This window comes from Bacillus sp. AM 13(2015) (genome assembly GCF_001518755.1).
In the GTDB taxonomy this organism is placed as follows: domain Bacteria; phylum Bacillota; class Bacilli; order Bacillales; family Bacillaceae; genus Bacillus; species Bacillus safensis.
This window is the reverse complement of record NZ_LKCP01000002.1, coordinates 1-57,671: the sequence shown is the minus strand read 5'-3', so window position 1 is coordinate 57,671 and position 57,671 is coordinate 1. Positions and strand designations below refer to the sequence as shown.

At 43.2% G+C, this 57,671-nt stretch carries 54 protein-coding genes and 1 pseudogene (1 of these 55 running past the window's edge); 11 read left to right on the top strand and 44 right to left on the bottom strand.

Features of this window, described 5'->3' with window-relative positions:
• From pruA to AOQ70_RS00280, 3 genes are all read right to left on the bottom strand, one after another.
• Positions 1-1,529 carry the 5' portion of an L-glutamate gamma-semialdehyde dehydrogenase gene (gene pruA / locus AOQ70_RS00290; protein ID WP_047202099.1) on the bottom strand. 19 nt of this gene lie to the left of the window's left edge, so 1,529 of the gene's 1,548 nt are visible here — the first part of the coding sequence; it begins with the start codon at positions 1,527-1,529; its stop codon lies off the left edge, out of view.
• A 23-nt stretch (positions 1,530-1,552) separates the two neighbouring features.
• Positions 1,553-2,470 (bottom strand): proline dehydrogenase family protein, encoded by a 918-nt coding sequence (locus AOQ70_RS00285; protein WP_058837292.1) that lies wholly within the window; start codon positions 2,468-2,470, stop codon positions 1,553-1,555.
• Between the two features lie 161 nt (positions 2,471-2,631).
• A complete protein-coding gene (locus tag AOQ70_RS00280; protein WP_059374395.1) occupies positions 2,632-3,402 on the bottom strand; it encodes a nucleotidyltransferase domain-containing protein in 771 nt (256 codons plus the stop codon).
• Positions 3,403-3,494: 92 nt separating this feature from the next.
• Here AOQ70_RS00280 and AOQ70_RS00275 point away from each other — a divergent pair, with 92 nt between their 5' ends.
• Positions 3,495-3,809 (top strand): hypothetical protein, encoded by a 315-nt coding sequence (locus tag AOQ70_RS00275; RefSeq protein ID WP_024424319.1) that lies wholly within the window; start codon positions 3,495-3,497, stop codon positions 3,807-3,809.
• Positions 3,810-3,844: 35 nt separating this feature from the next.
• On the opposite strand, the gene AOQ70_RS00270 is transcribed toward AOQ70_RS00275, so the two are convergent.
• Positions 3,845-4,801, bottom strand: coding sequence for an acetylxylan esterase (locus AOQ70_RS00270; protein WP_059374393.1), 957 nt, complete (start codon positions 4,799-4,801; stop codon positions 3,845-3,847).
• 247 nt (positions 4,802-5,048) lie between these two features.
• Here AOQ70_RS00270 and AOQ70_RS00265 point away from each other — a divergent pair, with 247 nt between their 5' ends.
• The gene (locus AOQ70_RS00265; protein WP_059374391.1) at positions 5,049-5,834 is read left to right on the top strand and encodes a carbon-nitrogen family hydrolase; all 786 of its coding nucleotides are present in this window, start codon (positions 5,049-5,051) and stop codon (positions 5,832-5,834) included.
• A 243-nt stretch (positions 5,835-6,077) separates the two neighbouring features.
• Here the strand turns inward: AOQ70_RS00265 and AOQ70_RS00260 are convergent, their stop codons facing one another.
• Complete coding sequence (locus AOQ70_RS00260) at positions 6,078-6,995, bottom strand: LysR family transcriptional regulator (RefSeq protein WP_059374388.1); 918 nt, start codon at positions 6,993-6,995, stop codon at positions 6,078-6,080.
• A gap of 116 nt (positions 6,996-7,111) precedes the next feature.
• On the opposite strand from AOQ70_RS00260, the gene AOQ70_RS00255 reads away from it, so the two are divergent.
• Entirely contained in the window at positions 7,112-7,885 is a 774-nt protein-coding gene (locus tag AOQ70_RS00255) for a class I SAM-dependent methyltransferase (RefSeq protein WP_059374386.1), read from the top strand.
• A gap of 39 nt (positions 7,886-7,924) precedes the next feature.
• Here the strand turns inward: AOQ70_RS00255 and AOQ70_RS00250 are convergent, their stop codons facing one another.
• Together AOQ70_RS00250 and AOQ70_RS00245 are read right to left on the bottom strand one after the other, a co-directional pair.
• Entirely contained in the window at positions 7,925-8,482 is a 558-nt protein-coding gene (locus tag AOQ70_RS00250; RefSeq protein WP_003214270.1) for a shikimate kinase, read from the bottom strand.
• An 85-nt stretch (positions 8,483-8,567) separates the two neighbouring features.
• A complete protein-coding gene (locus tag AOQ70_RS00245) occupies positions 8,568-9,341 on the bottom strand; it encodes an IclR family transcriptional regulator (RefSeq protein WP_039176354.1) in 774 nt (257 codons plus the stop codon).
• 148 nt (positions 9,342-9,489) lie between these two features.
• On the opposite strand from AOQ70_RS00245, the gene AOQ70_RS00240 reads away from it, so the two are divergent.
• Positions 9,490-10,848 (top strand): hypothetical protein, encoded by a 1,359-nt coding sequence (locus AOQ70_RS00240; protein ID WP_059374385.1) that lies wholly within the window; start codon positions 9,490-9,492, stop codon positions 10,846-10,848.
• A gap of 43 nt (positions 10,849-10,891) precedes the next feature.
• On the opposite strand, the pseudogene AOQ70_RS00235 reads toward AOQ70_RS00240, so the two are convergent.
• From AOQ70_RS00235 to AOQ70_RS00195, 9 genes and pseudogenes are all read right to left on the bottom strand, one after another.
• Positions 10,892-12,206, bottom strand: a pseudogene (locus tag AOQ70_RS00235) (MFS transporter).
• 45 nt (positions 12,207-12,251) lie between these two features.
• Positions 12,252-13,454 (bottom strand): CaiB/BaiF CoA transferase family protein, encoded by a 1,203-nt coding sequence (locus AOQ70_RS00230; protein ID WP_081378194.1) that lies wholly within the window; start codon positions 13,452-13,454, stop codon positions 12,252-12,254.
• 124 nt (positions 13,455-13,578) lie between these two features.
• Complete coding sequence (locus AOQ70_RS00225; protein ID WP_039176346.1) at positions 13,579-13,959, bottom strand: cupin domain-containing protein; 381 nt, start codon at positions 13,957-13,959, stop codon at positions 13,579-13,581.
• Positions 13,960-13,982: 23 nt separating this feature from the next.
• On the bottom strand, positions 13,983-15,743 hold the full coding sequence (locus AOQ70_RS00220) for a thiamine pyrophosphate-binding protein (RefSeq protein ID WP_059374383.1): 1,761 nt from the start codon (positions 15,741-15,743) through the stop codon (positions 13,983-13,985).
• 38 nt (positions 15,744-15,781) lie between these two features.
• Entirely contained in the window at positions 15,782-16,498 is a 717-nt protein-coding gene (aroD, locus tag AOQ70_RS00215) for a type I 3-dehydroquinate dehydratase (RefSeq protein ID WP_059374448.1), read from the bottom strand.
• 66 nt (positions 16,499-16,564) lie between these two features.
• A complete protein-coding gene (locus AOQ70_RS00210) occupies positions 16,565-17,998 on the bottom strand; it encodes an aldehyde dehydrogenase family protein (protein ID WP_059374382.1) in 1,434 nt (477 codons plus the stop codon).
• On the bottom strand, positions 17,995-18,852 hold the full coding sequence (locus AOQ70_RS00205) for a citryl-CoA lyase (protein ID WP_082700785.1): 858 nt from the start codon (positions 18,850-18,852) through the stop codon (positions 17,995-17,997). The genes AOQ70_RS00210 and AOQ70_RS00205 overlap by 4 nt, the downstream gene beginning before the upstream one ends.
• 520 nt (positions 18,853-19,372) lie before the next feature.
• Positions 19,373-20,194, bottom strand: coding sequence for an ammonia-dependent NAD(+) synthetase (gene nadE, locus AOQ70_RS00200; RefSeq protein WP_024424335.1), 822 nt, complete (start codon positions 20,192-20,194; stop codon positions 19,373-19,375).
• A 198-nt stretch (positions 20,195-20,392) separates the two neighbouring features.
• Complete coding sequence (locus tag AOQ70_RS00195) at positions 20,393-20,989, bottom strand: DUF1989 domain-containing protein (RefSeq protein ID WP_047202087.1); 597 nt, start codon at positions 20,987-20,989, stop codon at positions 20,393-20,395.
• Positions 20,990-21,101: 112 nt separating this feature from the next.
• Between AOQ70_RS00195 and AOQ70_RS00190 the strand changes: the two genes are divergently transcribed.
• Entirely contained in the window at positions 21,102-22,418 is a 1,317-nt protein-coding gene (locus tag AOQ70_RS00190) for an amino acid permease (protein ID WP_039176332.1), read from the top strand.
• Here the strand turns inward: AOQ70_RS00190 and AOQ70_RS00185 are convergent.
• The 7 genes from AOQ70_RS00185 to AOQ70_RS00155 all read right to left on the bottom strand — a co-directional run bounded on the left by AOQ70_RS00185 (position 22,413) and on the right by AOQ70_RS00155 (position 29,248).
• Positions 22,413-23,171 carry a YqcI/YcgG family protein gene (locus AOQ70_RS00185; RefSeq protein WP_059374380.1) on the bottom strand — a complete coding sequence of 253 codons (759 nt, stop codon included), beginning with the start codon at positions 23,169-23,171 and terminating at the stop codon, positions 22,413-22,415. The two genes, AOQ70_RS00190 and AOQ70_RS00185, sit on opposite strands and share 6 nt — an antisense overlap.
• 191 nt (positions 23,172-23,362) lie before the next feature.
• Positions 23,363-23,746, bottom strand: a complete 384-nt coding sequence (locus AOQ70_RS00180; protein WP_059374378.1) for a UPF0715 family protein — start codon at positions 23,744-23,746, stop codon at positions 23,363-23,365.
• A gap of 308 nt (positions 23,747-24,054) precedes the next feature.
• Entirely contained in the window at positions 24,055-24,684 is a 630-nt protein-coding gene (locus AOQ70_RS00175) for a LysE family translocator (protein ID WP_059374376.1), read from the bottom strand.
• Between the two features lie 115 nt (positions 24,685-24,799).
• The gene (locus AOQ70_RS00170) at positions 24,800-25,984 is read right to left on the bottom strand and encodes an MFS transporter (RefSeq protein ID WP_059374374.1); all 1,185 of its coding nucleotides are present in this window, start codon (positions 25,982-25,984) and stop codon (positions 24,800-24,802) included.
• 54 nt (positions 25,985-26,038) lie between these two features.
• Complete coding sequence (locus AOQ70_RS00165; RefSeq protein ID WP_039176319.1) at positions 26,039-27,085, bottom strand: Gfo/Idh/MocA family protein; 1,047 nt, start codon at positions 27,083-27,085, stop codon at positions 26,039-26,041.
• Positions 27,082-27,948, bottom strand: a complete 867-nt coding sequence (locus AOQ70_RS00160) for an HAD-IIB family hydrolase (RefSeq protein WP_039176316.1) — start codon at positions 27,946-27,948, stop codon at positions 27,082-27,084. The genes AOQ70_RS00165 and AOQ70_RS00160 overlap by 4 nt, the downstream gene beginning before the upstream one ends.
• Entirely contained in the window at positions 27,923-29,248 is a 1,326-nt protein-coding gene (locus AOQ70_RS00155) for a DegT/DnrJ/EryC1/StrS family aminotransferase (protein WP_058837276.1), read from the bottom strand. Before AOQ70_RS00155 ends, AOQ70_RS00160 begins: the two co-directional genes overlap by 26 nt.
• A gap of 109 nt (positions 29,249-29,357) precedes the next feature.
• Here AOQ70_RS00155 and AOQ70_RS00150 point away from each other — a divergent pair, with 109 nt between their 5' ends.
• On the top strand, positions 29,358-30,347 hold the full coding sequence (locus AOQ70_RS00150; RefSeq protein WP_059374372.1) for a LacI family DNA-binding transcriptional regulator: 990 nt from the start codon (positions 29,358-29,360) through the stop codon (positions 30,345-30,347).
• A 44-nt stretch (positions 30,348-30,391) separates the two neighbouring features.
• Here the strand turns inward: AOQ70_RS00150 and AOQ70_RS00145 are convergent, their stop codons facing one another.
• The 3 genes from AOQ70_RS00145 to AOQ70_RS00135 form a co-directional block, all read right to left on the bottom strand.
• On the bottom strand, positions 30,392-32,014 hold the full coding sequence (locus AOQ70_RS00145) for an L-lactate permease (RefSeq protein WP_059374370.1): 1,623 nt from the start codon (positions 32,012-32,014) through the stop codon (positions 30,392-30,394).
• 43 nt (positions 32,015-32,057) lie between these two features.
• Positions 32,058-33,005, bottom strand: a complete 948-nt coding sequence (locus AOQ70_RS00140) for an L-lactate dehydrogenase (protein WP_039176305.1) — start codon at positions 33,003-33,005, stop codon at positions 32,058-32,060.
• Between the two features lie 217 nt (positions 33,006-33,222).
• Positions 33,223-34,653 (bottom strand): YfcC family protein, encoded by a 1,431-nt coding sequence (locus AOQ70_RS00135; protein ID WP_059374369.1) that lies wholly within the window; start codon positions 34,651-34,653, stop codon positions 33,223-33,225.
• Between the two features lie 153 nt (positions 34,654-34,806).
• On the opposite strand from AOQ70_RS00135, the gene AOQ70_RS00130 reads away from it, so the two are divergent.
• Positions 34,807-35,934 carry a M20 peptidase aminoacylase family protein gene (locus AOQ70_RS00130; RefSeq protein WP_059374368.1) on the top strand — a complete coding sequence of 376 codons (1,128 nt, stop codon included), beginning with the start codon at positions 34,807-34,809 and terminating at the stop codon, positions 35,932-35,934.
• Between the two features lie 48 nt (positions 35,935-35,982).
• On the opposite strand, the gene AOQ70_RS00125 is transcribed toward AOQ70_RS00130, so the two are convergent.
• The 15 genes from AOQ70_RS00125 to AOQ70_RS00055 form a co-directional block, all read right to left on the bottom strand.
• Positions 35,983-36,705 (bottom strand): SDR family NAD(P)-dependent oxidoreductase, encoded by a 723-nt coding sequence (locus tag AOQ70_RS00125; RefSeq protein ID WP_059374366.1) that lies wholly within the window; start codon positions 36,703-36,705, stop codon positions 35,983-35,985.
• A 110-nt stretch (positions 36,706-36,815) separates the two neighbouring features.
• Positions 36,816-37,571 (bottom strand): alpha/beta fold hydrolase, encoded by a 756-nt coding sequence (locus AOQ70_RS00120; RefSeq protein ID WP_231730792.1) that lies wholly within the window; start codon positions 37,569-37,571, stop codon positions 36,816-36,818.
• A gap of 106 nt (positions 37,572-37,677) precedes the next feature.
• The gene (locus AOQ70_RS00115; protein ID WP_039176296.1) at positions 37,678-38,559 is read right to left on the bottom strand and encodes a glycine betaine ABC transporter substrate-binding protein; all 882 of its coding nucleotides are present in this window, start codon (positions 38,557-38,559) and stop codon (positions 37,678-37,680) included.
• On the bottom strand, positions 38,559-39,404 hold the full coding sequence (gene opuAB / locus AOQ70_RS00110) for a glycine/proline betaine ABC transporter permease subunit OpuAB (RefSeq protein WP_039182966.1): 846 nt from the start codon (positions 39,402-39,404) through the stop codon (positions 38,559-38,561). Before opuAB ends, AOQ70_RS00115 begins: the two co-directional genes overlap by 1 nt.
• A gap of 10 nt (positions 39,405-39,414) precedes the next feature.
• Complete coding sequence (opuAA, locus tag AOQ70_RS00105; RefSeq protein WP_039176292.1) at positions 39,415-40,680, bottom strand: glycine/proline betaine ABC transporter ATP-binding protein OpuAA; 1,266 nt, start codon at positions 40,678-40,680, stop codon at positions 39,415-39,417.
• 400 nt (positions 40,681-41,080) lie between these two features.
• Positions 41,081-42,175, bottom strand: a complete 1,095-nt coding sequence (locus AOQ70_RS00100; RefSeq protein WP_034283225.1) for a toxic anion resistance protein — start codon at positions 42,173-42,175, stop codon at positions 41,081-41,083.
• Positions 42,176-42,189: 14 nt separating this feature from the next.
• Positions 42,190-43,806 (bottom strand): YceG family protein, encoded by a 1,617-nt coding sequence (locus AOQ70_RS00095; RefSeq protein ID WP_059374364.1) that lies wholly within the window; start codon positions 43,804-43,806, stop codon positions 42,190-42,192.
• A 70-nt stretch (positions 43,807-43,876) separates the two neighbouring features.
• Positions 43,877-44,692 carry an HAD family hydrolase gene (locus tag AOQ70_RS00090; RefSeq protein ID WP_059374358.1) on the bottom strand — a complete coding sequence of 272 codons (816 nt, stop codon included), beginning with the start codon at positions 44,690-44,692 and terminating at the stop codon, positions 43,877-43,879.
• On the bottom strand, positions 44,689-45,798 hold the full coding sequence (locus AOQ70_RS00085) for a cysteine protease StiP family protein (protein WP_059374357.1): 1,110 nt from the start codon (positions 45,796-45,798) through the stop codon (positions 44,689-44,691). The genes AOQ70_RS00090 and AOQ70_RS00085 overlap by 4 nt, the downstream gene beginning before the upstream one ends.
• Complete coding sequence (locus AOQ70_RS00080) at positions 45,791-47,122, bottom strand: phosphoribosyltransferase family protein (RefSeq protein ID WP_059374355.1); 1,332 nt, start codon at positions 47,120-47,122, stop codon at positions 45,791-45,793. The genes AOQ70_RS00085 and AOQ70_RS00080 overlap by 8 nt, the downstream gene beginning before the upstream one ends.
• Complete coding sequence (locus tag AOQ70_RS00075) at positions 47,112-48,299, bottom strand: HpcH/HpaI aldolase/citrate lyase family protein (RefSeq protein WP_059374353.1); 1,188 nt, start codon at positions 48,297-48,299, stop codon at positions 47,112-47,114. The genes AOQ70_RS00080 and AOQ70_RS00075 overlap by 11 nt, the downstream gene beginning before the upstream one ends.
• 99 nt (positions 48,300-48,398) lie before the next feature.
• Positions 48,399-49,178, bottom strand: a complete 780-nt coding sequence (locus tag AOQ70_RS00070) for a TerC family protein (RefSeq protein WP_039176272.1) — start codon at positions 49,176-49,178, stop codon at positions 48,399-48,401.
• 140 nt (positions 49,179-49,318) lie between these two features.
• Complete coding sequence (locus AOQ70_RS00065) at positions 49,319-49,897, bottom strand: TerD family protein (protein ID WP_034664245.1); 579 nt, start codon at positions 49,895-49,897, stop codon at positions 49,319-49,321.
• A 39-nt stretch (positions 49,898-49,936) separates the two neighbouring features.
• Positions 49,937-50,518 carry a TerD family protein gene (locus AOQ70_RS00060; RefSeq protein ID WP_039176267.1) on the bottom strand — a complete coding sequence of 194 codons (582 nt, stop codon included), beginning with the start codon at positions 50,516-50,518 and terminating at the stop codon, positions 49,937-49,939.
• A 20-nt stretch (positions 50,519-50,538) separates the two neighbouring features.
• Positions 50,539-51,141: a TerD family protein gene (locus tag AOQ70_RS00055; protein WP_039176264.1), complete on the bottom strand. Its 603-nt coding sequence runs from the start codon at positions 51,139-51,141 to the stop codon at positions 50,539-50,541.
• Positions 51,142-51,554: 413 nt separating this feature from the next.
• On the opposite strand from AOQ70_RS00055, the gene AOQ70_RS00050 reads away from it, so the two are divergent.
• Complete coding sequence (locus AOQ70_RS00050) at positions 51,555-52,547, top strand: LLM class flavin-dependent oxidoreductase (RefSeq protein WP_059374351.1); 993 nt, start codon at positions 51,555-51,557, stop codon at positions 52,545-52,547.
• Positions 52,548-52,758: 211 nt separating this feature from the next.
• Complete coding sequence (locus AOQ70_RS00045; protein ID WP_231730791.1) at positions 52,759-53,871, top strand: acyltransferase family protein; 1,113 nt, start codon at positions 52,759-52,761, stop codon at positions 53,869-53,871.
• Here the strand turns inward: AOQ70_RS00045 and AOQ70_RS00040 are convergent.
• Entirely contained in the window at positions 53,821-54,600 is a 780-nt protein-coding gene (locus AOQ70_RS00040; RefSeq protein ID WP_059374350.1) for a glucose 1-dehydrogenase, read from the bottom strand. The genes AOQ70_RS00045 and AOQ70_RS00040 overlap by 51 nt on opposite strands.
• Positions 54,601-54,719: 119 nt before the next feature.
• On the bottom strand, positions 54,720-55,148 hold the full coding sequence (locus tag AOQ70_RS00035; protein ID WP_039176249.1) for a cell wall hydrolase: 429 nt from the start codon (positions 55,146-55,148) through the stop codon (positions 54,720-54,722).
• Positions 55,149-55,675: 527 nt separating this feature from the next.
• Here AOQ70_RS00035 and AOQ70_RS00030 point away from each other — a divergent pair.
• Positions 55,676-56,737, top strand: a complete 1,062-nt coding sequence (locus AOQ70_RS00030) for a DUF4352 domain-containing protein (RefSeq protein ID WP_039176247.1) — start codon at positions 55,676-55,678, stop codon at positions 56,735-56,737.
• Between the two features lie 295 nt (positions 56,738-57,032).
• The gene (locus AOQ70_RS00025; protein WP_059374349.1) at positions 57,033-57,368 is read left to right on the top strand and encodes a hypothetical protein; all 336 of its coding nucleotides are present in this window, start codon (positions 57,033-57,035) and stop codon (positions 57,366-57,368) included.
• Positions 57,369-57,413: 45 nt separating this feature from the next.
• Here the strand turns inward: AOQ70_RS00025 and AOQ70_RS19615 are convergent.
• Positions 57,414-57,671 (bottom strand): hypothetical protein (locus tag AOQ70_RS19615; protein ID WP_059374347.1); only part of this gene is annotated, 258 nt, incomplete at its 5' end.

The window sequence follows — 57,671 nt, the reverse complement described above, 5'->3', positions numbered from 1 at the left end:
GTTTTTGCCTGCATGTGCAGAGCTAGGTAATCTGGACCGCCTGCTTTTGAATCCGTTCCTGACATTTTGAAGCCGCCGAATGGGTGGTAACCAACGATGGCACCTGTGCAGTTACGGTTAAAGTAAAGGTTCCCCACATGGAACTCCTGCTTCGCACGGTTGATGTGATCACGATTATTCGTAATGACAGCACCTGTTAAACCGTATTCTGTGTTATTGGCTACCTCAAGTGCTTCATCAAAGCTTGAGACTTTCGAGAAAGCCAACACTGGTCCAAAGATTTCTTCTTGCATTAAACGGGAAGTCGGCTCAAGATCTGCAAAAATGGTCGGGTGGATAAAGTATCCTTCCGAATCATCACTCGTTCCGCCAGTGACTAAGCGGCCTTCCTGTTTGCCAACCTCGATATAATCCGTGATCTTGTCAAAGGACGCTTGATCAATGACAGGTCCCATGTAAACATCCGCAGAAAGCGGATTGGCTGTTGTTTTCGTTTCTGTGATTTCCTTCACTCGCTCAACCACTTGGTCATACAGCTTCTCATGGACGACTGCCCGCGATCCAGCTGAACATTTTTGACCTGAAAACCCGAAGGCTGATGTGAAAATGGCATTAGCCGCTAATTCAACATCTGCATCCGCATCAACAACTACTGTATCCTTACCGCCCATTTCAGCAATGACACGTTTTAAATGCTGCTGGCCCGGTTGCACTTTTGCCGCGCGTTCAAAGATACGAGTCCCTACTTCTCTTGATCCAGTGAATGTAATCAGACTTGTTTTCGGATGATCTACTAAGTAATCCCCAACCTCTGCTCCGCTTCCTGGTACAAAGTTGACAACACCCTTTGGAAGACCGGCTTGCTCAAGCTCTTCCACAAAACGGGCTGCAATGACAGGCGTCGCACTTGCTGGTTTTAAAACAACTGTATTTCCAGTGACGATTGGCGCTACTGTTGTTCCTGCCATGATGGCAAATAAGAAGTTCCACGGCGGAATGACGAGCGTCACGCCAGTTGGTGTGTACACATATTGATTGCGTTCCCCTTCGCGGCTGTTCACTGGTTTGCCTTTCGCCAGCTCCAGCATTTGACGAGCGTAATACTCTAGGAAGTCAATCGCTTCTGCTGTATCTGCATCCGCTTCATTCCAAGGCTTACCTGCTTCTTTTACAAGAAGGGCTGAATACTCATGCTTTTTACGGCGAATGCTTGCCGCAGCACGGAATAATACGCCTGCTCTTTCTTCAGGAGACGTATAGCGCCATGTTTCAAATGCTTTCGCTGCTGCTTGAACCGCTTGTTCTGCCTCTTCCTTCCCGGCCTTTGAGACGGTTCCAACCACTTCATCCTTTTTCGCTGGATTGATTGAAACGATCTTGTCTTTCGTTTCAATTCTTTCTCCATTTATCACGAGCGGATAGGTTTGACCAAGTGATTCTGTTACTTTAGCTAATGCTTGTTCAAACGCTTTGCGGTTTTCTTCCTGGCTAAAATCCGTGAATGGTTCATGCTTGTAAGGTGTTGTCATTTTTGTCACGCTCCCGTTTCAAATTATTTTTTCGTCATTCCTTTTAAAGCAAAGGCAATGTTTGCCGGCCGTTCTGCAAGACGTCTCATGTAGTAGCCATACCACTCTCGTCCATACGGAGTATAGACCCTCATTTGATAGCCTTCTTTCACAAGTGCTTGCTGCGTTTCTGATCTCATGCCGTACAGCATTTGAAATTCGAACTGACTTGTCTGTATATTGTGTTTTTTCACAATATTTTTCGTGAACTCAATCATTCGATCGTCATGTGTCGCAATGGCTGTATAGTTCCCTGAGAGCAATTGCTTTTCGATCAGCTTTTGATAATTCTGATCGACGTCTTTTTTGTTTGGATACGCCACTTCGGCGGATTCCTTATAGGCACCCTTTACAAGTCTTAAAAATGGCTGCAGCTTATTTAGGTCATCAAGATCCTTTTCTGTTCTGTACAAATACGCCTGCAAGACCGTACTGACATACTCATATTGAGATTTCATCTCTTTAAAAATGTCCAGCGTTTTTTGACAGCGCTGTTCATCCTCCATATCGATTGTCACCATGATACGGTGCTTCTCTGCCGTATCTAAAATCCTTTTCATATTGCGATACACAAGGTCATCGTCAATATCCAGGCCAAGTGATGTCATTTTGAGTGACACGTGAGAATTGAGTCCCGCCTCTGCAATCCGCTGAATGGTTTGAATACACTCAGTCGTCCGTTCATTTGCAATCTCTGCCTTTGTGACAAACTCACCAAGGTGATCAACTGTCACAGCCATTCCTTGGTCATTTAATCGTTTGATGACAGGGATGGCACTCTCAAAGTCCTTCCCTCCGATGATTTTCTTAGATGCAACAGCACTTCCCCAATTACGAGCAATATGGTTCAAGAGACTGCTCTTTGACAAAAACAAGAAGAAATTTCTTGTGACCGACTCCATAAAGGGCACCTCCCACTCTTTGTAAGCTATGTCTTTATTGTAAGGCTCATAAGCTGTCCGCTACAATATTTGAAGATGACAAAAATTCTGACTTTTTTTGTGGTTTTATCACAATAACAGATAAAAAAGAGCCTGCCGCGATCCGGCTGGCTCTTCCCTGCTTACGCCCACACCTCATCAAGGGTAGACTGCAACAGCTCATTTAATTCTTGCATCAGGTTGTCTTTCGGCTGATTGTAGCTTTTCACCAATTCATCAAATCGCGCGAGCTCTTTGTCGATAAATGGATGGACATAAGCGAGGCGGTTCTCTACATCCATTTCTTCGCCGTCCATTTTACGTTTGAGCAGCTCATGGATTTCCGCTAAAAGCGGTCCATCCTCCACAAGCTCTTGCAACAATTCATGAAAGTCCATCGGCGGAACCGTCCGGTAGCGTTCAATCCACTGACAGGCAAGCAGCGGACGAAGCACATAGAAATACTTCTTGATTCGCACCTGCTCTCCTCGCAAATGCCTGCTTTCATTCCGCTTCGCCATATTGAGGTAATGATACATCAATGCTGCGGGATAAAACGCTCGATCCTTTAATTCTCTTAGCTGCTTTGCCAAAGAGAAGGATTCAGCATAGATGATGTCAGAAGACAGCCATTCCATGATGGACGGATTCGATTTATTGAATAAGCGAAGTGCCTTTCTAAGCTCCCAGCCGCTGATATCAAGCATGTCATCAATCGGCCGTTCAATGACATCACGATGCTCTTCCATCGCCCAATACCATTCTTTTCGAGGCACATATAAAAAACGAACATCGTAGTCACTATCAGTCGAAGGGAATCCCCATGCTCTGCTGCCTGATTCGACCGCGAGGCAAATCTTGACGTCATACGTTTCTTCGATGATTTTCAGCTCTTCCTTGATTCTCTCTCTCATCAACCATCAACTCTTTCTATAGAAATCTGCATGACTTCATCACGATTTGGTAAAATACGAATAAGACATATATGAAAAAGGAGTTGGATCTCATGTCTATATCTCGCATCATGAAATGGATCACCGGGATTTTTGAAGCCTGTCTTGCCATCCCTGTCATCGGAGGACTATTTATTATTAGCAATGGCTATTCACCGCTCATGGTCATGCTTATTCTGCATATTATCACACTCGTCTTATCGAAGCGAGACCAAGGACCAATGATTGGCAGCATCATTGGGATTATCACATCCTGCCTCGCCTGGATTCCGATACTCGGATTCATCCTGCATATCATCACAGCTCTTGCCCTCATTATCACAGCGTTAGTGCCTGATGAAAAAACGAGGCAGAATACGAGTTATTAAAAAAGAGGCCCTCCTAGAGCGGCCTCTTTGTTTTTTTATTTGAGCAAGTGCTTTTGTAAGAAGGCGAGCTTCTCTGTTTGAAACGCCGGGATAAATTCGTGTCCAAAATAGCGATATATCTTCAGGTCTTTTTCTGTTTCTAAATGGTTGTATGCCGCAAACACAGTAGATGGCGGGGTTATTTTGTCAATCAGCCCGATCGCCATCAATGTTGGCTGTTTGACCCATCCAGCTAGATTGATTAAATCAAAATAGCTTAATGTCTCAAATGCCTTTTCTTCCACTTCCGGATCACTATTTCTCCGAAAGTACGAATTGATTTCTAAATAAGGCTGCTCCAATGCCACATCCACTGCACGCTCGAAGTTTGATAAGTAAGGGTAATCTGCCACGACGACCTTCGAAATGTCTGAAAGGGCTGCAGCGGCTACCGCTAATGCGCCTCCTTGGCTTCCGCCAATCACGCCGATCCGTTGTTTATCCACTTCCGGGAAGGACTGAATGACTTCGAGTGCACGAACCGCATCTAAATAAACACCTCGATAATAGTAGGTTTCCTTTGATAAAATGCCTTTTGTCATCCATCCCAAAGCGTGACCGCCTGGTGTCACTGACGTATCTTCACTGCCGCCTTGACCGCGGACGAGCATACCAAATGTCGCATAGCCATGCAGCGCCCAGTTGACAATGTCGTGAATGCCGCCATCATAGCTGGCATTATAGCCATGAAAACGAACGAGCGCTGGATGCGGACCTGATTGATCTGGTACCGCGTACCAGCCTTCAATTCGAGAATGCCCAAAGCTTTGATACGTCAGGCGGTACACCTTGACCCCTTTCACTGGATAGTCATAAGGTTCAAGCGCTGGATCTGCCTTCACTTGACGCAGTTCTTCAAGCGATGCCTTCCAAAAGTCTGAGAAATCAGGACGTGCTGTTTTCTTTGGTTTATATTTTTTTAGATCTTCTAATGATAAATCGAACAATTGCATATCCTACTATTCCCCTTTGTTTTATTAGTTATATATATCATACCACTCATTTCTTGATTGAGAAAGTCATTTAACAAAACCTTCTGACATTTCTATTGGCAAAGATGATGGAAACCTTTATGATAAAGAAACTGACCATAAAGACTAGATGTTCTCAGACAGAATCATCCTTTACAATATATTCATGAAGATGATCGATCGTTCATGAATTTTCACATGACATATAGCGAAAAAAGGAGGAATCCCTATGAAAATCACCCTTGTCCAAATGGACGTACAAATTGGAGAACCTGAAGTGAATTTTAAAAAAGCAGAAGCTTTTTTAGAAGAAGCGGTCCGCGAGCAGCCGGATCTGATCATTTTACCCGAAATGTGGAATACCGGCTACGCCCTTGAGCAAGCCGATCAGCTTGCGGATGTAAACGGTGAACGCACAATACAGCTCTTTTCCTCCTTTGCCCGTAAGCATCAGGTGTATCTCATCGCAGGCAGTGTATTAAATAAGCGGACAGAAGATGAAAACATCACCAACACGATGTATGTCTTTAACCGCCAAGGTGAGCTTGTGTTAGATTATGATAAAATTCATTTATTCCGCTTAATGGATGAGCACAATTATTTAACCGCTGGTGATCAGCTTGGTTTATTTGACTATGGTGAAGATGTAACGATTGGTGCGATGATTTGCTATGACCTCCGCTTCCCGCAGCTTTCCAGAACACTTGTGAACAAAGGAGCGAAGGTGCTCGTCAATACGGCGCAATGGCCGTCAGCAAGAGTGGACCATTGGCGCAGCCTGCTCATCGCAAGAGCGATTGAAAACCAGTCATTTATGATTGCTGTAAACAGAACAGGCACAAGCAGAGACACAGAATTCCCTGGACACTCCATGGTGATTGATCCACTCGGCCGCATACTGCTTGAAACAAGCGATGACGAAGACATTTATTATGCGGAAATTGATCTTCAGCTAGTGGATGAAGTCAGGCAGCAAATTCCGGTTATGACGGATCAGCGTCTGGACTTATATTAAAAAGCAGGGTGCTCCCCTGCTTTCAGCGTGTAGACAAACCCTCGCATTCTTTGTCAGGTCTGCGCGCCGGTACTCACGAATGTCAAATTCGCTCCGTTCCGGTGCTCGTCCTTCCTAAACTGCAAAGGTTTTCTATCATGCTGAAAAGAAGACAAAGGGCTAAAATCTAGATCATTTTAGCCCTTTGTCACCAATCTTAAAGCAGGGTGCTCCCCTGCTTTTTGCGTTTAATTAAACGTTTGTTTAAGCTTTCCCTTGATTCTGATATAGGTCCATGAAGGCTTGAGCGGCTTTCGTTAAATACCTTTCTTCCACATATGCAAACACAAGTGTGCGGGTTGGGCATGAATCAATTTGCAAATAAGTGACTTGGTTCCTATCCTCTTGTGCCACCATTTTCGGCACAACGGTCACCCCTAGTTCGTTTTTGACCATTGCCTGTGCTGTTTGAATATGACTTGTTTCAAAAGCCACTTTTGGCTGAAAACCATGATGACAGCACAGTTCAGTGACCACTTGCCGAAAACCGTATCCCTCTTTCAACAAAATAAATGGGATACCTTCAAGAAGCCGAAAGGGAACGATTTCGTGACCGGTCTCTTTTTGCCCTGCCTGCTCAATGATCTCGTTCAATGCCTCTGATAACCAGGGCTGAGCAGCTTGCGGAACTGCAAGAAGGAGCGGCTCTGTCAGCATTTGTTTCGTTTTCAATGATTCGTGCTCGACAGGCATCGATAAAATAGCCAAATCCAGCTTTCCAGCCAATAGAAGTTTTTCGAGCTCACGCGGAGACTCTTCTATCAGTTGAACGTGAACATGAGGATACGTTTGACAAAAGGTTTTTAATAAACCGGGCAAGACATATCCCCCTGTCACTGCTGGCGCTCCAATGTTCAGCTCTTTCCCGATTTCATAAGCTGCTTCTCCCATTTCACGCAGCAAATCATCTCTTTCCTTCAAAATATTCTCAGCCCTTTTAATGAATCGTCTCCCTTGAGGTGTGGGCGTTACTTGTCCATATTTTCGAATAAATAGTGGTGTGTCTAATTCCTCTTCCAGCTTCTTTATTTGCTGGCTTAGAGAAGGCTGTGCAATGTGAAGTTGACCCGCTGCTTTTGTAAAACTTTGCTGCCGGTACACTTCTATGACATATTCCATCATTCGTATATCCACTTTCATCACCTCATAGGTTTTAACTATTCATGCCATATCTTTTATGTCTTAGACAAATAACAGAAGGAATTCTACGATAAAGAGACCACAAAGGGGGAAAAGAAATGAATCCATATGCTAAAGCAGAGAACCAATTCTCACAAAATGCCGAGAACTATCGAGATTCACCTATATTTGCAGCCGGAGAAGAGCTGGAATGGATGAAAACAGCAGCAAATGCGACGGGACATGAGCATTTACTTGATATTGGCTGTGCGGCAGGACATACCGTTTTTTCCTTTTCAGACGTCATCTCTAAAGGAATCGGTATTGATGTCACACAAAAGATGATCGAGGTTGCTGAAGCACTTGCGGAAGAACGCCAACTGACCCACATTACTTTTGAGCAGGCAGCCGCAGAAGCATTGCCCTTCTCTAATGAATCATTTGATTTAGTGACGTGCCGATTTGCCGCTCACCATTTTCCAGAACTTCCGGCAGCCATGTCTGAAATCAGCCGAGTCTTAAAAAAAGGCGGCCAATTTCTGCTCGTCGATCATTATGCACCTGAAAACACTGCACAGGATTCATTCATTAATCACTTAAATAGACTGAGAGACCCTTCTCATGTCCGGGAAAGCTCGTTATCAGAATGGAAAGAGCTTTTCGCAGCCAACCAATTGACTCAAAACGAGATTCGTTACTGGGATCTGCACATTGATTATCAGGACTGGATTATACGTGGACGCACACCAGAGAACGTTCAAAAGGAGATCGTTTCCCACCTTCAAGCCGCAGATCCTGACACAAAGCAGCTGTTTCAGCTTCAATTCGATGCACAGCATCAGCCCATTTCTTTCTGTTTAAAAGCTGCATTGCTTCAAGGAATCAAGCATTAAACTGATAGAAAAAAGTCTACCCTAAACGGTAGACTTTTTTTATTTCGAATATAAATCCCAGCCAAGCTTGAGTGTGTCCACAATATAATTGGCGACTTCCTCAGCCTCTAAGTGATCTGTCTCCACTCTGGAGTTATGAAGAGAATAAATTTCCCGGCGTTCTTCAAACAGCTCTTTCATCTCATCAAGCGTCCGGTTGTGAAGAACAGGACGGTTTTCAATTAAAATATCCAGCCGCTGCTTCCAATTCTCCCAAGACAGGTCTAGGAAAAGAACGGTACAATGCTTCAAGCAGGCGCGTTTGATTTCTTCCTGTTTGAATGCACCGCCTCCAAGAGAAACGATCTTGAGCTGTGTATGTTCACATAAATCGACGATATAATCCTTTTCAGCCTGCCTGAAGAATGCTTCTCCTTTTTGCTGAAACATCTCTGGAATCGTCATGTTGTACTTTTTCTCAATCTCCTGATCGACATCAATAAAATCTCTATATAGCTTTTTGGCAACCAGCTGCCCAATGGTTGTTTTTCCAACACCCATAAAGCCAATGAGGACAATATTCCGCTGTCTTACAGGAATTTCTCTATTGATTTTCATGGTCGTGACACGTCCTCCCTACGACAAGGAATGCTACATAATGTTTCTATTATATGATAAATGGAGCGCGAAAAGATAGACCATCTTAAAAATTGTGTTTAACGACGTAGCCGAGCTGTTCAGAGAGCCTCTGTGCTTGTTCTTTCACTTTTTGCTGCAACTGGGGAATGACTTCTTCAGTAAACCGATGGGTTGGACCAGATATGGATAAACAAGCTTTCACTTCCCCATGAATATTAAAGATTGGTGCCGCTACTGCTGCAGATCCTACCTCTCGTTCATCGATACTGCAAGAAGTATACGTGTCAAGAATATGTTTACGTTCCTTTTTCCAGTCGTCTCCCATCACATGATCAGCCTCAGCCGCAAATACTTTTTGTTGAAATTCTTCACTTTGAAATGCCAATAATACCTTTCCGCCTGCACCTGCGTATAATGGCAGCTTCTCACCAATCTTGACAAGATGCCGAATCGATTGCAGCCCTTCCGCTTGTTCAATACAAACCCTGCTTGTTGAATCGAGTACATACAGGTTGACGGTTTCCTTTGTTTCATCACGAAGTGCGTACATGAGTGGTTTAGCCAGTTCTCTCAATTGAATGGACTTCCCTGCAATGTATCCGAGAAGATAAAGCCTTTGACCCAATCGGTATTTCATTGTTTCTTGATTCTTTTCCACAAAATGATTCATTTCAAGTGCCTTGAGCAGTCTCGTTGTCGTAGACATTGCTAAATTCATCTCTTTTGAAATATCCGTTAGCGTCAGCTCTTGACGTTCTTCACTAAAACAAGAAAGAATATCCAAAGCGCGCTGAACCGTACGCAGTCCTGATTCTTCTTTTGACTTCTTATCAGCCATGTTCACTTTCTCCTTTTCCTCTTTGATTTCTTATCGACATAAACGATCGATTTTGCTATAATCCATTTTAAATGTTCCACTAAAAGAAAACAAATTCTACTAGACGGAATAAAATCAATTGAAGATGTTTGATGGAGGAGATATTTGAATGTACCTGGTCGTTTTTACACTTCTGATTAGCTTATATATTGTTCATCAACTATTTCCTGCTCCCATACTCTCCTACTTTGTTGGTCTGCTGGCCGCTATCTCGCTCACCATTTCTTTTAAGAAAGCCAGTGGGCTTTATTTGAAAACAGGTGCTGTGTTTCTCATCATTGGTTTGTTCTTATTCTTCTTATCCGGCCAGCCATTGCATACGTTTGTTCTTCACTTTCATTCCATGCTAGGCTTGCTTTCTTTATTTTTCATGCTGCCTTTTATTCATTCTCTCATACATGTTGGACATTTCGATACACAATTAAATAAACTGCTCACACTACATACAACGAGTCCAAACCAGCTTTATCGCAAGAGTTCATTTGTCACTCATATTCTTGGCATGTTTTTAAATATCGCGACGATCCCCTTACTATATACATCACTCAAACCGTCGCTGGAATCCCTAAAAAAACAGGTGCAGCAACATCTTTATACACGCAACCTCTTAAGGTCATATGCATTATGTTTAAGCTGGAGTCCTGTTGAAGTGCTAGTCAGCGTCACCATTGATGCAACCAAACTAAAATATTATCAAATTGCACCCATTACTTTTGGTTTAATGATCGTGGTGCTGGCGGCAGATTGGATGCTTTTTTCTCGGCAAAGCAAACGATTACCAAACATCATTCAGTCAGCACAAACAAACTCCAATCCTCATCGAATTAAGCGAAAAACCCTTCAGCTCGCTTTCATGCTGCTGAGTTTTATGACAGCCGTCTCACTTGTCGATGCATGGATTGGAAAAGGCTATCTATTTGCTGTTGTGCTGACAATTATTCCATTTGCTCTATTATTCTCATCTGTTATCAAAAAAAGAAAACAATATATAGCGGTCTCTGTGCCTCATTGGAAAGAAAGAACCAATCAGCTCTCCAACTATATGTGTCTATTTTTAAGTGCCGGCTTCTTTGTCGATATGCTGCTTGCCACAAACAGTATGCAGCCGATTCAAGCATTTATTGTCAGTATAGCAGACCATGCCATTTGGGTTTATTGTGTCATCGGGTTGTATTTTCTGATCACCGCTCTTTGCGGTTTTCACCCGCTCGTCTCGCTTGCTTTATTAGTCAGCATGATGACACCTGTCATTCATGAACTGCCTGCTCTTCCCATTGCTATCATGCTGATCGTTGCTGGCACATCAACTGTTATGTTTAGCCCTTTTAATGTTTCTGTCTCCTTATTGGCAGATTTGATGAAGGTCAACCCTTACCGTATCACTCGGTGGAATATTTGGTTTGCTGGCTTTTATATCAGCATGGGTATCGCATGTGCAACAGTTATCACCGTTATTTTTTATTCATAAAAAAGAGAACTCGTCTTGATATGAGTTCTCTTTTGCTTTCCCACTACGGTTTTAATTGGATACGTTCAATTTTACCAACAATGAAAATGTACGACAATGCCCCGCCTAATGCGACTAAACTGACGAATAAAATTCCCCCGTTGTAAGAGCCTGTCGCCGACACGATGAATCCGATAATCAGCGGAGTGATGATTCCAGCTAAATTAGACAAAAAGTTAAATACGCCGCCAGCAAGCCCAACCATTTCCCTCGGTGCCACCTCGGACAGCATCGTCCAAGAGATATTAGACAGTCCTTGCGCAAATGAAGCGATGGATAAAATGGTCAGCACAAGCGGGATATTCGTTGTAAAGTTTGCTAAAACAATGGTACTCGTCATCAGCAAGCCAACCACTACCGGCAGCTTTCTCGCTACATTCACTGATACGCCCTTTTTAAGCAGCCAATCAGACACATAACCTCCAAACAAGACCCCAAAGAATGCGGCAATATAAGGAAGAGATGCAGCAAAACCTACCTTGAGAAACGCCATATTTTTCGCCTCTGCTAAATAGGTCGGAAACCATGTTAAAAAGAAAAAAAAGTGTAGACGCAACAGAGAATTGGCCAATATAGAGCCCGATCAATTTACGATATTTCAGAAGGGCGGCAAAGTCTGCCCATTTCAGCTTCTCCTGTGATGCGACGGTCAGCCCTTCGCCTTGCCGGATTAATTCTAACTCATCTTCATTTATCTTCGGATGCTCTTTCGGTTCGTGATAATACTTGTACCAAAAGAAAGCAAATATGATACCGAGCGCACCTGCCGTAATAAAGACGGTTCTCCAATCGAAAGTCGTCATGATCCAAAAAAGAAGAGGTGTCGCAAATGCAAGACCCACATACTCTCCAGCTGTGTATACTCCTGTTGCAAAAGCCCGTTCCCGCCTTGGAAACCATGTAGTGACAATACGATTATTTGCAGGAAATGCGGGAGATTCTGTAATCCCAATAAACAAACGGCAGCCAAATAAAAAGGCAAAGCTGTTCGCAAACGCTTGTAAGCCTGTAAAAATAGACCAAGTAACGAGTGATATCCCATACGTTACCTTTGAGCCAAATTTATCGAGAATAAAACCGCCTGGAATTTGCATCGCTGTATATGTCCAGCTAAATGCCGAAAAAATCAGACCTAATAAAGCAGGATTTAATTGCAATGAAGATTGAATAGCAGGCGCAACAATGGACACACTGGCTCGATCAATATAATTAATAGCGGTAATAAAAAACAACAGAATCAATATGCCAAAACGGGCTTTCGTTGGTTTCACATATGCGGGCTGCAATTCATTCCCCTTCAGTTCTGAATGCACTTTCATAACCATCCTCCTTTGTTTCCGCAGCGTGCGGTTCTGTTGAACGTCTTAAATAACCCCTTTTTCTTCTAACTGCTTACACTCTTCTTCTGTTAAGCCAAGCATATTTGTTAAAATCTCATAATTATGTTCGCCTAAATCAGGTGCAATGTGACGGATACTTCCAGGTGTTTTTTCAAACTTCGGAATGATCCCAGGCACCTTCACTTTTCCAAGTCGAGGGTGATGCACTTCGACGATATTCTCTCTTGCTTTAAATTGTGGATGTTCAAAAATATCCCGAATACTTAAGATCGGGCTCACAGGGACACCATGAGTATCTAGAATTTCTAATACGTCATCCCTTGTTTTCGACGCGATCCATTGCGAAACAATCGCATCCATTTCTTTGTTATGCTTCAGCCTGGATGCATTAACCGCGAATTTTTCATTCTCTAATAAATCTAATCGATTCATCGCCTCAGCCAATCGATTGAAGGTCGAATCTGTACTTGTTACAAGAACCAAATAATGCCCATCCTTTGTCTCATAGGTACCAGCAGGGCTTGAATGACCGCTTAGCCCCGGTGAACGCTCACGCACCTTCCCAAGCTTGTCATATTCTGCAACCAAAAACTCTAACATACGAAACACAGATTCATAGAGGGCCAAATCCACCATTTGCCCCGTTCCTTCTGGATGTGTATCCCTGTAATACATCGCTGTCACAGTAGCAAATGCCACATAGATGCCAGCAATATAATCAGTTAGAGAAAATGAAGGGCTGACTGGATGCCGGTCTGGAAACCCTTGAATATATGTAAAGCCGCTAAACGCCGTCGCTGGCGTTCCAAATCCGGCCTTGTCCTTAAACGGGCCCGTTTGACCATAACCCGATACACGAATCATAATTAAACGAGGGTTGATTTCTTTTAACACATCGTACCCAACGCCCCATTTTTCGAGTGTTCCAGGACGGAAATTTTCGATCAGTACATCGACCTGAGCTGCAAGCTTTTTAAAAATGTCTTTTGCTTCGTCTTTGTGCAGATCCAGTGTAAGGGATTTCTTATTCCGTGAGAGACCTGACCATCTAAGTGGTTCCCCATCTGCAAAAGGGCCGACATGCCGCAGCGTATCGCCTTTACCAGGAATCTCGACTTTGATGACTTCTGCTCCAAAATCCCCTAGAAGCACCGCGCCATAGGGTGCAGCGATCATTGTAGAGACGTCTAATATTTTTATTCCTTCAAGCGGTGTATTCATATTCATTGCTTGACTCCCTTTCATTCAAGTGATGAAGGGCTAAAATCATTTCTAATTTAGCCCTTTTCATCTTTCTGATTGACCCGTAAGGCCCTGATGATTCAAAAGCAGGGCTTACCGGTGCTGGTTTTTAATCCTTCGGAAGCTGCCCTTGCGGCGTGTAGAGCCAAATGAGCCATAAAGGTTCATCGCCTGTATTCACATGCTGGTGCGGGACACCGTCAGGAATGAACATAAAATCATTTTGTTTAAAGGGCTGCCTTTCTCCATCACAAATGACTTCGCCGGACCCTTTAATCACAAAATCAAATTCCTCTGAACCCGGGTGATTGTGCACTGAACTTGCTTCCCCTGGTTCAAAAATGGTGAGACCCGCCATCATATGCTCTGATCCAACGGTATCTGGTGTAATCGTTTGAAATACCTTTCGAATCATTTGCTCCTCTGGACGATCTAAGCCTAACCATAATGGGTTCCCATCTTGAAACGGATTCAATACTTTAATTTTCATTGTTGATTCCTCCCTAGTAATGTTTAGTTCACACTGACATGTGAGCGTTTTGTATTTGGTGAATAAATGTCATTAATATTCCAATGTCCATCTGTAGGAACAGGATCATTTTTCATCGCTACATCAATGACGCAAGGCTCCTGAGAGGTAATGGCTTCAGCCAAAGCTTCTTTGAATTCAGACGCAGAAGTTATTTTAATCCCCTTCATTCCATAACCTCTCGCAATGGCAGCAAAATCCGGAGAATAGCTTTCTCCACCTTTTCTAAAAACAGTGCCGTACGTCGTTTCATAGTGCGCCATTTGCAAGCCGGCTATTGTGCCAAACGCACTGTTATTCATCACAATCCACACAACAGGAATGTTTTCTTCAACGGCTGTTGCGAGAACGGATGGATTTTGACCGAATCCACCGTCTCCAACTAGTGACACAACGACACGGTCAGGCTGGGCAATCTTTGCTCCAAGTGCGGCAGGGGCTCCAAATCCCATGGTTGCAAAACCGCCTGGGGTTAAAATAGTGCCTGGAGTGAATACAGGAAATTGCTGTCCTACCCCATTTTTATTCCAGCCAACATCGGTTGTAATGAAAGCATCTGACGGCAATACTTCCCGCACTTCCTGCAAAATACGCTGCGGTTTCATTGGGAAAGACTCGTCTTGAATATTCGTCAAATTGCTCTTTTGAAATTCCTCACGATATGCCGCAATGTCCTTTTTCAGTTCAGGGCGATCGATACCTTCTGGCAGCCTTTCTTTCGCCACGCGATTGAGTACGGTCAGTGCCTGCTTGAGATCGGCTACCGCTCCAATTTCAACAGGGTAGTTCCGGCCAATTTCATTCGGATCAATGTCAATATGAATGAGCTTGGTTGATTGGAAATTGAACGTATACTCCGATTCCCACGAGCTCGCATCAGCTTCAGCAAAACGGGTGCCTAAAGCCAATATATAGTCCGCCTCTTTGCACTGATCATTAATAAATTTTGTCCCCCAAAATCCTGTCATTCCAAGGGTCATTGGGTGATCATCCGGCATGGCTCCTTTCCCCATCAAAGAATGAGCAACAGGGATACTTAGATGATCAGAAAATGCCTTTAATTCTTCAGCTGCATCAGCTAGTAAAATGCCTCCCCCTACATATAAGAGCGGCCTTTCTGCCTGCAGCAATCGGTCTAATATCCGATTGGCCGTTTGATCATCAATAGAAGGTTTTTCAATGGTGTGTGTATGATGGTTCATTTGTTCAAACAGGGACACATCTAGGTCTTTTGAGAACACGTCCATCGGAACAGAAATAAGCACCGGGCCAGGTCGGCCGCTTTCAGCTAACTGAAATGCTTTTGATAAAATCTCTGGAAATAATTCTGGAATATCGACTCGCCATGCTCTTTTCACAAACGGCCGGTAAATTTCGTATTGAGAGGCATCGGAATGAAGATTGATCTCTTGGTGTGGGTGCTTTCCGTAGTAATGACTTGGAACATCTCCTGCAATGACAACCATCGGAATGGAATCAAGTGCTGCATTCGCCACACCTGTTGCCGCATTGGTGAGTCCAGGACCTAGGTGACTGAGAACAACAGCCGTCTGTTTCTTTGCTCGCGCATAACCATCTGCTGCATGTGCTGCTATCTGTTCATGCCTGACATTTACAAATTGAATCGAGCTTTTTTCAAGCGCTGATAAAAAAGCAATATTCGTATGACCACAGAGACCGAAAATATGCTCGACTCCCCGATTTTCTAAGTACTGAATAACCTGTGTAGAAATATTCTTCTTCATGTTTCTCTCCTCTCACGTTGCAGCTATGAATCTGCTACTCACTTATTCTTTGAAAACACAATAGATAGAACATTGTTCAAATCCTGTATCGCGACTTGCCCGGGAGCTGAGCTTTCTTTCCCTACAGCAAAGGTCATGACAGATCCAAAAAGTCCACCAACCATTCTTGTAAAAGCCCCGTATTCCCCCATTGCCATCGAAATCACGGGAATTGACAGCTGCTTTTTCGCATGGCTGGTCGCTGAGAGCAGTGTTAATGCATCGTCATAGGAATGCGGCATCACTGCGATCTTTGCGATGTCGGCGCCGACTGATTCTGCATTGACGAGTAGCTGCACGAGACGATCTATCTCAGGGGTGCGATAGAAATCGTGATACGACACAATCAAGGTGACGCCATTTCTTTTAGCCGCCTGACTGACTTGCTGTATATGTGCCACATCCTGCATCAATTCATAATCAACGGCATCCACAAGCTGCGTGGAACAAAGCTCGGCAAGCAAAGAAACTTTCTCAGTTTCGGAGAGTGATATACTTTCGCCGCCCTCCTTTTCAGAGCGAATGGTGAATAAAAATGGGATGCCCTTTGCCTTTTCTACCATTCCCTTAAGGGTTTCTATCACTTGTTCCTTGTCATGAAGGTGATGAAAAAAATCTGCCCGCCACTCGATCACATCAGGTTTCTTCTCTGTTAACACCTCGACCTCATGAAACAATTCTTCCTTTGTTTGTCCGATGAGCGGCGTACAAATCATTGGCGGACCGCCTGTCTGCACACTTTTTACTTTTTGCTGAAATGCATTCACATCCCTACGCCCCTTTCACAAACCATTTGGGAGCACGACCATTTTGGTTTCGGTCATCTCCTCGATGGCGAAACGCGGCCCCTCTCTTCCAAGACCACTTCGCTTAATCCCACCATAAGGCCAATGATCCAGTCTAAAATTCGATGTCCCATTGATGACAACACCGCCAGTTTCAAGTTCTTTTGCTGCGTGTAATGCCACATCCAGCTGATTCGTAAAGATCCCTGCCTGCAACCCATATCGACTATCGTTTGCTTCTTTGATTGCCTCCTCCAGCTCCTCATAAGGGAGAACGCTGACAACTGGACCGAACACTTCCTCACAGACAACCTTGGCCTGTTTCGGAGGGTTTAACAAAATAGCTGGCGTGATGCTCGCTCCTTTTCTTTTTCCCCCATATAAAAGCTCAGCACCCATGCTCTCTGCCTCTTGTATCCAGGCCTCAACACGCTGCGCGGCCTGGACATCAACCATACAGCCGATATCACTCTCACTAGACAGCGGATCTCCAACGACAAGCTGCTCTACTTTTTGTTTTAATACTTCAGTAAACGACGGCATAATTTGCTGGTGGACATAAATTCTTTGAACAGAAATACAGCTTTGACCGGAATTACTAAAACCTGTTTTAGCACAAAGGGATGCGGCTTGTTCAATATCTGCATCGTGATGAACAATCGTCGCGCCATTCCCTCCAAGTTCGAGCAGTACCTTTTTTAATCCCGCAGAGGTTGTAATATGTTCGCCTCCGGCAGCCCCGCCGGTAAAAGAGATGAGATTCGTTCTTTCATCAGTGACTAACTGCTTCCCAGCCTCGACCCCGCCAATTACAAGCTGCAATCCAGCCTCAGGAAATCCTGCTTCGAGAAGGAGTTTGACAAACGCTGTGGCAACAGCTGATGTTTGCGGTGCGGGCTTCAAAATAATGACATTCCCTCCCGCAAAGGCTGGACCGACTTTGTGACAAATTAAGTTGAGCGGTGCATTAAAAGGAGTAATCGCCAGCACAACTCCGACTGGTACTTTAAATGTCATGGCCATTGCTCCCTGTCCACGCGATGATACATTGCCAGGAATGGTCTCACCTATTAATCGATTCGCTTCTTCCGCCGACTGCGCCAGCGTCTCGATTGATCGCGAAACTTCATCTCTTGTATTTTTAAGTGGTTTGCCTAGTTCCAGCGAAATCAGTTTTGCAAAATGGTCTTTTTGTTCTTCAAGTAAGGTGGCTGCTTTTGTTAGAAGCTTTGAGCGTTCGATTGCCGATATTCCCGCTATTTGTTTTTTAGCATGCTGCGCACTAGAAAGTGCCTGTTCTATGTCTTCTGATGAGGCGAGATAGGATGTACCGATTATTTCTCCTGAGTAAGGATTGATGATATCAGTTTTGACACGATCGGTATCCAGCCACTCGCCGTTTATATATGACAACGCTTTGAAACCACTCAAATTTTTTCTCCCTCCTTCAAGTGCCGCGTTCCATGCCCTGCATAACGAACCAATCTTTCTTCATTCGGACAAGGTCCCTTCACGAGGGCTCCCTTTGTCAGCTCCTCATATGCATGCGCCACGATGCCCATTCCTCTGGATAAGGAAAAAATGCCTTTTGCTGCTTCTGCCGGAATGTTTAATTCACATTGGATGGCAGCAGATACACCATCTATATTCATCGTGATTTTCTTCCCTTTCAGCTGTTCAAGCTCATGTCTAATCGCTTCGGCTAATCGTAAATATGTCCCGCTGATAACACCTTGCTGGACATATGTGTGACTCAGCTCATATAGACGTCTCACCCTCGGATCATCATCATGAAGCTGATGTCCGATTCCCGGGATTTTTTCCTTGCGAGTTAACCATGTTTGGCACACTTGCTTTGCCGCAGACTGTACATCCTTTTGATCATCGTAGATCGCTTTGGCTTCGTATAACATACGCATGGCCTTCTCTCCGGCTCCGCCATGAATGTCACCTAATAGATTCATCCCTGTTGCAACAGAGGAATTAAACGAAATGCCGCAAGTCACCGCCATTCTGGCTGCTGCAATAGATGGCGCCCTTGGTCCATGGTCCGCACCTGCGACAAGAACACTTTCAAAAAGAGCTGCTTTTGAATCATCCAATAATTCACCAACAAGCAGTAAATAGAGCATTTGTGGATACGACAATTCACCAATCAGTTCTTCAATCGGATATCCTCGAAGTTCAATTGAATTTTTTTGAATATGACTAATCTCAGTCTCCCACCAAGCGCCTCCCTCTTTGTAAATTTCCAGTGCACTTCGATTTTTCATTGTGTCCATCATTCCTTTAGCTTCTTATTTGGAGGTGAATCACCCCTTTATTCCATTCAGTGGAATCTAATTTCACTTTTCGGAATGTGGTTTCATTGTAAGCGCATTCTTTTCCTTCGTCAATCATTTTTTCTGAAAATACTGTCAATAGAAATGAAATTAAGTGAATCGAACTAATTATGCTTGCTTTTTTTGATCAAAAAAACCGATATTTAGTGAAATGGACTTAAGTATATCGTTCTACTAATTTAATGAAATTTTGGTTATTTTGTCAAACCCACTTGAAATTCGACATAAAAAAACCTCTCCATCTGGAGAGGTCTCTGATTATTGACAAAGGGCTAAAATGATCTTTATTTTAGCCCTTTGTCTTCTTTTCAGCGTAATAGAAAACCTTTGCAGCCCTAGGAAAGGACGAGTACCGGAGCGGAGCGAATTTGACATTCGTGAGTACCGGCGCGCAGACCTGACACCGAATGCGAAGGTTTGTCTACACGCTGAAACCTCTCCATCTTCTGGAGAGGTCTCTTTTTTATTTCCACCAATCATCAAACATAGAAGCGGGTACTTGGCGTTTATGCTCTGATTGAACATAGCGCTTTTCAATCGCTTCTGCTGCTTGATCTGACACTGGTTTGCCTTCTAAGTAATCATCAATTTCATTGTACGTAATGCCGAGTTCTGTTTCATCCGTTTGCTGAGGTTTGTCGTCCAGCAGATCGGCTGTTGGTTTCTTTAAATACAGGCGTTCCGGTGCTTCTAGCGCTTCGAGTAGCGCCCGGCCTTGGCGTTTTGTCAAGCCTGTGAGCGGAAGAACATCTGCACCGCCATCACCATACTTCGTGAAGAAGCCGGTTACTGCTTCAGCTGCATGATCTGTACCGATGACAAGTAATCCTTCCTCACCGCCGACAGCATATTGCGCGATCATTCTCATACGTGCTTTGACATTCCCTTTATTAAAGTCAGACAATGGGCCGCCTGTTTCTTTTTGATATTGATCACTGAATGCTGATACGGCAGGTGCAATATCATATTTCCACGACTTGTCTGGCTGAATAAATGATAGAGCAAGCTGTGCATCATCTTCATCCTGCTGCACACCATGCGGAAGGCGTACCGCAATAAAGACTGCATCCTCTTTTCCTTCTTGACGAAGCTCACTGACAGCAAGCTGTGCAAGACGTCCGGCAAGCGTTGAATCCTGCCCGCCGCTAATGCCGAGTACAAATCCTTTTGCCCCGGTTTTTTTCAAGTATTCCTTTAGAAATCCAACCCGTTTTTCGATCTCCTGCTTTGGGTCAATTGAGGGCTGCACATGCAACTCTTGGCTGATCTTTTTCTGCAAACTCATACACTTTTCCTCCTAAGCATCCTCTACATGAAGAGAACAGGTTTTACACACAATTCATTGATTTAACAACGTTTTTTGAATCTCCATTATACCATGTTTTCATCAAGAACATTTTGTTAGACGTTCCCCTATTTCTTAGATGATCAAACATTCACAAGTGAAAAAGACCATGTCTTTATGGACTGGTCCTTTTCTTTTTTAATCGATTTCTACCCGTATAGATGTACAGCTTGATCCATTACACTTTCCAATATCAGCAGGGCAAGCGGATACGGCCACAATGAGATCCATTTCAGCCCTCAGGCGAATGTAGTCACCTGGCAGCGATTTTGGCAGCTCGACAGACAGCTTTCCTTTTTCATCAATGACTGTATTCATAAAGGCATTAAAAGGATAATACATATCCTCCTTTGGAATTCCAAAAGGCTCAAAGGCAGTCCGCAAATTATCGTAGCATGTATGCATGACCTCTAAGTGCGTCCGTCCGTATAAAAGCTGATACATCTCTTGCCGGCAGGCGGGCATGTATAAATCATGGCATTCTACTGTATCTTCAATGATCGTAAACATCGGTTTATATAAATTTGAATAGAGCTTATCGCCTTTTTTTACTTTGGACGAGAACAAACTGTCCATCGTCGCACCTTGGTCAAATTTTTCATAAAAATCCTTTTCATGATAGGCCATCACATCTGCTACTTGCTGGCCTTCGACATCAACCACTCGCATACATTGGCCTTTTCCTAAACGAAAGCCGAGTCTACCCTTCGGTAAAATGACGTATTCTCCGTTCATCACATGCACTCCTTTCCATGACAGTATGCCCAAAATGTCCCCTTGATCATGTATAAAAAAAAGACGTGGTCACAAGCTAATGTCATTGAAATAGAAAGGTGTTGCACTTGCATTGAAAGAAGAACAATCTTTATCTTGGTGGCAGCTTTCTCTCATCGGAGTCGGCTGTACAATTGGCACTGGGTTCTTCCTTGGCTCCAGCATCGCCATTACAAAATCCGGTTATTCCGTCTGCATCTCCTTTTTGCTTGCTGCGGTCGGAACGTATCTCGTTTTTAAACATTTGGCTGCGATGACAGCCGATAATCCTGATAAAGGGTCATTTTGTTCCTATGCTCGTAAAGCATATGGACGCTGGGCAGGATTTAGTAATGGCTGGGTGTATTGGTTTGCAGAAATGCTGATTACAGGAAGTCAGTTAACCGCCATTTCTCTATTTACCCGTCACTGGTTTCCTTCTGTTCCGCTTTGGGTGTTTTCTGCAATTTATTCCGCTCTTGCTCTGCTCGTCATTATCATTGGGCTTTCTTCTTTTCAAAAGACAGAAAATGTTCTGGCGGTACTGAAAACAGCGGCGATTTTTCTATTTATGATTCTTGCGGTGCTTGTATTATTCGGCATTTTGACAGAACATAAACCGACCCTTCATCTGCCTAATAAGGATCACGAATGGATGCCTCTTGGTCCGCTTGGTCTTTGGAATGGTTTGATTTATGCGTTTTATGCTTTTGGGGGGATTGAAGTCATGGGGCTGATGGCGGTTCATTTAAAGGACCCGAAAGATGCAGCAAAGGCTGGACGTGTCATGCTGATCATTCTAGCAGTCATCTATATCGTCTCAATCGGACTTGCTCTCTTGCTTGTCCCAGTGACAGCCTTTAATGAGAACAGCAGTCCATTTATTACTTCATTAGAGCCGTTTCATTTATCGATCTTTCTTCATATCTTTAATGGCATTTTCATCATTGCCGGTTTTTCAACATTGGTTGCCTCTCTCTATGCAGTCACAACGCTGCTCGGCACAATGTCAGAGCATCAGGATGCACCTGCTTGCTTTAAACAAAAAGATCCATCGCATGTGAGATGGTCTTCGATTATCTTAACTGCTGCTGGCTTAATTGTCTCGATTTTGCTTGCACTCTTTTTGTCCAAACACATCTACGAGCATCTCACAACAGCAGCCGGTCTTACTTTGCTGTATACATGGATCTTTATTCTGTTCTCAAGTAAAAAGCTATCCAAGCCATCCACTCGCCAAACGTGTGAAATGATTCTTGCGCTGCTCTTAATTGGAGCCGCCGTTTCAGGCACATTAACAGAGGCAAGCGGACGACCTGGCTTTTTTATCAGCCTTGGGATCATTGCAGTGATTGCCGTCATGGTGCTATTTATGAGGAAAAAGTGGAAACAGGATCAGACCGCATCATAATTTCATCATGTTTTTTAATGCAGTAAATGGACATTTGGCGGAGGCTGGTTTCTCCGCCTCTTCATCTGGGAGAAAGTACTGCTTCCATTCATGATTGGTCGGATCCCCGTACCATTTTAATGATGGATGAACACTGACCTCATCATATGCTTTGAGCCGCTTGCGAACGAGCTGGCTCATTTTTTGTCCAAACTTGGTCGATCCATTCAATTTCTCAAACACCCATCTAGGCTGAAATGCCATCATGACATAAGGGAAGTGGCGGCTTTTTCTGAGCTTGTGAGCAGGTGTGGAACATAAAATAAAATACGCTTCACCATGGAAGCAATACTCCCACTCATGATGATGAGTATCTAGCGGAATCTCCTCAGGCCATGGTTCTTCATCTTTATGATGCAGCCGTTGAAGCAGCGACCAAAACTGCTGCTCAAACTCTTCAAGCGAACTTTCCTTTAAATCCTGCGGTGTTTCAAAAAAACAGATAAATGAAGCATATTGACCGGTTTCTTTCGCACAGCTTTGATATTCTTTAAGCAGCTGGGCTAATTCATCCACTGCTTCCTCTTCCCTCGGGTCACCAACAAATCCATAGCGTAAATGATCGAGAAAAAATCCCTGTCTTCCGGGTACACAAGGGAATGTATCTGCTTCATCTCCGACCATCTCGCCAAATTGTTTGAAAGCATCCTGCTTCCATTCTTCTAGTGATCGTAGATTTTGATCAAGGCAACTTTTTGCATACAGCTGGGCCATTTCCTTCCACCTCGTTTTAGCGTCTTCTCCACAGCCTATGAGGTGGAAATGGCTGTGGTGACTGTCCTCCCACGACTTTCCTTGCGCATGACAAGATGGGGATTTCCATTCAAATGGAGCAGGTATTTGTTTCTCTTATTCTATTATGCAGATCAGCCTAGCGTAAGTTAATAGAGCGCCTTTCGTCATTTCTACGATTGGCTCTTCATCAAAAAGACGGAATCCAGCACCCAATAAATAAGGGCTGCGCAGAAGCTAAACAAATAAACTTTATAGCTGATGAACACAACAAGTCCATAATCAATCCATAAAGCCAAAGCCGAGCAAACCACCCAGGCCGCAATAAAATAAATCAATAAGTCACGGCTTCGAAATCTTTTAGGATGCCGGTGTAAAACAAGCTGAATTGGTACAGCAAAAATGACATAAGCAAGCAAAATGAACAGACTGGTCATCTCCACATAACTGAAGCCCGCTTCAGATGGCATAAATAAAAACGTATAAACAAATGTTGCTGTGATGACTGATAAAATCAACATACACAAATAATTAAATACTGGCAGAAACATACGCATAGCAGAAGCTCCTTCAAGCCATTTTCTATTCCACCATTATTCAAGAATGTGTTATGTCTGTCAATACTTACAAAAAAACAGACTGAATGTATCAGTCTGCTTCAGATTACTGACAAAGGGCTAAAATGATTTTTTATTTTAGCCCTTTTTCTTCTTTTCAGCGTGATAGAAAATCTTTGCAGCCCTAGGAAGGACGAGCATCGGAGCGGAGCGAATTTGACATTCGTGAGCACCGGCGCGCAGGACTGCGGGCGAATGCGAGGGTTTGTCTACACGCTGAAACAGACTGGATGTGTCAGTCTGTTTTTCTACCCAATCAACGCCATAATCCCTTGATACCCAAAATAGACGCCAAAACCAAGTAAAGATAGTCCTGCAAGAACGGATAAGCCATGTAACACACGTTCACTTAAATAACGCCTAAACGAACTAGCTAGCAGTGCCATGCTGAAATCCCAGATCAGCATGCCAATAAAAATAGCCATACTGTACATGAGCATTTGGGAAGCTCCATACTTTTCGATCGTATTGGCTAAGATGCTGCCGTAGATGCCAAGCCAAAACAAAATACTGAGCGGATTAGATAAAGAAATGAAAAATCCGGTCATGAACGAATGGCCAACTGATGTGTTTCCGCTATCCTTTTTCGGACTCTCCTGTAAATTGATTTTACGCAGACTTTCAATACCGGTATAGGTCAGAACGAAAAAGCCGAACAGCCACAAAAAGGTTTTTACAAGAGGTGCAGTCAAAAGCTGGGCGACACCAAAATAGATGAGAAGCATATAGACAATATCCGCAGCCATAGCCCCCACACCAAAAATCCACGCATGCCAAAATCCACTTTTAATACCTCTGTCGATTTGGGCTGCATTGACTGGCCCAACAGGCGCTGAAAGCGACAACCCTAAAAAGATATAACCAAAAAACACCGCCACATAGACGTCCTCCTTTTGATGCTGACTTGTACATGTTATTCAAACTTTCTGCGTTTTAGTACAAGTCCTTTGACATCATTTCAGGGGGACCTTGGGGAGCGGCTTGATCATGTGCTTAGCCTTTCAGTTCCGTCTGCTGCGGGTGTACTGTTTCTTTTTTCTTAGAACGATTCATTTGAATCGCAGCTACAAACAAAAGAACAGCTAAGAAAGCAAATACAAAGACGGCACTTGCCGCTCCTGCCCATTCAAGACTAAATCCAATCAAAAAGGACAAGCAGGCTCCGCCTAAGCTCGCGGCTGCAATAAAATAACTCGTCGCCTCATCGATGGCATTTTCAATCATTAGCGCTGATGCTGTCAGTGCGATTGGGAACATGCCAGCTGCGCAAAGGCCGATGAAAAAGATGAGAATCAGCTGCGCAGTAATGTGGGTTGTCAGAGCGAATATCACAAGCAGCAAAATCATCAGTGATGCGCTTAGCTTTAAAAAACGCAGCGGGTGCAGCTGATCAGCTTTTCTCGCAATCACAGTCCTGCCAATGACGATCGCTGTCCAGAAAGTAGAGACCGCAAAGAGGCCCCAATTTTCTCCCCCCTTTTCCAGCATGATCGACGGCAAAAAGTTCGCAAAGTTCGTTTCAATCCCTGCGTAGAAAAAGGCAAAGCAAATCATAATCACCACAATCATTCGATTTTTTCGATCAACAAGTAAGGACGGTTTCCTCATCTCTCCTGTGGAAGGAGCATCCATCTGTCCATGAGGCAGTTTGTTCATAAAAACAAGCCAGAGCATGAGGAAAAATGTCAGCGCACCCACCTGGAATAAAAACACATACTGCCATGTCTGCTCTGTGACAGTCAGCAAAATCACTAGCGGAAATAACAGTGCACCTAATCCAAAAAAGACCTCCATGATACTGATTCGCTTTGCACTATTAGCCATCGAAATGACATACGCACCGGCTGTTGTCTCAAGACTGCCTGCGCCGCTCCCAAGAAAAAAACCTGCCAGCACAAGCGTCGTCCAGCCCGGCACCAACAGCCCCAGCAGAAGTGAGCCAATCATCAGCAAAAGACCCATCGTCAGCACAGCGCCATAGCCTCTTTTTCTCACTAGAATGGGGGATAGCAGAACACCTGTCAAAAAACCAATAAACTGAAAAAAAATTAAAGATGATAATTCCCCAGGACCCTTATCATAACTCGACAGCAAATAAGGCGTTAAGCTGCCAAAGAACACATGAATGGTCCCAATAAAAAAATAAAAGACACAGCCAAAATAAAATACCTTTTTCATCTTTTCACTTCCTCTAAAAAGGAGCGGAGTCATGACATCCTCCGCTCCACCTCTTTAATATGCCTGAGCAGAGACAACTGCCTCTTCCCTCTCAAAGCATGTATTGAGCGCAGCCTGCGCGCGATAACCATCTTCAAAATCAGCGACCTTCATATGAGTTGGGTATGGATCAGTATTCACCCAATGCATCAGCTGATCGCGGAATGTATCGGACCATCCGTAAAATTCATTCGGCGGATCTGTCAGCAAGGTTTGCGGCATTTGATGACGCTCCACACACAATCCATCACTGATCTCATATTCGTTTTTCATGTTCGTATGGTATTTGAATACCTTGTCATGACCAACGACTTCTACACTAAATCCACATTCCTCAGGCTGCGTACTTTTGGATGTCACCAAATGAAAGAACACTTGATTCTCCATCTGCCCGAAAATTTCGGTATGATCATCCACTTGTACCTTTTTCTCTTCTTTTTCCTTTACACGTGTCAGCATCTTGGTGTTAAGTGATTCTTTCTTCATTTCACTGCCAAATAAGTACCACAGCATATCAATCAAATGAATGCCAAGATCTCCTAGCGCACCGCTCGTACGCAGACTTTCGCCGCTGTCTCTCCATGAAAATGTCTTTCTTCTGAGGGCACTGTTTTTCTTAAAATGAGTTCTGACGGTCAAAATACGGCCTAATTCTCCGTTGGCAATCAAGTTCTTCAATATATTCACAAAGGATAAATAACGATAGTTAAAGCCCATACTGGCTTGAACTTGGAACTGTTTGGCTGTCTCTACCATTTCCTTCGCTTCCTTCAGCGACACAGCCATCGGTTTTTCACATAAAATCGGCTGTCCTGCTCTTAGCGACTGAAGGGCATGGTCCTTATGACAAAAATTAGGGGAAGCAATGATCAACCCATCAGATGCATCTGCAAGTGTCTCGATACTTGAATACACACGTCCGCCGTACTGTTTAATGAATCCCTGTGCGACCGACTCATGCAAATCATAGACACCGGATAATTCTGCACCTTTGATCGTTGATAATGCTCTTGCATGTGCTTTTGCAATATTCCCTGCTCCAACAATTCCAATTTTCTTCATGAATGTGCCTCCTCATGTTTATACATCACTGTTTTCAGAGTTTCATAGATTCCTTTTGCATACCCATGATGACAAATTTGGTGATGGTGCCGTTTGGCTTCGCCTGTCGCATTTTGGACAAGGAAACCGTGCGTGACGGATTGAAGCATCCGCAAATCGTTCCCACTATCACCAAACGCAAAGCCTTGATCTTTCGATAGATCATATTGGTTCAGCATAAAGCGGACAATTTCATCCTTCCCTGTTCCTACTGGTAAAAAATCGACATCATAGCAATCCGCAGGATCTCCTGCAAGCGGGTTGCATTTGTTGATGTTGACCGCCACACCCCGCTCTTTAGCCAGTGTTTGAATAAATGATAGATGATGAAGATCCGTCCGTTCATCCTGCTCTTGATAATAGAAATTCTTTTTATACCCTGAGCTGCCCAGCTGCGTTTGCGGTCTAAGGGAAATGCCCTTTTCTCGGACAGTTTCCAGGATGTCTTCGATTTTTTCATCTGAAAAGCCCTGTGCATCCAGCCGCTTCATCCACTCTGCATCTGGCTGTCCAAAATGAACATCCGACGTATATACAATCTCAGTCCCTAAGTTCGACGCAATGAAATGCGGGAATTGATGAAACCCGCCTTTTTCCATTTTGCTCGTGACAGAATCGAGGCTGCTTCCCGTCACCCAGCCCAGCAAAAGCTGTCCCGCTTCACTCTTTTCTGCTACAAAGGCTTCCAGCCGCTTGACATCCTCTCTCTGCTCCTCTGTCATTTCGTGAGAATAATACGTTTCATCAAAATCACAGAAGACGATCCACTGCGGATTCTTCGGCTGATTCAGCAGTTTTTTATTGAATGGAAGACTTGATAACATGATGAACCCCCTCGATGACCTTCTCCTGATCTTGCAGCGGCATTCCTGGGTAAAGTGGCAAGTGAAGTAATTGCTGCGCTGCCTTTTCCGTGTGCGGTAGTGTTGTTTGTCTATACTTTTGAGAAACAAGATTTGTTTGATGCTGATGCGATAGGATCGGGTAATAGACATCCGTCTCTATGCCCATTTCCAGCAATTTCGCTGCCAGTTCATCTCGCTCTCCCTTCAGTACTCTAATCGGGAATAGATGCCATACATGATCATCCGTCAGCTTCGGAAGCTTCATGTATCCTTCATCCTCAAGCGTTTGCAGCTGGTCAATATATCGCTTGGCTAAGTAAAAACGTTTAAAGTTTTGCAGTCCTAAATACTTCATTCGTTCGAGTCCGATTGCTGCCTGCAAATTATCAATTTTGGAATTAAAGCCGTAGTCGCTGCGTTTGACATTTTTCTTTCCAGCTTCAAAGCCGTGATAGCTGATCTCCATGCATTTTTCCGCTAAGGCCTCATCGTTTGTAGCGATGGCGCCTGCCTTTCCGCAGACCCCAAGGTTTTTGTATGGATTAAAGCTGAGAACAAGTCCATCTCCATAAGCACCAAGGCCACTGCTGCCAATCGCTTGACAGCCATCTTCAATGATTTTCAGCCCATGCTGTTTCGCAATCGCCGAAATAGCCTTCATATCCGCTTGCTTTCCATATAAATGAACCGGTAGAATGCATACCGTTTTATCTGTGATATGCTTCTCTATTTCACTCGCTGCGAGGCAGTAGGTTTCTGGATCGATATCGGCATATACCGGAACAGCCCCAATGGCAAGCACTGCATTTTCTGTTGCAGCAAAGCTGTTGGCTGGCAAAATCACCTCGTCTCCCGGATGGACGCCTGCCGATATGAGACTGATCATCAAGGCATCTGTTCCACTTGACGTGGCTATGACATATTTTTTCCCTAAGTACTCAGCAATCGCCTTTTCAAAGGTCGGAATATATGGCCCTGAAGTAAAACGGCCAGAGCTCAATACTTCCTTCAACACCAGCATAATATCATCGATTTCATCCTCTGAAATCAGTTTATCAACCGGCAGAAACGGTATCTTTTTTTCCTTATTTTGTTTATAATGGAAGAGAATTTTTTCCAAACCTGTGCGTTCTATATCTTGCTCAAGGAACGTCACCAGCTTTTCATTTGCTAGATGCTTTTCAACTGAATCGGCTTTTACTTGAACACCTTGATTGATCATATCCAGCAAAGGAAGATAATCCTTGCTTTTACCTGATATCTTCGTCAATATTTGCATTCCATTCCCTCCAATTAATCAATTCCTTTTGTTAATATTTAACTTGTTTCACATTGTAAATGATGTTATCGATTTCAGAACAATAACTTTGTGTAAAGGATTTGTTAATATGTGTACAATTTATGAAATTGCCAAACGCTGCGGGGTTTCAACCACCACCGTTTCCAGAGTGCTAAACCATCACCCATATGTGTCAGAAGAAAAACGGCAGCTCATCTTACAGGTGATGAAAGAAATGGAATATACACCGAGTTCAGCAGCCCGCACACTAAGGTCACATCAGACAAAAACCATTGCTGTGTCTGTCCCAGCTGTGGACCATCCTTTTTTTGCACAATTGATTAAAGGCATTTCAAAAGAAGCCCTTGATCAAGGATATAAAGCCATCGTGCTTCAGACGTTTTATCAAGAGGCATTAGAGCTTGAAGGACTTCAATTATTAAAAAGAAGAGAAGTAGATGGGGTTATATTGGGGGCGTTAGAAAATACGTGGGAGAAAATTGAGCCATTTTTAACGAACGGCCCCATTGTCATGGCAAATGAATATCATCAAACAGCAAACATCCCGATTATTGGATACGATGAACGGGAAGCTGCCTATAAAGCGGTGGACTACTTGATTCGGTCGGGGCGAAAATCGATTGGGTTTTGCTTTGATACAGAAAGCAGTGAAGCGCAGAAACAAAGAAAACAGGGCTATCTTGATGCACTCTCTGCTCACGGTTTGCCGCTGCAAGATGATTGGCTGTTTGGAGAGGCTTTTACAATTGAAGACGGCTTTCGCTTAATGGAGGTCATCCATCGCATGACGGATGCACCTGATGCCATTTTCACCGGCAATGATCAAGTTGCAGCAGGGCTCATTAAACAGGCCATTTCATATGGCTATCAAATCCCCGAGGATCTAGCGGTCATCGGCTATGACAACCAAGACATATGCGAAGTGACAGCTCCAACGATCACCACGATTGACATACCGATCGTAGAGCTTGGTCAGCGGTCAGTACAGCAAATGATCGCGCTTCTGCAAGACCAAAAACCATTACAGCGCGAACATATCCAGCTGCCTACCCGGCTCGTGACAAGAGAATCTACATAAAGAAAAAGACTGGGAGAGATCCCAGTCTTTTTTAATCTATCAACCTATAAAAATTGAGCAAGAATGAATGTCCATATACATACAATGCCGAGCAGAATGAAGCTGTACTTCACGGTCTTTTTGAAGAGCTCAGATTCTTTCCCTGTTTCTCCAACAGCTGCTGTAGCGATAGCGATAGATTGTGGAGAAATTAATTTCGCCATCACACCACCGGTCGTGTTCGCCCCAATCAACAAACCTGCCTGTGAGCCGATTTGAGAAGCAGTGACCGCTTGAAGGTTACCGAATAAGGCGTTGTTACTCACGACAGATCCAGTAATAAACACACCGATCCAGCCAAGCACCGGGCTGACAAGTGGGAACAAATCACCTGTTTTGGCAAGAGCAAGTCCAATCGCAGAACTTAGTCCAGCAAAGTTCGCCAGGTTGGCAAAGCCCATGACAAAACAAATGGTAAGAACGGGGAGCCAAAGCTCTTTCACCGCTGCTTTTAAGCAGGCAGCGCCTTCTGTCAACGTAATATGTCTGCTAAACAGCCCTGTCAGCATCACCGCAATCAGAATGGCAGTACCCGTTGCACTGATGACATCAATTTTAAAGATCGCATCAATAGGTGTTTCCGTTTGTGCAATTGGTGGTAATTTCACAATTTGCTGATGTAAAAATGGCATTTTCACTAAAATGGTCGTCCAGTTAAGCGGTCCTCCTACAGCAAACAATGCTTTAAATGCTGGCAGACTCCATACCGTAATAACCGCAGTTAAAATATAGAACGGAGACCATGCTTTCAGTATTTCAACGCCGCGATACGTTTGTTTCTGTTCAATATCTGGCGCTCCTTCTTCTCGATAAATGTTTTTTGGCTGCCATTTCCGAAGAAACAAAGCCAAAATTCCCATACTTGATAAGGCAGAAATAATATTGGCAAGCTCAGGACCCATCGTCACCATGGTAACAGCTTGCAAAATGGTATAGGTTCCACTCACAACAAGCAAGGCTGGCAGAGTTTCTTTGATTCCTTTGAATCCATCTACAATCAGAATGAGTAGGAACGGAATACAGAATGAAATAAACGGGATCGTATATACAAGGGTTTGAGATAACGCAAGCGGCGTCATATTGCCCATTTGCGCCCCTGTAATCACTGGGATTCCCACAGCACCAAATGCACCAGATGCAGCATTGGCAATTAAGCAGAGCATCGCGGCTTTCAGCGGTTTAAACCCAAGCTCTGTTAAGAGAGCGGCACTGATCGCAATCGGTACACCAAACCCAGCAGCACCTTCTAAAAATGCGTTAAAGCTAAAACCTATTAATAAGAGCTGAAGACGTTGATCTTGAGAGATTCCTGCAATACTAGAACGAATGACATCGAACTTACCAGATTTCACTGCAATTTTATAGAGCCATACCGCCATAATCACGATATATCCAATCGGCCACAGCCCATTAGATATACCGAGCAGCACAGCAGATAATGCCTTTTCAACTGGCATATGGAAGAAGAAAACAGCTGTTACAAAACTGACGATTAAGGTAAAACAAGCGGCTAAAACACCTTTTAACTTAAAAACGGTTAATGCAAGTAGGAAAAACAAGATTGGGAGCATTGCCACCAATGCACTGACGAATTCATTACCAAACGGATCATATATTTGCTGCCACATAGTGATTCATCCTTTTCTGCTCAGATAGGTTGCTTTTGATTGATTAAAAATGAGGAGCCAAAATCTCTTTTAACACATTCACACTGTGTGCAAATTTTTCTTTCTCCGTGTCGTTTAGTGCAAGCTCCATTACTTCTGTTGCGCCATTTCGATTCACAAGGGCTGGTACACCAATGTAGACATCTTCTGCTCCGTACTCACCATCCAAGTAAGTGCTGACCGTTAAAATGCTGTTTTCATTGTGCAGGATCGCTCTTGTAATGCGGGCTAAACTCATTGCTACGCCGTAGTAAGTAGCGCCTTTTTTCTCAATGATTTGGTAAGCGGCATGACGGACATTTTCCATGATTTCATCTAAGTCTTCTTGTTTGTATTGATCATTTCTCTTCATTAATTCTGTAATTGGTACACTTCCGATATTCGCATGACTCCAAACAGCAAGCTCAGTATCCCCATGTTCGCCAATGATGTACGCATGCACATTGTGTGCCGCTGCTTCAAAATACTCACTGAGCATGTATCTAAATCTTGCCGTATCAAGCGTCGTACCACTGCCAATCACTCGTTCTTTTGGAAGTCCACTGAATTTCCAAGTCGCATATGTCAAAATATCAACTGGGTTCGTAGCAACTAAGAAAATACCATCGAATCCGCTTTTCATCACATTGTCTACAATGCCTTTAAATATATTTAAATTTTTCTCAACAAGGTCAAGTCTCGTTTCACCTGGCTTTTGGTTTGCACCAGCACAGATACATACAATGTCTGCATCCTTACAATCCTCATAATCTCCATACCAAGTATTCACAGGATGCGGGGCAAATGCTTTCCCGTGGTTTAAATCCATGACGTCACCCATTGCTTTGTCTTGATTCAAATCGATAACAACCAATTCATCTGTGATCGCTTGATTTATTAATGTAAAGGCATAACTGCTGCCGACGAAACCTGCTCCAATAAGGGCTACTTTGTTTACTTTTTCGTTTGTCATTTATCTCATCCTCCTGAGTAAAACTCGGCTGTTTTTATTATGTGAAGTATTTCACATTCTTATTGTGCAATACTTCACAAACTTTTGCAAGGGGGTTGCTCAAAAAAAATATGTAGCGAATTTGTGAACACATTTATTGTGCTTTCAAAGCGCTGGTTCCATACATATTTCCACAAGAAAAAAGCTGCCAAACGCTCTTCGGCAGCTTCATACATGTTTAATAAGGGCCCCAGTTGATCATGACCCCAATACAAATAAATACAAGACCAATGACAAACCAAATGAGGGCAAGCGGCACCATAAAACGCAGCCACTTTACATAAGGAATACCACTTGCAGCAAGCACAGCCATCAACACACCAGATGTCGGATTGATACAGTTGACCACCCCTTCACCAAGCATTACTGCTTCTACAGCTACCTGTCTTGTGATGCCCATTAAATCAGCGAGCGGCGCAAGAATCGGGATAAAGACAACGGCTTCTCCTGATCCTGATGAAATCAAAAAGTGAAGAAGCGCACTCGCAATATACATCCCGATCGCACCAGCAATTGGACTAAAGCCTGTCAGCATACTTGCCAAGCCGTTGACCACTGTATCAAGCAGCTTCCCATTTTCTAAAATGACCGAAATACAGCGTGCCATCCCAACAATAAGTGCGCCGTATACAAGGCTTTGACAGCCTACAATAAACGTTTTCGCAATATCATTGGCCGCTAATCCTCCAAGCAAGCCAGCTGCAATTGCCATAAAAATGAACACACCGGCCATTTCCTTATCGGTCCAGCCAAGCTGAAGTGCGCCATATAAGAACCCTCCAAGAGACAATCCGCATACTGCTAAAATCAGCTTATGTCTGCCAGTGAATGCAGGCTTGTCCACAGATTCCGCATCTGCTCCGCCAAGCCCCTTAGCAGGAAACCATTGATCGCCAAGAATGCTTCCCTTGTCTTTATTCTTCAGACGTCTTGTATATAAATAGATGTACACAATACTAGAAATAAGGAAACAAAGATAAATGATGACACGCAGGCCAATGCCAGAAAAGATCGGCAGCTCTGCGATCGTTTGTGATAAACCTAATGGAGATGGAGATAAAATCGTTGCATTAAACCCTGCGTAACAGCCGATGTATATGACAGCCGCTCCTGCTACAGCATCCCATTTCAAGGATCGTGCCACAATGATGCCAATCGGAATAAACCCAATAACAGAGTTCACGACAATTCCGGTCGTTCCAAGGACTGAAAATAATCCCCCAACAATACAAATAAACAATAATTGCTTCGTTTGAAACCGGCTGATGACATGGTGAATCATCCCGTTAATAGCACCTGTCTTCTCCAAAATGGCAATGGTTCCGCCCGTAAATAGAATCAGAAAAATAATAGATGCGGACCCTACCATTCCTTCTTGTATCGCAGTGAAAAAGCCCACTGGACTCACTGGTGATTGATCAATGCGGTGATAGCTGCCAGGAACGGCCGTTGTGATCTCCCCAGATGTCTTTCGGTCAAACTCACCCGCTGGTACAAAATACGTTGCTATCGTACAAATCAGTGCAATCATAAATAAGAGAACATACGCATCCGGCATTTGAAGTTTTCGTTTCTGTTTCTCTGGTGCTGATACTGTCGCAGTTTTCATGTGCCAAAACCCCTTTGTCCCGATCGGAATTTCACTTAATTTTCAGAATAATCAAATGATGTGTTATATTATAAACACTGTTGATATTTAAGATCAATATTATTTCACTAAAATAATGTTTTGGCAGAATATCTGTCAGCAAGGAGGCTCTTCATGACAACTTTGACAAACGAAATGAAACAAACCGTGACAGACATCTTCGAACACTTGCATGCCCACCCAGAAATCAGCTGGGAAGAAACAGAAACGACCGCTTATATTGAAGATATATTGAAGAAATTAGGCTGCAAAACTCAAACATTTGACGACTGTACAGGGGTGATCGGTGAAATTGGAGAAGGCGCACCAGTGGTCGCTGTGAGAGCCGATATTGATGCACTTTGGCAGGAAGTAGATGGAGAGTTTCAAGCCAATCATTCATGTGGCCACGATGCACACATGACAATGGCTCTTGGTACCTTTATGGCATTAAAGGAAAAAGAACGCCCGAACGGCACAATTCGTTTCATCTTTCAGCCTGCCGAGGAAAGAGGCGGCGGTGCGCTGAAAATGATTGAAAAAGGTGTGCTGGCAGATGTCGATTACTTATATGGCGTACATGTGCGCCCAATTCAAGAAACATTAAACGGACGCTGCGCTCCTGCTATTTTGCACGGATCAAGTAATCATTATGTCGGCACAATTACTGGAGAGGAAGCGCACGGTGCACGTCCACACCTTGGCATCAACGTAATCGAAGTGGCTTCAACCCTCGTGCAGAGACTCGCGCATATCCATGTCGATCCACGAGTCGCCCATTCTGTGAAAATGACCAATTTACATGCTGGCGGGGGCAGCTCAAACATCATCCCAGGCAAAGCTTCATTTACATTAGATGTAAGGGCGCAAACAAACGAAGTAATGGATGAGCTAGAAAAAGAAATTGAAAGAGCAGTTCATTCTGTAGCGGATGCCTTTGGTGCTTCCATTACACTTTCAACAGACCATCGTCTGCCTGCCGCAACCTTAAATGAGGAAGCTGTCCAGATCATGTCTCATGCGATTGAACAGGTTTTAGGACAAGAGCAGCTTGATCCCCCAATCGTCACAACAGGTGGAGAAGACTTTCACTTTTATGCAGCAAAGCTTCCGCATATCAAATCTACAATGCTCGGTTTAGGCTGTGATTTAAAGCCAGGTCTTCATCATCCGTACATGACCTTCGACCGCTCTGCAATCTTTACCGGCATTGAGATTTTGACCGAAGCTGTCTATCAAACACTCCAGCAGCATTCATCATAAAATGAAAAAGCCACCCGCCTTCTCTTTAGGGCGGGTGGTCGCAATATTTTACGCATTCAAATCTGTCATGGCTGGAACGTTGATTTCTTTCACACAAGATACTCTTGATAAATGAATCACACATCTAGCTAGCTCCACAATATCCTGGACAGGGATTCTCGTTTCGTCATATAGAGTAATCGCCTTTTCGGCTCCCTCTTCATACGGAACCTCTGCCGCCAGCTCTCCTGGATTGATACAGGTGACAGATATTTTATCTTTTCTCACATGCTCTCTCAGCGCATTCACAATTCCGCGCAGGCCAAATTTAGATGCAACAAACGAGACTTGCGGCAGGTTTGTATGATCGAGTCCAGCCGTTGAGCCAATCACGATGATTTTCCCATTCTCCGATTTCCTTACGTGCGGAAGCAGTGCCTGGATGTACGTAATGGTTGAGGTGACATTCACATTAATTAAGTGCGCAATATCCTCTGGCTGATCGTGATCAAAGGAATAATCGTCTTCAAAGCCTCGTTTTTCCCATAAACCGACGTTATAGATCAGTACATCAATCGTCTTGTTCTCCAGTGCTTCGAGCATATAAGGGATATGCGTTTGGCTTGATAAGTCGATTTTCAGCCAAATTCTATGTACACCGTCATCTATGCTCAAACTACTTGGTTCACTTCTTGACACAATCCAAACTGTATCTCCACTTGAAGGAAGACCCTTTACAAAAGCATCTCCTAATCCTTGACTTGCACCGAATATGATATAGTTTTTACTCATAGCTCCTCCTTCTATGGCACACAAACTGAAAGCGTTTTATACCTATATCATACAGATTCTAAGAGACCACCGCCTCTTTTATGCTTATCTTCACTTATTGATGGGCGCGGCTACTGGATTTCCTTTAATTCCACTGGTAATGCACGTGCCTCTATAAAGCTTTTGATCATTTCTGTGAAAAGTTCTTTTCTCTCAAAAGTAAATGTATGTCCAATACCGGGAACGATGACGCCTGTTGCCTTCGGATGTGAATTTGTTATTTTTTTTGCTGAGCGTGTCATAATGCCTTTTTCTTTTTCTCCCACTGTGACAAGAATGCGTGCCTTTGCTTGCTGAAACGTGTCTGGGAGCCTGTAATGGAGGTTTTCTTGAAACATCGTAAGAAGGGTTTTCTTCTGCAAATGTTTCGATTCCGCCGCATAATGAGGCAGTACATGTTGCGGGAGCCCCATCTTTTCAGCTTGGAGCTGGATAAACCAATCTTTCTTTAATAATGGATACGTCAGTGGCAAGAGCGGTCTCACCATGAAATGGAGCCATGGCAAAGGCATCACAAGGGCGCTATTGATGACAGCGATGTCTACGATATCTGGCTCTCTTGATAACACATCAACGGCAATCTGCGCACCTAAAGAAAATCCAATCAGAATCACTTGACGGCCATTCGCGTTTTCCTTGATCCATGAGATGACTTCTTGAGCGCTTTCATTCATTGAAAATATCTGTTCTTTTGCTCTTGTCCCGTGTCCAATGAGATCAGGGGCAAAGCATTCATACGTGTCCTTAAATATTTCAACCTGCTCCTGCCACATCCAGCTGCTTACTCCTCCACCATGCAGAAAAATCATGATTGACCTATCCATCATCGACGACAACTCCATCCTTCTATATAAGAAAAAAGCAGCCGCTTTTTGAGCAGACTGCTTTTTCCACATGCTCCCTTCTATTATAAGGGAACCACTACATCATTGACTATTTTTTCAAATCTTCAATGGAGTTTACGTTCTTCATATATTTCGGAACAACTAGCCCCATTCGAAGGCCTTTCATACTTGTACCAAGGTCATCATATTTCCCTTTAAACTTCGCTGCATACGTTTTATGCGTATTTGGCAGCCAAGCGGATAATGAAGCATCCGCACTTCCGGTTGCAATTGCTGTCCACATTGGACCTGCTTCAACCTGAGTCAAAGTCACATTAAACCCGAGTTCACGCAATACTTCTGCTGCAACATTGGTACTTGCAATCTCACTATCCCAGGCAACGTAGGCAAGATTGACTTTTCCACCATTCGACTTTTTCACGCCTTTTGTCCATTTCGCTACTTGGTCTTTATGTTTTTTCACATATTTTATGGCAGCATCCTTTGGTTTCACACCATCTTGAATATCAATCATGACTTCGCCCATGTCATCTTGAGACCATTTAAACTGACTAAGCATTTTGGCTGCTTCCGGCTGATCCTTTGCAAAGCCTTTACGTGAAATCGTATGAATTTCTTCCGCTTCACCGTAAGATTTTTTTGGATCATCTAAATATTTTAAATCATAGCGGGAAAACATCCAGTGTGGATTCCAGCCAGTGATGATGATTGGCTTTTTACGGTCGTAAGATTTTTTGAGTGTTGCTGTCATAGCTGCACTTGATGCAGACACAACCGTCCAATCCTCTAAGCCGTAATCCTTTTTCGCTTGATCTGTCAGTGCCATAATCCCTGAACCTGGATCGATTCCGATAATAGTTTTATTCACCTGCTGTGCTGCACTCGCATTTGAATCTGTCTGCGCGCCGCAAGCAGCTAGTAAAAAGACAAGCAGGGCGGTCATCCCAATGTAGAGAGACTTTTTCCACATTAAGCATTCCCCCTGGTTTTTTTCGTTTTAATGTTTTGTGTAATACGGTCAAGTGTAATCGCCACAATAACAATGGCAATACCTGCTTCAAAACCAATACCTGTTTTCAGCTGGGTTACCGCACTATATACTTCTGAACCAAGTCCTGGTGCACCTACCATTGCTGCAATCACGACCATTGATAGAGCCAGCATGATACTTTGGTTAATACCAGCTAAGATGGTTTTTGTTGCAAGTGGAAGCTGAACTTTGAATAAACGCTGGAATGTCGTTGAACCAAATGCTTCGGTTGCTTCAATTAAATCAGCCGGTACTTGTTTAATACCGAGAATGGTCATACGGATCGTTGGCGGCATAGAGAAGATAACCGATGCCACAACCCCAGGAACAACCCCAATATTAAAGAAGAAGATCGCTGGTAATAGATAAACGAATGCAGGCATTGTCTGCATTAAATCTAAAATAGGTGTCACAATTTTACGCACAGTTTCCTTCTGTGATGCCCAAATACCGATCGGAACCCCGATCACAATAGAAATGACCACAGCGGTCAAAACGAGCGCAAGTGTTTGAAGCATTGGATGCCAGTAGCCTAAATAGTCGATCAGTAAAAATCCAATAAGTGTGAAAAGAGCAACTCCTCTTGTACTGATCCACCAAGCAATACCGGCAAAAATAAGGGTTAAAATAATGGATGGAATGACGCCAAGTGCAGCCACAATCCCATTTACTGTTCCTGCTAATCCATTTGTGATGCCATCAAAGAAACCACCAAACGTTAATGTTAACCAGTCAACAAATTGATCGATATATTCCGCAAACGGAATTCTAGGTAAATCACTCATACTAAACATCTTATTCTACCTCCTGTGCAGAAGGCTCTTGTGCTTTAATTTCCTCTAGCTTGTTAGAAGACATGTTGATATACTCATCATTTCCTGATAATGCACCAATCAATGCACCTCGGACCACAATGCCCTTCATTCTGTTTTTCTCATCGACAACGGCAATCGGAATGTTCGCATCAGACACCGCATCAAAGATCTCTGTCAAATACGTAGATTCCAACACTGTCGTAAATTCTTTATCGAGAACCGTTTCAAGCGACGCTCCCGTTTCTGCTGCTTTCTTCGCTGCTTGGGCAGAAATGACACCTAATAAATGCTTTTTCTTATCTACCGCATAGATAGACGAAATCCCTAGGTTTTTCATGAGCGTAAGCGCAACACGTGCCCCTTTGTCAATCTGAACTGTTTCTGCACGTTTCATAATATGACCAGCGGTTAATACTTTAGAAAGGTCAACATCTTCAACGAAGCGTTCAACATATTCATTCGATGGGTTCATTAGAATTTCTTCTGGTGTTCCGATTTGAACGATATTTCCGTCCTTCATGAGCACAATGCGGTCGCCAATACGAAGCGCCTCATCTAAATCATGGGTAATGAAAATGATCGTTTTTCCTACAGATGTATGAAGCTCAAGCAATTCATCCTGCATATCTTTACGAATTAATGGGTCTAGTGCGCTGAATGCTTCATCCATTAATAAAATGTCAGGGTCATTTGCTAACGCACGTGCCAATCCAACACGCTGCTGCATCCCACCACTTAATTGATTTGGGTATTGCTCTTCAAAGCCTTCAAGTCCAACAAGCTTTAAAGATTCAAGCGCTTTTGGTCTGCGCTCTTCTTTATCTACACCTTGCAATTCAAGACCATACTCTGTGTTCTCAAGAATTGTACGGTGCGGGAACAATGCGAAGTTTTGGAAAACCATGCTGATCTTTTTCCGTCTGACTTCACGCAATTGATCCTTTGACATATTTGTTATCATATCCCCATCAATATAAATTTCACCGGAGGTTGGTTCGATTAACCTGTTTAGCATCCGCACAAGTGTGGACTTTCCGCTCCCTGATAGCCCCATGATGACAAATATCTCGCCGTCATAAACATCAAAATTTGCTCGATTGACACCAACTGTTGCGCCGGTCTCTTTTAGGATCTCTCTTTTTGTTTTCCCGTTTTCAAGCATTTGAGATGCTTTTTTAGCATTTTTACCGAAAATTTTAGATACATTATTTATCTTGATTTTGATATTTCTCTCTTCAGAATTCATATTTTCCCTCCAAATTAGCATCTTTATAACCGTAACATAAGCGTTATGATGCGAACAATCTTTAGAATTCGCTTATTTCCCCACAATATGTATGAATTCCATATAGAGGTCTGGTCATTAGAGTTTATACGCCGTATTACTCGTAAATCCTATAGAATGCTTCATAAACTACATATTTTACGGGGTATTTCCTCTCACCAGACAATATTTTACTGGAAATTCCTAATTGTGCTAAAAAATAAGTCGAATCCTCGTCATAGCAGTTTTTTTGAATCATGGGCGAACCATTCCCCTGAACATGATTTACCCGAAAATGGTCACATAAAAACCTTTTTTCTCAAATTTTATTTAAATTCACAAAAAAACTGCCTGCAACTTTAGTTACAGACAGCTCGTTTTTTTAGGACTCTAGGGCAGCCCGCTTAATATTATCTTGAAGCTCAAGCATACGTTTTGTTCCATCTTCACGTAATCGCTTGTTCTCTTCTTCGATCTGTTTCGTCTCTTTCATCCCTTGTACAATTGTATTAAAGGAAGATTCGATCGTTTCAATGTCGATGCTTGGACGGCCGGATAATTTGGCAATCTCCACACTTTGACTTGAAATGTTTTCAGCATTTCGTTTCAGCATTTCATTTGTTCTTCTATCCAGCTCACTCATGGAATCAGCGACAAGCTTTTGTCTCTTCGCTGTCACAGCTTGAATGATCCCATTTTTGAAGATTGGAATGGTGATAATGAAGGCAGAGTTGATTTTACCGATTAATTTTGTATTCCCACGCTGAAGCAAACGGATTTGCGGTGCCGTTTGAAGCGCGACCATTCTTGCCATATCAAGGTCATATACACGCTCTTCAAGCGCTTGAATCCCATTACGAAGCGTATCAAGTTCCATTTGTGCCAGCTGGTTTCCACTAGCTGCTTTTTCTTCATATGAAGGAACCAATTGCTTTAATTCTTCAATTTTCATTTGACCGGCTACGACATACTTTTCAAGCTCCATGTAGTATTGAATGTTATGCTCATACATTTCTTCAAGCGTCACAGTCGATTTGGTCATTTCATCTTTATATTTACTGATTTCTACATTAATTTTTTCAATCTCAGCACCGAGCGTTTGATATTTACTAAAAATCTTTTCAATCATGCTGCCGCCGCGTTTAAAGATTTTTGACAACAAACCACCCTTCGGCTCGTCAAAATCATTTTTATCAAAGCGATCCATAATCTTACCAAGCTGCGTCAGCATTGTTCCTGAGTCAGTGACGCTTGTTGAACGCATCATTGAAAGGATACGATCAGAGAACTTAGAGATTTCAACGGCTGGCTGTTTTCCGTATTCAAGAAGCTCAAGCTGATTTTTTGCATCGATCTGTCTCGCAATATTTTGCACTTCTGGTTCGTTTCGAAGCTGAACGCGAATATCGTCTGCCTTCTCAATCGTGATTTCCTCTTTATCAATTGAAATGATGTCATTTCCGTTTGTATTTGTCATAAGCTTTGATCTCCTTATCGGTTTTTAATGGATTGAAATAACTTTCTAACGATGGACGGCTCTTTAAACTCCTGGTTCATGACCATCTCATCAAGCCAATGGGTATCAAATAATTGGTCATCGATATACCGTTCGATACACTGATATCCCGCCGGATGATATACGAAGAGATCCACACCCATTTCATTTAGGAAAATCAGGGCGGCCGCATCAGAACGAGTCAGCTCCCCATTATATTCCGTATGGTATAAAATCACTTTCGGTACGATTTGTGCATAATCAAAGGTTTGAATCAGTTCAATGAGATCCTGGCTCAAATGCAGAATCTGCTTGAATAAATAAATGCGGACATCTAATTCGGTTTCATTGCCTTCTTTTAATAGCTTCGGATGCTGACAGATTCGAGATATCGCCTCTGCTATCGCACGCTGCGCGCCCTCATATAGATGAGAAAACTGCCACACATTGCTTTTCATTAATAATTCAGGATCAATCTCCCCAGTAGCAGAAAGTGCATGCTGATAATGAAATTGATAATTCGAAGTCACTTCTTTCGTAAAAGGAAAATGGCGAATGGTCTTCGTCTCTTTCCCCTCCATTAACGTGTGAATGCGATCCCAGTATTCACGCTTGTCTCGTGTGACCCCCATCATTTTCGCAAAGAGATTCGGAATCTGTATCGTGTCCCGATCTGCTTTAAAGTTCGGGCGGATAAAGGATCGTTCCTTTGCAATTAAAAACAGCTCATCATACGTTGTCTTCAGCGTAATGGAATGAGGAGTATGATCTCTGAATTGCCATGGCTTATACAGCATTGAATCTTCCGTGTGAAGTACCTCTTCAAGCTCTCTTGTCGATCGGTACGCCACCGTTGATTTCCTCTCAGGCTTTTCAGTAGGGAACGGCTCAAGCTTTGAAGTCCCCGGGTACTGATCAATAAAAGTCAGCTTTTCTTCTGGATCTAATTCGCGGAACGAATCCTCGCCTTCTGGATGAAATAGCACAACATCACAGCCAATCAGCATGACATAGTAAAGAAAATAAAGCTGACTTTTATTCGCCTCTCCATACCAAATGACAGCCGGCATTTTTTCTTCTATATTGACTTCCTTCAGCCATGGACCTAGATGGTTATTTGAAAACTTCACGACATCCAGCAAGACCCGGCGGAAATCAGGATGCTGAAATCCACCCTCATGCAGCTGCTTGAAATGCTCAAACACCTTAATCAATGAAAGACGGATATGCCGGTTCATCACAGGGTTTGGATGGCGGACAATCAGCTGTTCACCATCTAAAAAAGCCACAAAGCGATTCACGGACAATCCCTTTTCTTCTTGGTTAATCAAATGAATACGCTGCAACGCTTGAAAATGCTCTGGCTCAATATGACGATTGAGCGTTTCACTTAAAATATGCATGCCTTCTGTTTCGTATAATTCATGTAAATAAATAAAATAATCGGTTGCATCATGCGGAGTTCCAAGGACCCGGGCGGCGAGACGCGGTAAGGACAATGTATGCTCGTCCTTTACATAACCGTCTCTTTCAGGGAGCGGCTTTTTCAGCACGTTTTTCCAGGCTTCCTGCTCCGCCCGTGTTTGGGTGACATTGATTTCTTTATAACTCACGCCGCTCCTTCCTTTCTCCTATATTTTCTAGAAAGCTACTACTATCATATCATTCAGCCTTCTACTTCTGCTATCGAATCGAAGGCTTTTTTGCCTTCGTCATCTGCTCGATGACAGAAGCGGTGATTTCATCCGCTGCGGCCATGCCAAAGGCTGCTGTCGGCTCAAGTTCTGGGTCAAAGTCGAGAACTTCTCCATGCCTTGGGGCAAAGCCCTTATCTGATTGACGAATGAGCCCCACATCTAACAGGGAATCACCCGCACCATAGACGTATTCAAGCTGCAGCCTATCCTTTAGAAAAGCAACAGCATCCCACTTATTAAGCGGCTGTGGAATAAAATAAAGCTTCCGTCCCTGAAGAGAAACCTGCCAGCCTCTCTCCTCACCCCACAGCTTCAATTCAGCAAGCGGTATGTGAGATAAATACTCATCTTTCATAATCAAATAAAGAAATCTTCCCTCTGCTGTACGGGTACGCTTCACCCAAGCCGCAACCGGAAGTTCGGAGATCGCCCTCAGCATCTCTCTGACTGGAATACACTCCCTAAGTCTCTCATCAACAATGGCCTGCCAATCCTCAAGCGGCTTGCCATGGTGAAGAATACAGCCCCCGTTTGTTGTGACAGCATACTCCGGTTGAAGCTCTTGTTGAAAGAAGGTGATCCGTTCATACTGTGCAGTCGTTCTTGTCGTCACTGGAATGAACCAGCCTGATTGATGAATCGTCTGCAAGGATTTTTTCGTTTCAACAGACATATAGGAAAGCGGCCGTTCGTCCAGCACCTCAACTAAATCATACTCTCCTTGATACGCATACTGGTCAAGCACTCGATGTGAGTAGATCAGCGTCCGGTCTAAATCACTGGCAAATGCATATGTCTTCATGACGTTTGCTCCAGCGGGCGAATTAACCCGCAGCACGTGTAGGACATATTGGCATATTCAATGACAGGAACACCTCTGTCCTCTGCCAAAAGCAAGATATGCTTCAGCTTCTCCTGAGATCCAGGCTGAATCAAGATTTTCCACGGGATTCTTCTAAGCAGCACGCGGGTCGTCTCACCAACACCCGGCTTAATCAAATGCGTATTTTTAATTTGAAACTCCTGACCGATTGCTTCAATGGATGCCATTCCGCGCCAATCTGCCGGCGTCCCTTGCGTAAGTATGGTTTCTGCTTTCTCTTGTACATTTGGTCCGAGGCTGGAAAATGCATCTTCAATCGTATCCACATACAGATTGGACACATCCTCATCAAGCAGCTCTTTATAATACTTTGCCCCATGGAAATCATCGGCATTGATCCAGCGGTTGTTTAGTACCGTACGACTGACAAGCCCTGATACCGTCGAATTCAGGCAGGCACTTGGAATGAGAAAGTCCTCTCTCGTTCCATATACATGTGTACAATAGCCAGGGTCCGCCAGCACAGCCAGCTCACTCGAAAGACGCACGCCATATTTTTTTTCAAAATCAATCACAGCTTTTTCGAGCTCTTTCGAAATGGCACCTTTTCCAGTCCATCCATCGATAAAAGCAATTTCAAAGCCTGGATGTTCTTTCAGCATATAATGCAGTGCATTCTCGTCTATTCCGCGGTCGCGAATAATAGAGATGCTGTAATGAGGCAGATCGATACCATATGTCTTTCGAATATATCGTTTGATTAGCACCCCGATCGGTGTTCCTGCACGCGCCAAGCTGCAAAGCACGGTTTTGAAGCCTCGCTTTTTCACAATCTGTTCTGCTACAACAGCTACTGCTTCGGCTACCTTTTCCTTACTTTCTTCAAGAGATTGATAGAATAAAGTCATATAAGATTCAGTTGGTTTATATTCAATTGGCAGCATTTCTGAATAATGCGCACCACTCTGAATTGAACGCTCCCGCTCTTCTGTACTTTTCTCCATCTCAATAGAGGATAAATCTTTGAGTAAGAAGGTTACATCCTGCTCTGGATAGCTTCCCATCTTTGTATACACGTTAGCCATTCACCTTCACCTCGTCTGATAAAGTCACAATATGCACATGCTTCACATGCCGCTCGGCAAATAAATGAATAAGCGGAAGCAATGCCTCCTGAGAGACCTTTTTCTCAAAAAAGAGAAATACATCATCATATTCACCTTTTGGAATGTTGTACACGTAGTGCTGAATTCGGGCATCTTCTGGATTCATAAAGGTAAACCCATTTTGAACAGCGTATCCATCCTTTTCGACTGGGTGAATAGGACTTCTCGTTGTTGAATGAAAGCGAACGCCTTCTCCCATATGTGCAGACAGTCTCATCGGTACATACATCAGCTCACCTGTCCCTAAGCAGAGTGTTTGTTTTCCTTTGCGTTCCTGCCGCAGCTTCAATCCCGCTTCAGCAGCTGCTTGGTCGAGTGCTTCCGTATCTGCTACGTTTAAACCAAAACGGCCCGTTTCATGTATATATGGCGAATGACCAGCCGAATTTGCTGCATGAGAAAGTGAATACGGCACTTGCTTAAAGAAAGATTGAAGAGAATGAAAAGAGAGACTTGGCCGCTTCTCTTGCTCCGCAATCTCATACGAATAAGCTGGTTCATCAAGCGTTTTGCCTCTAAAGACCATCTGCCCTTTTAATAAAGACAATGATGTGATGTGAATTCCGAGCTCCTCTTCAAGCTGGCACATGGCTTTCTCATGCTCCTCCGTCCGCCAGTCCAAAATGGAAAGAATGGTATAAGAATGCCGCGGGTACTTTGCATGAAGGTCACGAATGATGTTGATATTTGTACGGCCTGTCGTGACTTCATCATCTACTAACACGATGGGGCGGTCTGTGCGAAGTAATGCTTCATCTGCATAACAAAGCTGGTCTGTTGCATGCGAATGTTCTTCTTCAAATACCAATGACGGGTCAAGACCCAGCAGCTGTTCACGTGTCGTATGAATGTAAGATGCGCCTTCTAGCACATCATACACACCATGTCCAAGGGCTGTTGCTGTTTCCGCAAAGCCGATGACGACAGGCTCATTGCCAGCTGAAAGCTTTTCTTTTTTGAGTGTTTCATAGGCTGCCGTTAACGCCGCGTGATCATCCGTCTTGAGTGCCTCTACAAGAAAATCTTGGTACGGAGGCGTCTGTCCCGTTTGCTCTTTGGAATATGCCATCGCTAAAAGACCCGAGACAAGGAGCGGTTTCACTGGATGAACAGGAATATGCTTTCCAAGCACCTTACTAACGAATAAAAAGGCTCTTTTTTTGTTCACCCTTGCTGCCATCTCAAAAAGATGCTCTTTCTCCAGCTGGAGCGCCCCTTCTTTGAGGTCAAGCTCAACCTCCATATGTTCCAAGATGTTCAGCGTATGCCGCTTCTGATTCTGTGAGTATGTCGATATAGCTTCTATTTTCATGAAACACCCCGTAAATGTCTGACTTAATTAATATGTGCTCTGCCCACCTGTAATGGGGCTTCGTTTCATTCATCTTATTAGAGAAGGCACTCTTCATTACGCCAACTGTGCCGTCAGCATGTTCTAAAATACTTAAAGCATCCATGTACTCTTCCTTTGTCACAACGTACATGCTTTGCACTGGCTTGAGATGTGTTGGATGGATCACTGTTTTCCCATGTATGCCGTTGGCTACATCGAGTTTTGTCTCCTTGAGTAAACCTTGTACATCATCGAATTCAGATAAGGACAGCTCACCGCCCTTAGAAAGCGCACGGATGAATGGTTTTTGTTCCTTTCGTGCAGGGCCAAAATGCTCCCATACTGCACCTGATACAACAAAGGAACGGCCAAAATAATTGATCATATCTGTGATCAAATCAGCAATCAATCTGATTTCATAGATGGTGGTGTCACGGTCACGGCGAATGCCATATAAGCCGCAAAGGTCCGTTGCCCCAATACGAATATTCAAAATATATTCTTCATCATTCAGCATGATCTGCTTTAACTCAGACAGTACCGTATATCTTGTTTCTTTTTCTAATAAATCGGGTGTTTCCAAAATGGGCATACCGTACAGCTTTGTCTTCGTTTGTGCTGAAACCTGTTTCAAGCTGTCCAAATAATCCTTTGCATTATGAATAGAACACTTTGGAAATACAAAACCCGTCAATAAATGAAGAGATGAACCTAGCAAATCTGCCATTTTGAGCAGCTGCTTCGGCGAACGAACCCGAATAAATAAAAGCGGCAATTGTTCAGCCGTTTCAGGCATATGCGTCAATTTGTCCGACAGTTTGGCGAGTTGTACCACTAGATTCTGCTCAGCCATTTCCACTTCTTGATCACCGATGGCATCCTCTAAACAAAATACAACAGAGCAAAGTGCTTCATATTTCTGCGACAGCAGCATGTCTGCTATATCCTGTCTTGTTGCAGGCATATACAAAGTAGCACCTAATGCATGCGCAAGTACGTGCCTTGGCGTCATCAAATGCATCGTCCCCGGCCGTTTGAAAAAAATATCGTGCTGCCTCGCCTCTGATAAAAACTGAAAATACCGCATGCTGTGCCACCTCCTGTTGTTGAGAGAAAATCGAACAAATGACTTGATGATTCAAAAAAGGATGGAGCCGCTAATCAACTCCATTCCTTTTTGATCGTCCTATTCTTCTTTTGAAGCCGCAGCTTCGTTTGTTACACCTTGATGTTTCTTCTTATTGATTTTATGAACAATAAACGTTCCGATAAATGCTAGGATAATAATCGCAAAGAATACAAGATGCGGGATTTCAATGTGAGCAGCACTCAAGCCCATTTTGATCGCAATGATCCCGATAAGAATAAACGCTGTATTCTCGAGCTCTGGGATACGGTCAATAAGAACAAGGAACAACTGTGCCACTGTACGCATCATGAGAATTCCAAGCATTCCGCCTAATAGAAGAATCCATACTTCCTCAGATACAGCGAATGCTGCAAGAATACTATCAACCGAGAAGGCAAGGTCCATAATTTCTACAGAGATAACGGTTGCCCAGAATATACCAAATACCCGAATCAACCAGCCTTCTTTTTTCAATTCCTTCGCTTCATCATCGCCATCACCTAACCAGAAGTGCTTAATGACAAGCCATGCTAAGTAAGCAGCTCCAAGAACCTTAATCCACCAGAATTTAATAAGCAGCATCCCTACGCCAATGAATAGAAAACGGAAGAAATAAGCGCCAATTAATCCGTAGGTTAATGCCTTTTTACGCTGTTTTTCCGGTAAATGTTTCACCATCACAGCTAATACAAGTGCGTTATCTGCTGATAACAATCCTTCAAGCACGACAAGCGTCCCAATAAGCCCCCAAGAGACAGGGTCTGTTAACACCTCTGCCCACATATGCCAATCAAAAAACGAGGCATATGTATCCAACATATGTTTCAAAATGTCCAACTGGTTTTCCTCCTATAAGTGTAGAAGCATCAGCAGGCTTTCGCCTGCTGCTATTCTTGATCGCTGTTTCTTTCTCACTTTGGAAAAGGCCCTCATATGAGTTTTTGACAGCACCTCTTGAATTGATTTGTTTCTCTTATTTACACTTCTAACCCATAATTTTGACAAAGAGCTGCAAGTCCGCCAGAGAATCCGCTTCCGATCGCGTTAAACTTCCAATCACTTCCGTGTCGGTACAATTCACATACCACAACAGCTGTTTCAATTGAGAAGTCTTCGCCTAAATCGAAGCGAATCAATTCTTCCCCGCCCTCTTCATTTACAACACGAACAAATGCATTAGAGACTTGTCCAAAATTTTGGCTGCGCGTCTCTGCATCATGGATCGTAACTGTAATTCCGATACGATCAATGTTAGCAGGAATTTTCGAGAAATCAACGAGAATTTGCTCGTCATCTCCATCTCCTTCACCCGTCCGGTTATCACCTGTATGAGTGACACTGCCGCTCGGATGCTGAAGGTTATTATAGAACACAAAATCTGTATCTTGCTGACAACGATTGTTTGCATCTACCAAGAAAGCCGAAGCGTCCAAATCAAATTCGGCTCCGCCAGAATATTTATTCGTATCCCAGCCAAGACCGATCATCACTTTCGTCAGCCCTGGGTTGGTTTTAGTTAAATCGACACGTTGTCCTTTTGAAAGCTGAATCGCCATATTCGTATCTCTCCTGTCTTTGAAAATAGGAAGCTATCGTTATCCGATATCTAAGCCGAAGTCCGTTGCAATGCGTGCAAGACCGCCTTGATAGCCTGATCCGACAGCTGAGAATTTCCATTCCCCGCCATGACGGTATAATTCACCTACAATAATGGCTGTCTCAATTGAGAAATCCTCTGCCAAATCGTAGCGAATGAGTTCTTCATTCGAAGCCGCATTTAAAATACGTACATATGCGTTAGACACTTGTCCGAAGTTTTGACTGCGCGCTTCTGCATCATGAATTGTAATGACAAATGAAATCTTCTCAATACTTGCTGGTACAGCTGCAAGGTCAACATTTACCTGCTCGTCATCTCCGTCCCCTTCACCAGTGCGGTTATCGCCTGTATGTACGACACTGCCGCCTCCGCCAGTTGTTTGGTTGTAAAAGACAAAGTCAGATGGAGAGCTTGCTTTACCTGCTGCATCTAAAAGGAATACACTTGCGTCTAGATCAAAGTCATGTCCGCCGTCATACTTATTGACGTCCCAGCCAAGACCAACGACTACTTTTGTTAAACCCGGATTCGTTTTTGTTAAATCAATTTTTTGACCTTTCGCTAAAGAAATTCCCACTAGGAACCTCTCCCTTCTGTTTAAATGTAGTTTCTCGTAATATCGGCAAGCTTCGCATCATTTGTACCATTTCCAAGAGCCGCAAACTTCCACTCATTCTCTTGACGGTAAAGTTCTCCGACGATTAACGATGTTTTTCCTGCATAGTCATCTTTTAAATTATATTTCACTAATTCTTGATTGTTTGAACGATCAACGATGCGAATGTAAGCATTTTGAATCATACCAAAGTGTTGGTTTCTTCTAAGGGCATCATAAATGTTCACGACAAACACCAATTTATTCACATTACCCGGCACCTTGCTCAAGTTGACGAGGACTTGTTCATCATCTCCGTCTCCTTCACCAGTCAGGTTGTCACCTGTATGCTCAACACTGCCGCATTTGCTTTTTAGGTTGCCAAAATAAATCAAATCTTTATTTTCCGTAAACTTATCATTTTTCAGCATGAGCACTGAAGCATCACAATCAACATCAGCGCCGCCTCCGCCGCCAAACAGCTTTCCTAAAAACCCGCCGCCTTGTGATACAGGGTCCCAGCCAAGTCCAACAAGAATATTCGTTAGCCCTGCTTTCCCTTTTGTTAAATCAATACGTTGACCTTTTTCTAATGTAATCGCCAAATCAATCACTCCTCCAGCATAATAAAAATCTATTTATTAAGCGATGGACCCTATTAAAATCATCATACATGAAAATTCGACAAAATTCATGAAATGACATTGGAGCCTCTTACTCTTTTTTCTATTTACTAGTATATACGATCTATGTTCAAGATAGGTTTCAAACACTTTATATTTTTTTAAAGAAAGATGCATATTGAAAATAGTTCATGTCGTAAATGAAGTGTTTCATGTGAAACATTGTCGAAAGTTCCCGATGAGCAGCTCTTGCTGATAAGGAGCGTAAGATGTGGTTTCATATGTTGATATAGAAAAGATAAAAGCATGTGTTCAAAGGATAAACCCTTTCGTTTCCTTCCACCCATTGATTTCTTTATACTTATATTCAGCATGTTGTTGAAAGGATGTTGATGATGCCATCACTTCATATATTAGATCAAGTCGCCATTCCTAAAGGTCAGTCTGCTCAGGAGACATTGATTCATACAACGCAGCTGGCTCAGCTGGCTGAAACGCTTGGGTATGAGCGCTATTGGTTCGCTGAACACCACAGCACAAGGGGGCTCGCTAGTACGGCGCCTGAAATATTAATGGCTCATATTGCGGCTCATACATCGACCTTGCGTACCGGATCTGGCGGCATTTTACTTCCTCAGTACAGTCCTTTTAAAGTAGCAGAGGTCACGCGGCAGCTTGAGGCCCTTTATCCTGGACGGATTGAGATCGGAGTCGGCAAATCCCCGGGCGGGATCGAAAGGACGAGACTCGCTTTGACAGACGGCGTGCATAAAGACCTGTCTCAGTTTGACCGCCAGTTGAAGGACCTTCTTTTTTACTTATCAGACAGCCTGCCTTCTGATCATCCGCATGCAGGCGTGAAAGCTGCTCCGCTTGTTGATGCTCATCCGCCGGTTTGGCTGCTTGGACTGGGAGAAAATAGTGCCATGCAGGCGGCGGAGCTTGGAATCAACTATATTTTTGGCCACTTTATCCATCCTGCACGCGGCAAGCAAGCATTTGAGACATATCGATCACACTTTTCCCCATCTGCCTTTTCCAGCCAGCCACAATCTATGTTTGCCGTCTTTGTCATCTGCGGTGAAACAGATGAAGAAGCAGACCGGATCGCCAGCAGTACAGATTTATGGCTGCTGCGTGTTGAAAAAGGACTGGACAGCCGCGTTCCTTCTATAGAAGAAGCAAATGCCTATCACTACACCACGCAGGAGAAGGAAAAAGTGCTGCAAAACCGCCAGCGGATGATTGTCGGCTCAAAGAAAACGGTGAAAGAACAATTACAGACCTTGATGGACCGCTATCAAACGGATGACATCATGATTCTCAACAATTCCTTTGATCCAATTGAAAAACAGCGTTCCTTCAAGCGAATAGCAGAATTATTTTGAAGCCAGCTTTCTAGGCTTCTTTTTTACATTGTCATAAAAAATGGGAAATGTAACATCAAGATGTCAAAATCCTTCCGTCTGTCATCTGATCGCAAATGTGTCTTCTAATCGTTAGCGAACTGTAAACGCATAAGAGGTGTACCTTTTATATAGTAGAGGTACATATTCAAAGAACGGTTTACGACGCTGAGAAAGAAGGAGATGACAGGACATGAAAAAGAGACTCGATTGGGTAGATGCAGCTAAAGGAATCGGCATTCTGCTCGTGGTCATGGCGCATGTGCCCATTCCAGATTCGCTCAAGCAATTCATTTACTCTTTTCATATGCCGCTTTTCTTTTTACTATCAGGTATGATGTTTCGATCATCCTCATCCCCTGCTCTGTCATTTATTCAGAAAAAAGCCAAAAGCTTACTCTTGCCCTATCTCTATTTCTCCATCATTACGTATGTATTTTGGTTCTCCGTTACTCGTTTTTTCGCATTCAAGGGACAAACGGATATTGACCCTTTCGTTCCGTTTACAGGAATTTTCATATCCAATGCAGATGAAGCAAGGCTCACACATAACCCAGCGATTTGGTTTTTAACGACGCTCTTTTTAGTGGAAATATTATTTTTCTTTATGCATCGTCTGACAAAAGGAAAACCCGCTGCCGTGATCTTGCTGACTGTTCTTTGCGGCGGTGCTGGATATGCTACTACCTTGCTTTTAGATCAAAGTCTTCCTTGGAATGCCAATGTTGCCTTGACGGCTGTTGTGTTTTATTCAATTGGTTTTTTAGCAAAGCAGTGGTTTGTGGAATTAAAAACAGATCCAACCCTTCTTTTATGTACAGGTCTGCTTGTGCTGACGGCTTACATGCAAAGCTTTAATTCACGGATCGATATGCGCGTCAACGACTACGGTGATCTCTTTATTTTCTATGCATGTGCTCTGCTCGGTTCAGCCGCCGTGATTTATTTAAGCTTTAAATTGAAAACATCCCCTATTTTGACGTATCTAGGACGTAATTCTATTGTCATTCTTGTCTTGCAGTTTGCCGGCATCGATATCATGAAAGCATTTGTTTTTTATGGACTTGGTATCAATATTGCTGGTACAGCGCAGCGCTCTTGGACACTTTTTTTACACGATCGGCACATTGCTGCTCATGGTGCCATGTATCTCCTTCCTGAGCAAGTATCCGATGCTGCTCGGCAAACCAGCCAAAGCCGCACAACGCTACGAACAAAAAACATCCGCTGGCTGAACAGGCGGATGTTTTTTGTATTAATCATTGATTTGAGAAGGATAAAGTGTCATTCCACCATCCACAAATAAGGTGGTTCCTGTGATATACGCCGCTTCCTTAGAAACGAGGAATGCAGCAGCGGACCCAATCTCCTTCGGTTCACCGAAGGTTCTCATCGGAATTTTCTCAAGCTGCTTTTGTTTTTTCTGTTCATCCTGCAAATCATCATTTGATTCGGTTGCCATGGTACCTGGCGCAATCGCATTGATTCGAATACCTGCTTCTGCATAATCAAGAGCCAGCGTCTTCGTCATCATATTCATTCCGCCCTTTGAAGTGGAATAATGAACATTGAACGGGCGCGGAATTTCCTGATGGACACTGGAAATATTTAAAATAGACCCTTTGATGTCATGCTCCATCATATAGGCGAGCGCAGCCTTTGCACCTAAAAATGCGCCTGTTATGTTCACATCGATGACGTTTTGCCATTGCTCCAGCGTCATCTCATGCGGCAGCGCTTCTTCGCCGTTGAAGCCTGAATTATTGACGAATACATCTACTGTACCGAAATGCTCCAGTGCTGTATCCATGATAGCTTGGATACCTTCCTCTTTGGAGACGTCTGCGTGCACTTTCACCGCCCCACCTCCGTGCTGCTGAATGGCTTTTACGGTCTCTTCAGCTCCATCTTCATCGCCTTTATAGTTTACAACCACATTCATTTCCTCTTGTCCAAACCGCAATGCGATCGCTTGTCCAATTCCTTTTGAAGAGCCTGTAACAATGGCTGTTTTCCCTTTTAAATCTTGATACATCTTTATTTCCTCCATTCACGTGCTTCATCTTGTTGATACACAATGGTTACCCATTTTGGAAAAAACAAAAACACAACCCTCTGCATTCGTACTCTAAGAGGATTGTGCGTTTCATCAAGCTAAAAGGTGTTATAGACATTTTCACACGTTTCGGCGGTTGGCTGATAAAAGCAATGCGACTTATACCTCGCCACAAACGGCTGATTGTACCAAGTCGCCGGACAATTGCCAGGCGGTTTAAAATACCAAAGGCTGAATTTTGCCGGCCAAAAACGTTCTCCGTTAATATTTCTCCGCGCAAGTGTTTTTTCAGTTTCTCGTGCTCGTTGATAAAAGTACCCATGCGTGACCGCTTCGAATGCATGCTCCTGATAAATCATTTGTGGAATCGTACGCAGCCCTTTAAAGTCAGAACAGTTGGCACGCAGCCGATTGATGCCCACATTTCCTACGAGCAGCATCCCTTGCTTCCCTTCACCTTCTGCCTCCGCTCTCAGCAGTCTGGCCATTAAATCAATATCAGAGCTTGTCGCTCTTACCACTGCCATACATCCACCTCCAGTTCGTTTCTCTTTTATTTTATGTAGCGTTTCTGTGTAGATGACTGCCATTTTGACATGAAAAAGCACGTTCAGTGTCGGCAGCCTGTCTAAATTTGCTGGACATGTGTCTTGCTGTCAACAACACACAAACCAAGTGATCATCCACATAGCAGGAAAAAATATTCATTACTATATACTCATTTACAAGTCATAAAAATCCTTCTAATTGCGACATCATCTTCAAAAACAGTCATTTGAACCTATTCAATAATCCGACTCAAAACCTTAAAATATAAAATGTTGAGTTTCTACAGGAGATATCAAATAATAAATTACAAGTTTCTCCTCTCAACTTAGTGTCATTTTTACTACTTGAAGCCAATCAACCTCGGAAACGCACTGAGGTATTGACAGTACTTTCGCTTCATTCTACAGTAAAAAACATACAGTATTTTTCTTTTTGTGCAAAAAGAACGATATGAACTACAGCTTTTCAATGAAATTCACCATAAACCCGAGGAGGAAAACACGACATGTTTAAAAAGAAATTATCCCTGTTTCTTCTGATCTTGTGTGTAACTGTTGTCGCTGCCGCTTGTAGTGGTGGTAAAGACAAAACAGCTGCGAAAGAAAACGATACCAAAAAATCTCTTGATGCAGCAGAAGTAAAGGTAGAAAGTGCTGAGTACACATTACCACCTCAATACGATACATCTGTACAGGATGATCAGTATGTACTAAAAGTGAATGTATCTGTAAAAAATATCAGCAAAGAGCCTCTCAATGTTGATAAAAGCAACTTCACACTTTACCAAGATGACGCACAAGTATCTACGATCTCTCCAGATGACTACAATGAAGTATTATCTTCAAGCTCTTTAAATGCAGACAAAGTAACAAAAGGCGGTCTATTCTTTGTTGTTGACAAAGACAAAGACTATCAGCTTGTTTACACAGAGCCAGGCAGTGGATCGAAAAAAGATGACAAAACACTAGAATTCGATATTAAAGGAAAAGACTTAATGAAAAAAGCAGATACACTACAAGCATCTGCAAAAGCTCTTTCTTCTTATATTGATGTGATGATTTTTGGTAAGAAAAACGACGATTTCGAAAAACTAACAGGTGATAACAAATCAACTGTTGTGAACGAGTTTGATAAATCATTCAAACAAGGTTATATCACTTCATCAGGTATTTCTTCTAGCTCAGCGAAGGACGAAAACCTTGATAAGCTTTTAAAAGCAGTAAAAGAAACATTAGCTGAAAAATCAAAAGTATCAACAAAAACAAAAGCGATCAGTGGTGATAAAGCTGTCGTGACTGTAACTCTTACACCAATCGATGCAAGTCCGCTTGTCGATCGTTTGAAAGAGAAAGCGACTGAGTTCTACAGCAAAAACCGTTCAGCATCTTATGATGATGCACAGAAATATCTACTTTCTATCTATCCAGATGAATTTAAAAAATTAGGACCATCATCTTCTGAAGAAACAGTAGAAGTGAACATGAAGAAAAACGATATCGACCAATGGAAACTTGATTTGAACGACTACAAAACAAGCTCATTAGTTGAGAAATTCATCAAGAACTAAAGAAAAACCCCCGATTCCGGGGGTTTCAGATTGTTGACAAAGGGCTAAAATGATCTTTATTTTAGCCCTTTGTCTTCTTTTCAGCGTGATAGAAAACCTTTGCAGTCTAGGAAGGGCGAGCACCGGAGCGGAGCGAATTTGACATTCGTGAGCACCGGAGCGCAGAACTGACAAAGAATGCGAGGGTTTGTCTACACGCTGAAACCCCCGATCCCGGGGGTTTTTTTAATATGATGAACACAAGCGTATTGGTTGCGGCGTATATCAACATTTCTTATTTTAAGGGTGGGAGTCAATGCTAAAGTCTAATCAAAACATCACCTACACGGGTGATGAAATGTTAGAGGTATTAAAAGAAATGAATTTGATTCTTTTGTCTTTGCATAACATGGGTTCTTATTATGGTGAAAAATTTTATGAGTATGGTGAGGAAGCATATAGAGGAGAATATGAAACAGAAACCACACGATTTATAGATGAGTGGGAGGTCACTCAAAGACTCGCTAAAGTACGAAAGATACTATCTTCGAAATTTGATAGTACTTTAGGAATTGACGATATGGATGACATTGAAAGAGCATTGGAAGACATCAAGTACTGGACAAAACCCAATGACAAGCCAAATCCATAGACATTTGATTCACTAGCAAACGAGTTCACAAGCAGGGGAATCTCTTTATAAGGAATTGCCCTTTTCAGCTTCATATTCTTTAATGATCTCAATTGGATCAACCGCATTTTCCTCTTGTACGTATTCTTCAACATAAGGAGTTGTTAATTTCTCAAACCTTTGCTCCTCGTCTACTAAAGCAACATAGACATCATATCCTTCATAATCAGACGGAAATAATGTTGAAGTAGAACAACCGGTTTCTAAAGCCTTGTCTATTGCATTTCTTAGTTCTAATAAGCCTTTCCTATTTCCCAAAATAAA

What these genes read in the sequence shown, in the direction of transcription:
- AOQ70_RS00285 (WP_058837292.1), bottom strand. Translation starts at nt 2,470, where the DNA reads ATGGAGTCGGTCACAAGAAATTTCTTCTTGTTTTTGTCAAAGAGCAGT.
- AOQ70_RS00280 (WP_059374395.1), bottom strand. Translation starts at nt 3,402, where the DNA reads ATGAGAGAGAGAATCAAGGAAGAGCTGAAAATCATCGAAGAAACGTAT.
- AOQ70_RS00275 (WP_024424319.1), top strand. Translation starts at nt 3,495, where the DNA reads ATGTCTATATCTCGCATCATGAAATGGATCACCGGGATTTTTGAAGCC.
- AOQ70_RS00270 (WP_059374393.1), bottom strand. Translation starts at nt 4,801, where the DNA reads ATGCAATTGTTCGATTTATCATTAGAAGATCTAAAAAAATATAAACCA.
- AOQ70_RS00265 (WP_059374391.1), top strand. Translation starts at nt 5,049, where the DNA reads ATGAAAATCACCCTTGTCCAAATGGACGTACAAATTGGAGAACCTGAA.
- AOQ70_RS00260 (WP_059374388.1), bottom strand. Translation starts at nt 6,995, where the DNA reads ATGATGGAATATGTCATAGAAGTGTACCGGCAGCAAAGTTTTACAAAA.
- AOQ70_RS00255 (WP_059374386.1), top strand. Translation starts at nt 7,112, where the DNA reads ATGAATCCATATGCTAAAGCAGAGAACCAATTCTCACAAAATGCCGAG.
- AOQ70_RS00250 (WP_003214270.1), bottom strand. Translation starts at nt 8,482, where the DNA reads ATGAAAATCAATAGAGAAATTCCTGTAAGACAGCGGAATATTGTCCTC.
- AOQ70_RS00245 (WP_039176354.1), bottom strand. Translation starts at nt 9,341, where the DNA reads ATGGCTGATAAGAAGTCAAAAGAAGAATCAGGACTGCGTACGGTTCAG.
- AOQ70_RS00240 (WP_059374385.1), top strand. Translation starts at nt 9,490, where the DNA reads ATGTACCTGGTCGTTTTTACACTTCTGATTAGCTTATATATTGTTCAT.
- AOQ70_RS00230 (WP_081378194.1), bottom strand. Translation starts at nt 13,454, where the DNA reads ATGAATATGAATACACCGCTTGAAGGAATAAAAATATTAGACGTCTCT.
- AOQ70_RS00225 (WP_039176346.1), bottom strand. Translation starts at nt 13,959, where the DNA reads ATGAAAATTAAAGTATTGAATCCGTTTCAAGATGGGAACCCATTATGG.
- AOQ70_RS00220 (WP_059374383.1), bottom strand. Translation starts at nt 15,743, where the DNA reads ATGAAGAAGAATATTTCTACACAGGTTATTCAGTACTTAGAAAATCGG.
- aroD (WP_059374448.1), bottom strand. Translation starts at nt 16,498, where the DNA reads ATGATTTGTACGCCGCTCATCGGACAAACAAAGGAAGAATTGTTTCAT.
- AOQ70_RS00205 (WP_082700785.1), bottom strand. Translation starts at nt 18,852, where the DNA reads ATGATGGACACAATGAAAAATCGAAGTGCACTGGAAATTTACAAAGAG.
- nadE (WP_024424335.1), bottom strand. Translation starts at nt 20,194, where the DNA reads ATGAGTTTGCAGAAAAAGATCAGCCAAGAGTTGCATGTGCAGCCCTCA.
- AOQ70_RS00195 (WP_047202087.1), bottom strand. Translation starts at nt 20,989, where the DNA reads ATGAACGGAGAATACGTCATTTTACCGAAGGGTAGACTCGGCTTTCGT.
- AOQ70_RS00185 (WP_059374380.1), bottom strand. Translation starts at nt 23,171, where the DNA reads ATGGCCCAGCTGTATGCAAAAAGTTGCCTTGATCAAAATCTACGATCA.
- AOQ70_RS00180 (WP_059374378.1), bottom strand. Translation starts at nt 23,746, where the DNA reads ATGCGTATGTTTCTGCCAGTATTTAATTATTTGTGTATGTTGATTTTA.
- AOQ70_RS00170 (WP_059374374.1), bottom strand. Translation starts at nt 25,984, where the DNA reads ATGAAAAAGGTATTTTATTTTGGCTGTGTCTTTTATTTTTTTATTGGG.
- AOQ70_RS00165 (WP_039176319.1), bottom strand. Translation starts at nt 27,085, where the DNA reads ATGAAGAAAATTGGAATTGTTGGAGCAGGGAATATTGCAAAAGCACAT.
- AOQ70_RS00160 (WP_039176316.1), bottom strand. Translation starts at nt 27,948, where the DNA reads ATGTTATCAAGTCTTCCATTCAATAAAAAACTGCTGAATCAGCCGAAG.
- AOQ70_RS00155 (WP_058837276.1), bottom strand. Translation starts at nt 29,248, where the DNA reads ATGCAAATATTGACGAAGATATCAGGTAAAAGCAAGGATTATCTTCCT.
- AOQ70_RS00150 (WP_059374372.1), top strand. Translation starts at nt 29,358, where the DNA reads ATGTGTACAATTTATGAAATTGCCAAACGCTGCGGGGTTTCAACCACC.
- AOQ70_RS00145 (WP_059374370.1), bottom strand. Translation starts at nt 32,014, where the DNA reads ATGTGGCAGCAAATATATGATCCGTTTGGTAATGAATTCGTCAGTGCA.
- AOQ70_RS00140 (WP_039176305.1), bottom strand. Translation starts at nt 33,005, where the DNA reads ATGACAAACGAAAAAGTAAACAAAGTAGCCCTTATTGGAGCAGGTTTC.
- AOQ70_RS00135 (WP_059374369.1), bottom strand. Translation starts at nt 34,653, where the DNA reads ATGAAAACTGCGACAGTATCAGCACCAGAGAAACAGAAACGAAAACTT.
- AOQ70_RS00130 (WP_059374368.1), top strand. Translation starts at nt 34,807, where the DNA reads ATGACAACTTTGACAAACGAAATGAAACAAACCGTGACAGACATCTTC.
- AOQ70_RS00125 (WP_059374366.1), bottom strand. Translation starts at nt 36,705, where the DNA reads ATGAGTAAAAACTATATCATATTCGGTGCAAGTCAAGGATTAGGAGAT.
- AOQ70_RS00120 (WP_231730792.1), bottom strand. Translation starts at nt 37,571, where the DNA reads ATGATGGATAGGTCAATCATGATTTTTCTGCATGGTGGAGGAGTAAGC.
- AOQ70_RS00115 (WP_039176296.1), bottom strand. Translation starts at nt 38,559, where the DNA reads ATGTGGAAAAAGTCTCTCTACATTGGGATGACCGCCCTGCTTGTCTTT.
- opuAB (WP_039182966.1), bottom strand. Translation starts at nt 39,404, where the DNA reads ATGAGTGATTTACCTAGAATTCCGTTTGCGGAATATATCGATCAATTT.
- opuAA (WP_039176292.1), bottom strand. Translation starts at nt 40,680, where the DNA reads ATGAATTCTGAAGAGAGAAATATCAAAATCAAGATAAATAATGTATCT.
- AOQ70_RS00100 (WP_034283225.1), bottom strand. Translation starts at nt 42,175, where the DNA reads ATGACAAATACAAACGGAAATGACATCATTTCAATTGATAAAGAGGAA.
- AOQ70_RS00090 (WP_059374358.1), bottom strand. Translation starts at nt 44,692, where the DNA reads ATGAAGACATATGCATTTGCCAGTGATTTAGACCGGACGCTGATCTAC.
- AOQ70_RS00085 (WP_059374357.1), bottom strand. Translation starts at nt 45,798, where the DNA reads ATGGCTAACGTGTATACAAAGATGGGAAGCTATCCAGAGCAGGATGTA.
- AOQ70_RS00080 (WP_059374355.1), bottom strand. Translation starts at nt 47,122, where the DNA reads ATGGAGGTTGAGCTTGACCTCAAAGAAGGGGCGCTCCAGCTGGAGAAA.
- AOQ70_RS00075 (WP_059374353.1), bottom strand. Translation starts at nt 48,299, where the DNA reads ATGCGGTATTTTCAGTTTTTATCAGAGGCGAGGCAGCACGATATTTTT.
- AOQ70_RS00065 (WP_034664245.1), bottom strand. Translation starts at nt 49,897, where the DNA reads ATGGCGATTCAGCTTTCAAAAGGACAACGTGTCGATTTAACTAAAACC.
- AOQ70_RS00050 (WP_059374351.1), top strand. Translation starts at nt 51,555, where the DNA reads ATGCCATCACTTCATATATTAGATCAAGTCGCCATTCCTAAAGGTCAG.
- AOQ70_RS00045 (WP_231730791.1), top strand. Translation starts at nt 52,759, where the DNA reads ATGAAAAAGAGACTCGATTGGGTAGATGCAGCTAAAGGAATCGGCATT.
- AOQ70_RS00040 (WP_059374350.1), bottom strand. Translation starts at nt 54,600, where the DNA reads ATGTATCAAGATTTAAAAGGGAAAACAGCCATTGTTACAGGCTCTTCA.
- AOQ70_RS00035 (WP_039176249.1), bottom strand. Translation starts at nt 55,148, where the DNA reads ATGGCAGTGGTAAGAGCGACAAGCTCTGATATTGATTTAATGGCCAGA.
- AOQ70_RS00030 (WP_039176247.1), top strand. Translation starts at nt 55,676, where the DNA reads ATGTTTAAAAAGAAATTATCCCTGTTTCTTCTGATCTTGTGTGTAACT.
- AOQ70_RS00025 (WP_059374349.1), top strand. Translation starts at nt 57,033, where the DNA reads ATGCTAAAGTCTAATCAAAACATCACCTACACGGGTGATGAAATGTTA.